This is a genomic window from Pseudomonas sp. GD03862, from assembly GCF_029840855.1.
Lineage (GTDB): Bacteria > Pseudomonadota > Gammaproteobacteria > Pseudomonadales > Pseudomonadaceae > Aquipseudomonas > Aquipseudomonas alloputida.
In genome coordinates, this window is record NZ_JAOCDI010000004.1 from 113,278 (window position 1) to 170,948 (window position 57,671).

Annotated in this window: 44 protein-coding genes (2 of these 44 only partly in view); 26 read left to right on the forward strand and 18 right to left on the reverse strand. The window is 63.7% G+C overall.

Annotated features, from left to right (window positions below; all coding sequences use genetic code 11):
* The 10 genes from N5D53_RS04370 to N5D53_RS04415 form a co-directional block, all read left to right on the forward strand.
* Positions 1 to 190 carry the 3' portion of an NUDIX hydrolase gene (locus tag N5D53_RS04370; RefSeq protein ID WP_104961311.1) on the forward strand. 251 nt of this gene lie to the left of the window's left edge, so 190 of the gene's 441 nt are visible here — the last part of the coding sequence; its start codon lies beyond the left edge, outside the window; its stop codon occupies positions 188 to 190.
* Between the two features lie 59 nt (positions 191 to 249).
* Positions 250 to 1,374, forward strand: a complete 1,125-nt coding sequence (mnmA, locus tag N5D53_RS04375) for a tRNA 2-thiouridine(34) synthase MnmA (protein WP_010954817.1) — start codon at positions 250 to 252, stop codon at positions 1,372 to 1,374.
* On the forward strand, positions 1,371 to 1,997 hold the full coding sequence (gene hflD / locus N5D53_RS04380) for a high frequency lysogenization protein HflD (RefSeq protein ID WP_010954818.1): 627 nt from the start codon (positions 1,371 to 1,373) through the stop codon (positions 1,995 to 1,997). Before mnmA ends, hflD begins: the two co-directional genes overlap by 4 nt.
* Before the next feature lie 215 nt (positions 1,998 to 2,212).
* Positions 2,213 to 3,583, forward strand: coding sequence for an adenylosuccinate lyase (gene purB / locus N5D53_RS04385; RefSeq protein WP_010954819.1), 1,371 nt, complete (start codon positions 2,213 to 2,215; stop codon positions 3,581 to 3,583).
* An 81-nt stretch (positions 3,584 to 3,664) separates the two neighbouring features.
* Positions 3,665 to 4,831 (forward strand): cupin domain-containing protein, encoded by a 1,167-nt coding sequence (locus N5D53_RS04390; RefSeq protein WP_014590368.1) that lies wholly within the window; start codon positions 3,665 to 3,667, stop codon positions 4,829 to 4,831.
* The gene (locus N5D53_RS04395; protein ID WP_003251237.1) at positions 4,824 to 5,252 is read left to right on the forward strand and encodes a GNAT family N-acetyltransferase; all 429 of its coding nucleotides are present in this window, start codon (positions 4,824 to 4,826) and stop codon (positions 5,250 to 5,252) included. Before N5D53_RS04390 ends, N5D53_RS04395 begins: the two co-directional genes overlap by 8 nt.
* A 210-nt stretch (positions 5,253 to 5,462) precedes the next feature.
* Positions 5,463 to 7,424 (forward strand): DNA topoisomerase III, encoded by a 1,962-nt coding sequence (locus tag N5D53_RS04400; RefSeq protein ID WP_190870187.1) that lies wholly within the window; start codon positions 5,463 to 5,465, stop codon positions 7,422 to 7,424.
* Between the two features lie 146 nt (positions 7,425 to 7,570).
* A complete protein-coding gene (locus tag N5D53_RS04405; RefSeq protein ID WP_104961308.1) occupies positions 7,571 to 8,860 on the forward strand; it encodes an FAD-binding oxidoreductase in 1,290 nt (429 codons plus the stop codon).
* A gap of 144 nt (positions 8,861 to 9,004) precedes the next feature.
* Positions 9,005 to 9,835 (forward strand): alpha/beta hydrolase, encoded by an 831-nt coding sequence (locus N5D53_RS04410; RefSeq protein ID WP_104961307.1) that lies wholly within the window; start codon positions 9,005 to 9,007, stop codon positions 9,833 to 9,835.
* Between the two features lie 168 nt (positions 9,836 to 10,003).
* Positions 10,004 to 10,783, forward strand: a complete 780-nt coding sequence (locus N5D53_RS04415; RefSeq protein ID WP_060489072.1) for a TSUP family transporter — start codon at positions 10,004 to 10,006, stop codon at positions 10,781 to 10,783.
* A 130-nt stretch (positions 10,784 to 10,913) separates the two neighbouring features.
* On the opposite strand, the gene nudC is transcribed toward N5D53_RS04415, so the two are convergent.
* Together nudC and N5D53_RS04425 are read right to left on the reverse strand one after the other, a co-directional pair.
* A complete protein-coding gene (gene nudC / locus N5D53_RS04420; protein WP_121161326.1) occupies positions 10,914 to 11,744 on the reverse strand; it encodes an NAD(+) diphosphatase in 831 nt (276 codons plus the stop codon).
* Positions 11,745 to 11,780: 36 nt separating this feature from the next.
* The gene (locus N5D53_RS04425) at positions 11,781 to 12,593 is read right to left on the reverse strand and encodes a crotonase/enoyl-CoA hydratase family protein (protein ID WP_190869547.1); all 813 of its coding nucleotides are present in this window, start codon (positions 12,591 to 12,593) and stop codon (positions 11,781 to 11,783) included.
* Positions 12,594 to 12,743: 150 nt separating this feature from the next.
* Between N5D53_RS04425 and nhaB the strand changes: the two genes are divergently transcribed.
* From nhaB to N5D53_RS04440, 3 genes are all read left to right on the forward strand, one after another.
* Positions 12,744 to 14,246 carry a sodium/proton antiporter NhaB gene (gene nhaB / locus N5D53_RS04430; RefSeq protein WP_190869548.1) on the forward strand — a complete coding sequence of 501 codons (1,503 nt, stop codon included), beginning with the start codon at positions 12,744 to 12,746 and terminating at the stop codon, positions 14,244 to 14,246.
* A 146-nt stretch (positions 14,247 to 14,392) separates the two neighbouring features.
* A complete protein-coding gene (locus tag N5D53_RS04435; protein WP_020193701.1) occupies positions 14,393 to 14,938 on the forward strand; it encodes a lipocalin family protein in 546 nt (181 codons plus the stop codon).
* 87 nt (positions 14,939 to 15,025) lie between these two features.
* A complete protein-coding gene (locus N5D53_RS04440; protein ID WP_190869549.1) occupies positions 15,026 to 15,985 on the forward strand; it encodes a ribonuclease Z in 960 nt (319 codons plus the stop codon).
* Here the strand turns inward: N5D53_RS04440 and N5D53_RS04445 are convergent.
* Complete coding sequence (locus tag N5D53_RS04445) at positions 15,982 to 17,265, reverse strand: Zn-dependent hydrolase (RefSeq protein WP_121161322.1); 1,284 nt, start codon at positions 17,263 to 17,265, stop codon at positions 15,982 to 15,984. The two genes, N5D53_RS04440 and N5D53_RS04445, sit on opposite strands and share 4 nt — an antisense overlap.
* Before the next feature lie 49 nt (positions 17,266 to 17,314).
* Positions 17,315 to 18,805: an NCS1 family nucleobase:cation symporter-1 gene (locus N5D53_RS04450; protein WP_121161320.1), complete on the reverse strand. Its 1,491-nt coding sequence runs from the start codon at positions 18,803 to 18,805 to the stop codon at positions 17,315 to 17,317.
* A gap of 342 nt (positions 18,806 to 19,147) precedes the next feature.
* On the opposite strand from N5D53_RS04450, the gene hydA reads away from it, so the two are divergent.
* The 3 genes from hydA (at position 19,148) to preA (ending at position 23,365) form a co-directional block, all read left to right on the forward strand.
* Positions 19,148 to 20,587 carry a dihydropyrimidinase gene (hydA, locus tag N5D53_RS04455; RefSeq protein WP_014590358.1) on the forward strand — a complete coding sequence of 480 codons (1,440 nt, stop codon included), beginning with the start codon at positions 19,148 to 19,150 and terminating at the stop codon, positions 20,585 to 20,587.
* 135 nt (positions 20,588 to 20,722) lie between these two features.
* Positions 20,723 to 22,090, forward strand: a complete 1,368-nt coding sequence (locus tag N5D53_RS04460) for an NAD(P)-dependent oxidoreductase (RefSeq protein WP_020190488.1) — start codon at positions 20,723 to 20,725, stop codon at positions 22,088 to 22,090.
* Positions 22,091 to 23,365, forward strand: a complete 1,275-nt coding sequence (gene preA / locus N5D53_RS04465) for an NAD-dependent dihydropyrimidine dehydrogenase subunit PreA (protein WP_104961299.1) — start codon at positions 22,091 to 22,093, stop codon at positions 23,363 to 23,365.
* A 133-nt stretch (positions 23,366 to 23,498) separates the two neighbouring features.
* On the opposite strand, the gene N5D53_RS04470 is transcribed toward preA, so the two are convergent.
* From N5D53_RS04470 to gnd, 5 genes are all read right to left on the reverse strand, one after another.
* Positions 23,499 to 24,119, reverse strand: coding sequence for a TetR/AcrR family transcriptional regulator (locus N5D53_RS04470; RefSeq protein ID WP_028697673.1), 621 nt, complete (start codon positions 24,117 to 24,119; stop codon positions 23,499 to 23,501).
* Positions 24,119 to 24,475 (reverse strand): VOC family protein, encoded by a 357-nt coding sequence (locus tag N5D53_RS04475; protein WP_003251273.1) that lies wholly within the window; start codon positions 24,473 to 24,475, stop codon positions 24,119 to 24,121. Before N5D53_RS04475 ends, N5D53_RS04470 begins: the two co-directional genes overlap by 1 nt.
* 66 nt (positions 24,476 to 24,541) lie before the next feature.
* Entirely contained in the window at positions 24,542 to 26,338 is a 1,797-nt protein-coding gene (locus N5D53_RS04480) for a glycoside hydrolase family 15 protein (protein ID WP_190869550.1), read from the reverse strand.
* 65 nt (positions 26,339 to 26,403) lie between these two features.
* On the reverse strand, positions 26,404 to 27,909 hold the full coding sequence (gene zwf / locus N5D53_RS04485) for a glucose-6-phosphate dehydrogenase (RefSeq protein ID WP_121161314.1): 1,506 nt from the start codon (positions 27,907 to 27,909) through the stop codon (positions 26,404 to 26,406).
* Positions 27,906 to 28,913 (reverse strand): phosphogluconate dehydrogenase (NAD(+)-dependent, decarboxylating), encoded by a 1,008-nt coding sequence (gnd, locus tag N5D53_RS04490; protein WP_323055038.1) that lies wholly within the window; start codon positions 28,911 to 28,913, stop codon positions 27,906 to 27,908. Before gnd ends, zwf begins: the two co-directional genes overlap by 4 nt.
* Positions 28,914 to 29,091: 178 nt before the next feature.
* Between gnd and N5D53_RS04495 the strand changes: the two genes are divergently transcribed.
* On the forward strand, positions 29,092 to 29,259 hold the full coding sequence (locus N5D53_RS04495) for a DUF6026 family protein (protein ID WP_014860810.1): 168 nt from the start codon (positions 29,092 to 29,094) through the stop codon (positions 29,257 to 29,259).
* Between the two features lie 42 nt (positions 29,260 to 29,301).
* On the opposite strand, the gene N5D53_RS04500 is transcribed toward N5D53_RS04495, so the two are convergent.
* From N5D53_RS04500 to tssI, 5 genes are read right to left on the reverse strand one after another with little or no spacing between them, the layout of a single operon-like run.
* A complete protein-coding gene (locus N5D53_RS04500) occupies positions 29,302 to 29,559 on the reverse strand; it encodes a PAAR domain-containing protein (RefSeq protein WP_190869552.1) in 258 nt (85 codons plus the stop codon).
* Positions 29,560 to 29,613: 54 nt separating this feature from the next.
* Positions 29,614 to 30,576: a PoNi-like cognate immunity protein gene (locus N5D53_RS04505; RefSeq protein WP_190869553.1), complete on the reverse strand. Its 963-nt coding sequence runs from the start codon at positions 30,574 to 30,576 to the stop codon at positions 29,614 to 29,616.
* 15 nt (positions 30,577 to 30,591) lie between these two features.
* Positions 30,592 to 31,545: a PoNi-like cognate immunity protein gene (locus tag N5D53_RS04510; protein WP_190869554.1), complete on the reverse strand. Its 954-nt coding sequence runs from the start codon at positions 31,543 to 31,545 to the stop codon at positions 30,592 to 30,594.
* A 10-nt stretch (positions 31,546 to 31,555) separates the two neighbouring features.
* Positions 31,556 to 32,959: a hypothetical protein gene (locus N5D53_RS04515; protein WP_266023668.1), complete on the reverse strand. Its 1,404-nt coding sequence runs from the start codon at positions 32,957 to 32,959 to the stop codon at positions 31,556 to 31,558.
* Positions 32,956 to 35,271, reverse strand: a complete 2,316-nt coding sequence (gene tssI / locus N5D53_RS04520; protein ID WP_190869556.1) for a type VI secretion system tip protein TssI/VgrG — start codon at positions 35,269 to 35,271, stop codon at positions 32,956 to 32,958. The genes N5D53_RS04515 and tssI overlap by 4 nt, the downstream gene beginning before the upstream one ends.
* A gap of 896 nt (positions 35,272 to 36,167) precedes the next feature.
* Between tssI and glgA the strand changes: the two genes are divergently transcribed.
* From glgA to N5D53_RS04560, 8 genes are all read left to right on the forward strand, one after another.
* Positions 36,168 to 37,727, forward strand: a complete 1,560-nt coding sequence (gene glgA / locus N5D53_RS04525; RefSeq protein WP_121161306.1) for a glycogen synthase GlgA — start codon at positions 36,168 to 36,170, stop codon at positions 37,725 to 37,727.
* Between the two features lie 14 nt (positions 37,728 to 37,741).
* On the forward strand, positions 37,742 to 39,484 hold the full coding sequence (gene treZ, locus N5D53_RS04530) for a malto-oligosyltrehalose trehalohydrolase (RefSeq protein ID WP_190869557.1): 1,743 nt from the start codon (positions 37,742 to 37,744) through the stop codon (positions 39,482 to 39,484).
* Entirely contained in the window at positions 39,481 to 41,550 is a 2,070-nt protein-coding gene (gene malQ, locus N5D53_RS04535) for a 4-alpha-glucanotransferase (RefSeq protein ID WP_121161302.1), read from the forward strand. The genes treZ and malQ overlap by 4 nt, the downstream gene beginning before the upstream one ends.
* On the forward strand, positions 41,547 to 44,321 hold the full coding sequence (locus N5D53_RS04540) for a malto-oligosyltrehalose synthase (protein WP_104961290.1): 2,775 nt from the start codon (positions 41,547 to 41,549) through the stop codon (positions 44,319 to 44,321). The genes malQ and N5D53_RS04540 overlap by 4 nt, the downstream gene beginning before the upstream one ends.
* A 14-nt stretch (positions 44,322 to 44,335) precedes the next feature.
* Complete coding sequence (locus tag N5D53_RS04545) at positions 44,336 to 44,602, forward strand: DUF2934 domain-containing protein (RefSeq protein WP_121161300.1); 267 nt, start codon at positions 44,336 to 44,338, stop codon at positions 44,600 to 44,602.
* Between the two features lie 134 nt (positions 44,603 to 44,736).
* Positions 44,737 to 46,890, forward strand: a complete 2,154-nt coding sequence (glgX, locus tag N5D53_RS04550) for a glycogen debranching protein GlgX (RefSeq protein ID WP_104961288.1) — start codon at positions 44,737 to 44,739, stop codon at positions 46,888 to 46,890.
* 121 nt (positions 46,891 to 47,011) lie between these two features.
* Positions 47,012 to 47,806 (forward strand): endonuclease/exonuclease/phosphatase family protein, encoded by a 795-nt coding sequence (locus N5D53_RS04555; RefSeq protein ID WP_104961287.1) that lies wholly within the window; start codon positions 47,012 to 47,014, stop codon positions 47,804 to 47,806.
* 316 nt (positions 47,807 to 48,122) lie between these two features.
* Positions 48,123 to 49,199, forward strand: coding sequence for an autotransporter outer membrane beta-barrel domain-containing protein (locus N5D53_RS04560; protein WP_104961286.1), 1,077 nt, complete (start codon positions 48,123 to 48,125; stop codon positions 49,197 to 49,199).
* A gap of 214 nt (positions 49,200 to 49,413) precedes the next feature.
* Here the strand turns inward: N5D53_RS04560 and glgB are convergent, their stop codons facing one another.
* The 3 genes from glgB to N5D53_RS04575 all read right to left on the reverse strand — a co-directional run bounded on the left by glgB (position 49,414) and on the right by N5D53_RS04575 (position 57,114).
* Entirely contained in the window at positions 49,414 to 51,624 is a 2,211-nt protein-coding gene (gene glgB / locus N5D53_RS04565) for a 1,4-alpha-glucan branching protein GlgB (RefSeq protein WP_190869558.1), read from the reverse strand.
* Positions 51,621 to 54,941, reverse strand: coding sequence for a maltose alpha-D-glucosyltransferase (treS, locus tag N5D53_RS04570; RefSeq protein WP_266023677.1), 3,321 nt, complete (start codon positions 54,939 to 54,941; stop codon positions 51,621 to 51,623). Before treS ends, glgB begins: the two co-directional genes overlap by 4 nt.
* A 154-nt stretch (positions 54,942 to 55,095) precedes the next feature.
* Positions 55,096 to 57,114, reverse strand: coding sequence for an alpha-1,4-glucan--maltose-1-phosphate maltosyltransferase (locus tag N5D53_RS04575; protein ID WP_190869559.1), 2,019 nt, complete (start codon positions 57,112 to 57,114; stop codon positions 55,096 to 55,098).
* A gap of 139 nt (positions 57,115 to 57,253) precedes the next feature.
* On the opposite strand from N5D53_RS04575, the gene N5D53_RS04580 reads away from it, so the two are divergent.
* On the forward strand, positions 57,254 to 57,415 hold the full coding sequence (locus tag N5D53_RS04580) for a hypothetical protein (RefSeq protein ID WP_003251307.1): 162 nt from the start codon (positions 57,254 to 57,256) through the stop codon (positions 57,413 to 57,415).
* 216 nt (positions 57,416 to 57,631) lie between these two features.
* Here the strand turns inward: N5D53_RS04580 and N5D53_RS04585 are convergent, their stop codons facing one another.
* Positions 57,632 to 57,671, reverse strand: partial view of an AMP-binding protein gene (locus tag N5D53_RS04585; RefSeq protein ID WP_104961282.1) — the end only. 1,643 nt of this gene lie beyond the right edge of the window; only the last 40 of its 1,683 coding nucleotides appear in the window; its start codon lies beyond the right edge, outside the window; it ends in the stop codon at positions 57,632 to 57,634.

The following is a 57,671-nucleotide window of genomic DNA, read 5'->3' on the forward strand; positions in this document are numbered from 1 at the left end:
CTGCTTCGCCGCCCGCCCCGTGCGCCATCACGCCGACCTGGCACTGGACAGCGATATCGTCCGCGCCGTGTGGCTGACCCGCGACGAACTGCTGGCCGACCCCACTCGCTGGCGCAGCGAGCTGGTGCCGCGCTGCCTGGATGACTACCTCAAAGGCCCGCTGCACAGCCTCGACCTGCTACGCGACTGACGCGGCGCCGCGGGTTTGATAGAATCGGCGTTTTTCCCCCTTGATACACACCGGTACCCATGACCAGCCCAGCACTTAAAGACCCCGCCAAGACCCGCGTCATCGTCGGCATGTCCGGCGGCGTGGACTCTTCCGTCTCAGCCCTTCTGCTCATCGAGCAGGGCTACCAGGTGGAAGGGCTGTTCATGAAGAACTGGGAAGAGGACGACGGCACCGAATACTGCACCGCCCGTGAAGACCTGGCCGACGCCCAGGCCGTGTGCGACCGTATCGGCATCAAGCTGCACACCGCCAACTTCGCCGCCGAATACTGGGACAACGTGTTCGAGCACTTCCTTGAGGAATACAAGGCCGGCCGCACACCCAACCCCGACATCCTCTGCAACCGCGAAATCAAGTTCAAGGCGTTTCTCGACTACGCCCTGTCGCTGGGTGCCGACCTGATCGCCACCGGCCACTATGTGCGCCGCCGCGATACTGGCGCGCTCACCGAACTGCTCAAGGGCCTGGACCCGAACAAGGACCAGAGCTACTTCCTGCACGCCGTCGGCGGCCAGGAAATCGCCCGCACACTGTTCCCGGTCGGCGAACTGGAAAAGCCCGAAGTACGCGCCATCGCCGAAAAGCACGGCCTGGCCACCGCCAAGAAGAAAGATTCCACCGGCATCTGCTTCATTGGCGAGCGCCGCTTCAGCGACTTCCTCAAGCAGTACCTGCCGGCCCAGCCAGGCGACATTGAAACCACCGAAGGTGAAGTGATCGGCCGCCACCATGGCCTGATGTACCACACCATCGGCCAGCGCCAGGGCCTGGGCATTGGCGGCCTGAAGGATGCCAGTGACGAGCCGTGGTACGTGCTGCACAAGGACCTGGCCCGCAACGTGCTGGTGGTCGGCCAGGGCAACGAGCACCCTTGGCTGTTCTCCCGCGCCCTGCTGGCCTCGGAAATTTTCTGGGTCAACCCGGTCGACCTCGGCAGCCCACGGCAGTTGACTGCCAAGGTGCGCTACCGCCAGAGCGACCAGCGATGCACCCTGGAACGCACCGCCAGCGGCTACCGCGCCGTGTTCGACGAGCCTCAGCGCGCCGTGACGCCGGGCCAGTCGGTGGTGTTCTATGACGGCGAAGTGTGCCTGGGCGGCGGCGTGATCGAGGCTGCCGAGCCGTGGAGCCCGCGCGCATGAGCAACCTGCAGGAGCAGCTGATCGCGTTGGGTGGTGTGTTCCAGGCCGCCGTGCTTGTCGACCGCATCGCCCGCACCGGCCAGGCCAGTGAAGCCAATATCGGCTGCATGCTGGGCAGCCTGCTGGTGCGCGACCCCAAGGATACCCTGGAGGTGTTCGGCGGTGACGACCTGAACCTGCGCGACGGCTACCGAGCGCTGATCGGCGCCCTCGAGCGCGACCCCAACAGCCTGCAACGCGAGCCGCTGCGCTACGCCCTGTCGATGCTGGGCCTGGAGCGCCAGCTGAACAAGCGTGGCGACCTGCTGGACACCATCGGCAACCGCCTGCCGCAAATCCAGTCGCAGGCCGAGCATTTCGGCCTGGTTCACGAAAACGTCATCGCTTCCAGTGGAGCCTTGTACCAGGACACCCTGAGCACCTTGCGCCAGCGCATCCAGGTGCACGGCGACATGCGCTTCCTGCAGCAGCCCAACAATGCCTCGAAGATCCGCGCCCTGCTGCTGGCCGGCATCCGCGCCGCGCGACTGTGGCGGCAGCTGGGCGGGCACCGTTGGCAGCTGGTGTTCAGCCGGCGCAAGTTGCTGAACGAACTGTACGACATGATGCGCAGCCCCAACTGACGGGCTGGGCAGCCCTTTGTGGGAGCGGGCGTGCCCGCGAAGCAGGCGACGCGGTGTATGGCACCGGCTACGCCGGTGTTCGCGGGCATGCCCGCTCCCACAGGGTCTGCCACCAGATCCAAATTGGGCCGACCTTTGGTCAGCCACCCGACCCAGGCGCATTTTTCATGTATGATATGCGCCCTTCCAAAAGCCTGACTGTCCGAGAACACCCCATGCAGCTTTCTTCGCTCACTGCGGTTTCCCCTGTAGACGGCCGTTATGCCGGCAAAACCCAGGCCTTGCGCCCCATTTTCAGCGAATTCGGCCTGATCCGTTTCCGCGCCCTGGTCGAAGTGCGCTGGCTGCAGCGCCTGGCCGCCCACCCGCAAATCGGCGAAGTGCCGGCGTTCTCCGCCGAAGCCAACGCCCTGCTGGACAGCCTGGCCACCGATTTCAAGCTGGAGCACGCCGAGCGCGTCAAGGAAATCGAGCGCACCACCAACCACGACGTCAAGGCCATTGAATACCTCCTCAAGGAGCAGGCCGCCAAGCTGCCTGAGCTGGCCAAGGTCAGCGAGTTCATCCACTTCGCCTGCACCAGCGAGGACATCAACAACCTGTCCCACGCCCTGATGCTGCGCGCTGGCCGTGACGAAGTGCTGCTGCCGCTGATGCGCCAGGTCGCCGACGCCATCCGCGCCCTGGCCCACGCCCACGCCGAAGTGCCAATGCTGTCGCGCACCCACGGCCAGCCGGCTTCGCCGACCACCCTGGGTAAAGAGCTGGCCAACGTCGTGTATCGCCTGGAGCGCCAGATCGCCCAGGTTGCCGCCGTGCCGCTGCTGGGCAAGATCAACGGCGCCGTGGGCAACTACAACGCCCACCTGTCGGCCTACTCGCAGATCGACTGGGAAGAGAACGCCCGCGCCTTCATCGAAGACGAGCTGGGCCTGCAGTTCAACCCGTACACCACCCAGATCGAGCCGCACGACTACATCGCCGAGCTGTTCGACGCCATCGCCCGCTTCAACACCATCCTGATCGACTTCGACCGTGATGTGTGGGGCTACATTTCGCTGGGTTACTTCAAGCAGAAGACCGTCGCCGGCGAAATCGGCTCGTCGACCATGCCGCACAAGGTCAACCCGATCGACTTCGAAAACTCCGAAGGCAACCTGGGTATCGCCAACGCGCTGTTCCAGCATCTGGCCAGCAAGCTGCCGATCTCGCGCTGGCAGCGTGACCTGACCGACTCCACCGTGCTGCGCAACCTGGGCGTGGGCTTTGCCCACAGCGTCATCGCCTTCGAGGCCAGCCTGAAAGGCATCGGCAAGCTGGAAGTCAACGAAGCTCGCATCGCCGCCGACCTGGACGCCTGCTGGGAAGTGCTGGCCGAGCCGATCCAGACCGTGATGCGCCGCTTCAACATCGAAAACCCCTACGAGAAGCTCAAAGAGCTGACCCGTGGCAAGGGCATCACCCCAGAAGCGCTGCTGACCTTCATCGACGGCCTGGACATGCCAGCCGAAGCCAAGGCCGAGCTCAAGCAGCTGACCCCCGCTACCTACATCGGTAACGCGGCAGCCCAGGCCAAACGCATCTAAGCTGAGCGTCGCGTACAACGCCCGGCCTGGCCGGGCGTTTTTATTCCCGTACGAAAATTACGTTTTTTCAATAGGTTGAACATGAATCCTGATACTCCACTGCAGCTGCTCGGCGGCATCTCGGCCCGCGAATTCATGCGCGACTACTGGCAGAAGAAGCCGCTGCTGGTACGCCAGGCCTTCCCGGACTTCATCAGCCCGATCGACCCCGACGAGCTCGCCGGCCTGGCCCTGGAAGACGAAGTCGAGTCGCGTATCGTGCTGGAGCACGGCGCACACCCGTGGGAGCTGCGCCGCGGCCCGTTCAACGAAGACACCTTCGCCGAACTGCCGGAAAAAGACTGGACCCTGCTAGTACAGGCCGTTGACCAGTTCGTTCCGGAAGTGGCCGAACTGCTGGAAAACTTCCGCTTCCTGCCCAGCTGGCGTATCGATGACGTGATGATCAGCTTCGCCGCCCCGGGTGGCAGCGTCGGCCCGCACTTCGACAACTACGATGTGTTCCTGCTGCAAGGCCACGGCCAGCGCAACTGGAAGATCGGCCAGATGTGCAGCAGTGACAGCCCGCTGCTGGAGCACGCCGACCTGCGTATCCTGGCCGAGTTCGAGCAGAGTGGCGAGTGGACCCTGGAGCCCGGCGACATGCTCTACCTGCCACCGCGCCTGGCCCACTACGGCGTGGCCGTGGATGACTGCCTGACCTACTCGGTCGGCTTCCGCGCACCGAGCGCTGCCGAAGTGCTGACCCACTTCACCGACTTCCTCGGCCAGTTCCTGCCCGACGAAGAGCGCTACAGCGACGCCGACGCCCAGCCGGTCAGCGACCCGCACCAGATCCAGCACGATGCCCTCGACCGCCTCAAGGCGCTGCTCGACAAGCACATGGGCGACAAGGACCTGCTGCTGACCTGGTTCGGCCAGTTCATGACCGAGCCGCGCTACCCCGAGCAGATCGTTGGCGAAGAGCTGAGCGAGGAAGAGCTGATCAATGCCCTTGAGCAAGGCGCCATCCTGATCCGCAACCCCAGCGCACGCCTGGCTTGGTCCGAGTTCGAAGACGACCTGCTGCTGTTCGCCAGCGGCCGTAGTTGCCCACTGCCTGGCAAACTGCGAGAGCTGCTGAAGCTGGTATGTGCGGCCGACGCCCTGCACATCGATAACCTGGCCGAGTGGCTGCAGGATGAGGATGGCCTGATGCTGGTACAGCAGCTGGTCAAGCAAGGGAGCCTGGGATTCGCCAATGAATAAGATCAGCGTTCGCCTCGCCGATTGGCACAAAGACAACGCCGACATCCGCCGTATCCGTGAAGCCGTGTTCGTCGCCGAGCAGCACATTCCACCAGAGCTGGAGTTCGATTCGGAAGACCAGGACGCCCTGCACTTCCTGGCCCTGGAAGGCGACTATCCGATCGGTACTGCGCGCCTGCTGGCCGACGGCACCATCGGGCGCATCTCGGTGCTCAAGGACTGGCGTGGCCTGAAGGTGGGCGATGCGTTGGTCAATGCGGTCATCGTCGAAGCGCAGAACCGCGATTTGAAACAGCAGATGCTCAGCGCCCAGGTGCACGCCACGCCGTTCTATGAGCGGCTGGGCTTTCGCGTAGTCAGCGAGGAATTCCTCGAAGCTGGCATCCCGCATGTCGACATGGTGCGCGACTCGCGCGCCTGATCCATCACCTGCACTGGCCGCTTCGCGGGTAAACCCGCTCCTACAAGCACCGCGCTTCCCTGTAGGAGCGGGTTTACCCGCGAAGAGGCCGGCTCAGGCGATATACATCCCCGCTGACAAAAAACCTGTACATCCATCCAGATAAAACTTGCCTCTGCGCCCCCGCTTGCGCATCCTATGGCCCACCACCCCGATGAAGCGTCCCCGGCCATGCGCCTGTTTCTCTGCGAAAAACCCTCCCAGGCAAAAGACATCGCCAAAGTGCTCGGCGCCAACCGCAAAGGCGACGGCTGCTGGCAAGGCACCGACATCTGCGTCACCTGGTGCATCGGCCACCTGCTGGAAACCGCCCCGCCCGACAGCTACGACGAACGTTACAAGCGCTGGAACCTGGCCGACCTGCCGATCATTCCAGACAAGTGGAAGATGCTGGTAAAGCCCAAGACTGCCAGCCAGTTCAAGGCGGTCAAGCGCCTGCTCGGTGAAGCGCGGGAGCTGGTGATTGCCACCGACGCCGACCGCGAAGGCGAAATGATTGCCCGCGAGCTGGTCGAGCATTGCCGCTACCGAGGCCCGGTGCAGCGCCTGTGGCTGTCGGCACTGGACGACGCCTCCATCCGCAAGGCCCTGGCACGCCTGCTGCCAGGCCACGAGACGTTCAACCTGTACCACTCGGCGTTGGGCCGCTCGCGCGCCGACTGGCTGATCGGCATGAACATGAGCCGGCTGTTCACCCTGCTGGGCCGCCAATCCGGCTACCAGGGTGTGCTGCCGGTAGGCCGCGTGCAAACGCCGACCTTGCGCCTGGTGGTCGACCGCGACCGCAGCATCGCCGACTTCGTGCCGGTGCCGTTCTGGGCCATCGACGTACAGCTGGAACACGCCGGCCAACGCTTCAATGCCCAATGGCGCGCCCCCGAAGACGCCTGCGATGACCAAAGCCGCTGCCTGAAGCAAAGCCAGGCACAGCAGGCCGCCACCGACATCGGCCATGCCGGCACTGCCCGAGCGGTAAAGGTAGCGACCGAGCGTGTGCGCGAAGCAGCACCGCTGCCCTTCGACCTTGGCACCCTGCAGGAGCTGTGCTCGAAAAAGTTCGGCCTCGGCGCCCAGGAAACCCTCGACATTGCCCAGGCACTGTACGAAACACACAAGCTGATCACCTACCCGCGCAGCGATTGCGGCTATTTGCCACAAAGCCAGCACGCCGAGGCATCCGCCATCCTCGCCGCCCTGCAACGGGCCGATGCCAGCCTGGCGCCGCTGCAGCCCTACCTGGAGCCGCAACGCCGCTCGCGGGGGTGGAACGACGCCAAAGTCAGCGCTCACCATGGCATCATCCCCACCGCCGCTGCCAGCGACCCCTCGCGCCTGCCGGCCAAGCACAAGGCCGTTTACACCCTGATCCGCGCCCGCTATCTGGCGCAGTTCCTGCCCAACCATGAATACGACCGCACCCAGGCCGACTTCGACTGCGCCGGTCATGCGCTGCGTGCTGTGGGCAAACAGATCGTCGAGCTAGGCTGGCGCCGCGCCTTGCCCGAGGCGCTGACCCCAGCCAAAGGCCGCGAGGCACCCCCGGCCCAGGTGTTGCCAGCGCTGCGCGAAGGCCAGGACTGCAACGTACACGGCCTGCAGCTGAAAGACCTGTGGACCCAGCCGCCCAAGCCGTTTACCGAAGGCGACCTGATCAAGGCGATGAAAAACGTGGCCAAGCTGGTGGATGACCCTCGGCTGAAGCAAAAGCTCAAGGAAACCACCGGCATCGGCACCGAAGCCACCCGCGCCAGCATTATCCAGGGTCTGCTCGACCGCGGTTACCTGGTAAAGAACGGCAAGGCGTTGTCGGCCACACCTGCGGCCTTCAGCCTGATCGACGCTGTTCCCCGCGCGATTGCCGACCCCGGTACCACGGCGATCTGGGAGCAGGCGCTGGACATGGTGCAAAGCGGCGAGATGACCTTGGACGAGTTCGTCGCCCGGCAGTCAGCGTGGATGGGCAAGCTGGTCGAGCGTTGCAGCGGCATGCGCATGACCATCAGCGGGCCAGCGACCGGGGCGGCCCCGCCCTGGAAAAAGAAACGTCGCGGTGGCGGGAAGAGCAAAGCGACTGGAAGCAAGGCAACCCCAAGCAAGCCACGACAGGCGCGAAAAAAGCGAGCCCCCCTGTAGGAGCGGGTTCACCCGCGAAGAGGCCAGCCCAGGCAACACATTAACCACAGGCAAACCACAAACCCCGACCAACACATTGGCAACGTGAAATTTAACTGCTAACTTTTCATGAAAATAAACATAATAATTTTCACGGAAAATCCGGCATGTTCAAACAATCCGCCCAGCACGTCGCCAGTTACTACGCCCAGACCTACCCCGCCAACATCCCATTACGCCCTACCCTGCAAGGCGCTCAGGACACCGACGTGCTGATCATCGGCGCCGGTTTCAGCGGCCTGCACACTGCCCTGCGCCTGACCCAGGCCGGCAAACGCGTAACGCTGCTGGAAGCCAGCCGGGTTGCCTGGGCGGCCTCCGGACGCAACGGTGGCCAGGCGCTGTTGGGCTGGTCGTGCGACATGCCGCCGCTGGAGCAGGCCCTTGGCATCGAACGCACCCAACGGCTATGGGCCAGCATGTGCTGGGCCGCCGACGAGATGCGCGAACTGCCCCAGCGCCACGGCTTCGACATCGACTACCGGCAGGGCAGCCTGTGGACTGCGGTATTGCCACGCCGGGTGAAAATGCTCGAAGAGGCCCTGCATGATGCCGAGCATAAATGGGGTTACGACGCCCTGCGCCTGATTGGCCGTGACGAGTTGCCGCAATGGATCGACAGCCCGCGCTACCAGGCCGCGCTGTACGACGCCAAAGGCGCCCACCTCAACCCGCTGAAACTGGCGCAGGGCCTGGCCAATACCATCGAGGCTGGCGGCGGGCGAATCTACGAACAGAGCCAGGTGCTCAGCTACCAGCAGGCTCGCGACGGCTATGTCGCCCGTACCGACCGTGGCGAAGTTCGTTGCCAGGTATTGGTGCTGGCCTGCAACGCTTACATCGACCGCCTTGACCGCAGCCTGTCGCGTCGCCTGTTGCCAGTCGGTTCCTACCAGGTAGCCACTGCGCCTCTGGATGCCGACTTCGCCCATTCGTTACTACCTCGCAACAGTTGCGTGATCGACAACCAGTTCGTGCCCGACTACTTCCGCCTCACCCCAGACCACCGCCTGCTGTTCGGCGGTGGCTGCACTTACCTGGGCGGCATTCCCAAGGACGTCGCCAGCGCCACCCGCCCGTACCTGGAGCGGGTATTCCCGCAACTGGCCGGGGTGGCCATCGACTATGCCTGGGGCGGCCACATCGATTGCAGCATCAAGCGCACCCCGGACGTCGGCCGCGAGGGCCAGCGCTACTGGCTGCAGGGTTTCTCCGGCCATGGCGTATTGCCGACCCTGGCGGCGGCGCGTGCGGTGAGTGATGCCATTCTCGGCGATGAAGACCTGTTGGCGCTGTACCAAGGCATCGACAACGGCCGCTTCCCCGGTGGCGACCTGCTGGCTGCGCCATTGGAAGCGGCGGCAAAGGCCTGGTACCGCATGCGCGATCGCGTCTGAAGGGCATGACTCTTGCCTGTGCGGGCCTCTTCGCGGGTGAACCCGCGAAGAGGCCCGCACAGGCAACACAACATCCCGATACCCGCCAAAATTCCTCCTATTCTCAATAGCTCCCTTCGCTTCCTGCACTCAGGAGACACGACCATGAGCTATGTAACCACGAAGGACGGCGTACAGATCTTCTACAAGGACTGGGGCCCGCGCGATGCACCTGTGATCCACTTCCACCACGGCTGGCCGCTCAGTGCCGATGACTGGGACGCGCAGATGCTGTTCTTCCTCGCTGAAGGCTACCGCGTGGTCGCCCACGACCGGCGAGGCCATGGCCGCTCCAGCCAGGTATGGGACGGCCACGACATGGACCACTATGCCGACGACGTAGCCGCCGTGGTCGCCCACCTGGGCACCCAGGGTGCCGTGCATGTCGGCCACTCGACCGGCGGCGGCGAGGTGGTGCGCTACATGGCCCGGTACCCTGAAGACAAGGTGGCCAAGGCCGTGCTGATCGCGGCCGTCCCCCCCTTGATGGTACAAACCCCCGGCAACCCCGGTGGCCTGCCCAAGTCGGTATTCGACGGTTTTCAGGCCCAGGTTGCCAGCAACCGGGCGCAGTTCTACCGGGATGTGCCAACAGGGCCGTTCTACGGCTACAACCGCCCAGGGGTCGAAGCCAGCGAAGGCATCATTGGCAACTGGTGGCGCCAAGGCATGATCGGCAGTGCAAAGGCCCATTACGATGGCATCGTGGCGTTTTCCCAGACCGATTTCACCGACGACCTGAAGGGCATCCAGCAGCCGGTGCTGGTGATGCACGGCGACGATGACCAGATCGTGCCCTATGAAAACTCCGGGGTATTGTCGGCCAAGCTGCTTCCCAATGGCACGCTGAAAACCTACAAAGGCTACCCGCATGGCATGCCCACAACCCATGCCGATGTGATCAATGCGGATTTGCTGGCGTTTATTCGTAGTTGATGTTTTCGCCAGTACCGGCCCTTTCGCGGGTAAACCCGCTCCTACGGGATTACGCGGGCTTGCCCGCGAAAGGGCCGGCACTGGCAACACACCTTCCCCAGGATTACCATGCTCCCCTTCTAGTGCAGCACTTTGCCGCCTCCTTGCCTCCCTGCCTGTCAAAAACCCATGCCCTTCGAACTCACCGTAGAACCCCTCACCCTGCTGATCCTGGCGCTGGTTGCCTTCGTCGCCGGATTCATCGATGCCATCGCCGGTGGCGGGGGCCTGCTCACCACTCCGGCCCTGCTCACTGCCGGCATGCCACCGCACCTGGTCCTGGGCACCAACAAGCTCAGTTCCACCTTCGGCTCGGCCACTGCAGGTTTCACTTACTACAAACGCAAACTATTCCACCCGGCGCAGTGGCGCCCGGCATTGTTCGCCACCCTGACCGGGGCGTCGCTCGGCGCCGTCATTGCCCACTACATGCCAGCCGAATGGCTGAACAAGATGTTGCCGGTGATCGTCTTCGCCTGTGGCATCTACCTGTTGTTCGGCGGCACGCCCAAGGCACCGCTGGATGCCGATGCACCGATCAAGAAAAAGTGGCAAGTGCCGCAAGGCTTCACCCTGGGCTTCTACGACGGCGTAGCCGGCCCAGGTACCGGGGCGTTCTGGACGGTCAGTACCCTGCTGCTATACCCCATCGACCTGGTACGCGCCAGCGGCGTGGCGCGCAGCATGAACTTCGTCAGCAACATCGCGGCGCTGACGGTGTTCATCATTTCCGGGCAGGTGGACTACATCGTCGGCCTGTGCATGGGCCTGTCGGTGATGGTCGGCGCCTTTTTCGGCGCGCGCACGGCGATCAGCGGTGGCAGCAAGTTCATCCGCCCGGTGTTCATCACCGTGGTGCTGGCGTTGACCGTGCGCTTAGCGTGGCAACACTGGTTCGGGCAGGCCTGATGGGCTGTGATCCCCCTGCTTCCCCGCCCTGGCTGCGCGAGAAATGTCCTCCGCCCTCGTTGCAGGACTTGGCAATGGAGTGACCATTGCCTGCGCCCTGCGCCTAATCGGAGAACATGTCTCACTGCAGCTAGGATGGGAAAGCAGGGATATCAAGGCCCAGGCGCCGCGCAACGTACAGATCGATCAAGTACCGGGCAATCGACCGCCCAGCCGGCAGCGGCGGCAGGTCGTGGACGCTGAACCACTTGGCGTCCTCTATCTCGTCCGGTTGCATGACAATCTCGCCACCGGCGTACTCGGCATGGAAACCGAGCATCATCGAATGCGGAAACGGCCAGCACTGGCTGCCGACGTACTGAATGTTCTTCACCTCCACCGCCACTTCTTCGCGCACTTCGCGCACCAGGCAGTCTTCGGCCGATTCACCCGGTTCGGCAAAACCTGCCAAGGTGCTGTACACCCCGGTGACGAAGCGCGGCGAACGCGCCAGCAGGATTTCATCGCCGCGGGTCACCAGCACGATCATGCTGGGTGAAATGCGCGGATAGCTGCGCAGGTCGCAGGGCTGGCAATACATCGCCCGCTCCCAGCGAATTTGCGTCATCGCCTGGCCGCAACTGCCGCAGAAGCGATGCTCGCGGGCCCAGGTGCCGATCTGTGCGGCATAGCCCAGCACCTTGTAGGTGTCGAAGTCGCCTTCGAGCATGAACGCACGCAGGCCGCGCCAGCTGCAGCCAGGCACATCAGTGGCGCTGTGCAGTTCCAACAGGAACACCGGCTGGCCGTCAAAGTGGCCGATGCCATGCTCGCACAGCACGTCGAGGTCCTGGCGCTTGAGCCAGTCGCGGGGGAACAGCGCGCCGTTGGCGTCCACCAGAAACCCTTCAGGGCTGCGGGCCACGGCCAGCCCCCCGGTCATCTGTGGGTCGAGTACTGCGGTAGTCCAGCGTGCTGACATGTCGGGGGTTCCTTTACTGCGCGTCCCCCGGCCCGATCAGTCGGCGAACGTCGGTTTCTGTTTGCTCATGTGCGCCGCCACAGCCACACGCAGGTCTTCGGACTGCAGCATTGCGGCGTTCCAGGTGGCAATGTAGTCCAGGCCATCGTCGATGCGATGGTCACGCATGTAGCTGAGCATTTCCTTGGTGCCGGCCACGGCGATCGGCGATTTTGCGGCAATCTCGCGGGCGATGGCAAAGACGCCGTCCATCAGTGCGGCCTGATCATCATAGACTCGGTTGACCAGGCCGATGCGCAGCGCCTCGTCGGCCTCGACATTGCGCCCGGTAAACGCCAGCTCACGCATGATGCCGTCGCCAATGATGCGTGGCAAACGTTGCAATGTGCCGACATCGGCAGCCATGCCCATGTCGATTTCCTTGATCGAGAACTGCGCGTCTCTGCTGCAGTAGCGCATGTCGCACGCCGAGATGAGGTCGATGGCGCCGCCGATGCAGTAGCCCTGCACGGCCGCCAGTACGGGTTTGCGGCACGCGTCTACAGCGCTGAACGAAGCCTGCAGCCGCTGGATGGTCTTGCGCAGGAAGCGTGCATTGCGGCCCACGTCCTTGCCCATCTGCCCAGCCAGCGAGGCCAGCATCATCAGGTCGATACCGGCGGAAAAATGCTTGCCAGCGCCACTGATCACCACCACGCGCACGGCATCGGTGTCATCGATCCACTGGAAGATGTCGACGATTTCCTCCCAGAAGGCCGCATTCATCGCGTTGACCTTCTCTGGGCGATTGATCTGAACATGGGCGACGCTGTCGGTCAGTTCGACCTTGAATGCACTGTACTCGGTCACGGGCGGCACTCCTGAGGATGAAAGGTTCATGACACCGATGGTAACCCAGCCCAATGGCCGTACATGTGCCAAAAACGGGACTGTGCGCCTTGCCTAAGACGCGTATATCCGGCACCGTGCGCCATCGCTGAATTATAAGGATACATATTTATGTCACGCCCCCTGACCGGCGCCCTCGCCCACGGTTTTCTGGGCAAGTCGCCGATTTGGTACAAGGTGGTCATCTGCCTGTTTTTGGTGCTCAACCCGCTGTTGTTGGTAACCATTGGCCCGGTTGCGACCGGCTGGGCACTGGTGCTCGAATTCATCTTCACCCTGGCCATGGCCCTGAAATGCTACCCGTTGATGCCCGGTGGCTTGTTGCTGATCGAAGCCCTGCTGTTGCAGATGACCACGCCACAGGCGCTGTACGAGGAACTGCAGCACAACTTCCCGGTAATCCTGCTGCTGATGTTCATGGTCGCCGGCATCCACTTCATGAAGGAACTGTTGCTGTTCCTGTTCTCACGCATTTTGCTCGGGGTGCGTTCCAAGGCCATTCTGGCGCTGCTGTTTTGCGTACTGTCGGCGTTTCTATCCGCGTTTCTCGATGCCCTGACCGTCACGGCGGTGATCATCAGCGCTGCGGTCGGCTTCTACGCGGTGTACCACCGCGTCGCGTCCGGGGCCAATCCGCGCGAGGACAGCGCACTGGAGAGCGACCAGCAAGTCGCTCACCTGCACCGGGAAGACCTCGACCAGTTCCGCGCCTTCCTGCGTAGCCTGCTGATGCATGGCGCTGTGGGTACCGCCCTGGGCGGCGTTTGCACGTTGGTGGGCGAGCCGCAGAACCTGCTGATCGGCCACGAGATGGGGTGGCACTTCGTCGACTTCTTCTTGAAGGTGGCGCCCGTATCGCTGCCAGTGCTGGGTGCTGGCCTGGTGACCTGCGTGCTGCTGGAAAAAGTGCGCCTGTTCGGCTACGGCACGCTGATGCCCGAACCGGTGCGCAGGGTGCTGACCGCCTATGCGGCCGAAGACGATGCGGCGCGCACCCAGGCCCAGCGCATCGCGCTGTGGGTACAAGGGCTCGCTGCGCTGATCCTGATCATCTGCCTGGGGCTGCATGTGGCCGAGGTCGGCCTGATCGGCCTGATGGTGATCGTACTGATCACGGCCTTCACCGGTATCACCGACGAGCACCGCCTGGGCCGTGCCTTCCAGGACGCCATGCCGTTCACTTCGCTGTTGGTGGTGTTCTTCGCCGTGGTCGCGGTGATTCATCAGCAGCAGCTTTTCAGCCCATTGATCAACTGGGTGCTGACGCTGCCGGCCGAACAGCAACCGGGCATGCTGTATCTGGCCAACGGCTTGCTGTCGGCGATCAGCGACAATGTGTTCGTTGCCACCATCTACATCACCGAAGTGAAGCAGGCATTTCTCGATGGCAGCATGAGCCGCGAGCATTTCGAAACCCTGGCGGTGGCGATCAACACCGGCACCAACCTGCCAAGCGTGGCGACGCCGAACGGGCAGGCGGCGTTCCTGTTCCTGCTGACCTCGGCCATTGCACCGCTGATCCGGCTGTCGTATGGGCGGATGGTGTGGATGGCGCTGCCCTATACCGTGGTGATGGGCGGGTTGGGATGGTGGGCGGTGACGTACTGGCTGTGAGGCAGGCCTGTGCGGACCTGTGCGGGGCCTTTCGCGGGCAAACCCGCTCCTGCATGGGTTTCGCCGCAGGCAAGATCGTCTACAACTTTTTCCCCGCACAGGCGTCGAAACACAGGTACGCCCCATCCGCTCCAAGGAGGTCACCCATGGCGCTGCGCACAACACTGCTGCTTTCCTGCATGACCCTGGCCCTGCTCGGCTGCGCCGGCAACGATCACCCGGCACCGCCGCGTACCCAGCAGGTGGACCTGCAACGCTATCAGGGTACCTGGTACGAACTGGCACGCCTGCCGATGTTCTTCCAGCGTAACTGCGTGAAGTCCGAGGCGCGCTACGGCTTGCGCGAGGACGGCCGTATCGATGTAACCAATCGCTGCCAGGAAAAGGACGGCCAGTGGAATGAAGCCAAGGGCATCGCCGAGGCTCAGCAACCGGGCAGCACCGACAAGCTGTGGGTGCGCTTCGACAACTGGTTCAGCCGCCTGGCACCGGGCCTGACCAAGGGTGAGTACTGGGTGCTTTACCACGACAAGGACTACCGCGTGGCACTGGTCGGCCACCCCAACCGCGAGTACCTGTGGCTGCTTTCGCGCACGCCAGCGGTCACCGACCAGCAGCGCGAGCAACTGCTGACAATCGCCCGAGAGCAAGGTTATGACACCAGCGAGCTCATCTGGCGGCAGGATAACTAGCGGGCCGTCGACGGCGGGTGGCAATCCGGCTAAGGTGTGCGCCCCGTATCACCTTGGCCGCTTCTGGCCTGAAACAGGAGCCTGAGCATGGACCTGCTGTTCCTCGGCACCTCCGCCGGGGTGCCCACCAAGGCACGCAATGTCAGCGCCACAGCCGTGATCGAAGCCAGTGGCAGCCACTGGTATCTGGTCGATTGCGGCGAAGGCACCCAGCACCGCCTGCTGCACACCCCGCTTTCGATCCGCGACCTGCGCGCGATCTTCATCACCCACGTGCATGGTGACCATTGCTTCGGCCTGCCCGGCCTGCTGGCCAGCGCGGGCATGAGCGGGCGCACCCAGCCGCTGGAAGTGATCCTGCCCGCCGTACTGCACGATTGGGTACGCCAGGGCCTGATTGCCAGCGACACCTTCCTGCCGTTCGAGCTACGCCTGTTGCCCGTGGAAGCGCTGATCGCATGGCGCAGCGAGACCCTGCAGGTGACCACCGTGCAACTGTCGCACCGGGTGCCCAGCGTGGGTTTCGTATTCACCGAAATCAACCCTGAGCCACGCCTGGACATCCAGCACCTGGACGCCGAGGGCATACCGCGTGGTCCGCTGTGGGGCGAGCTGGCCAAGGGGTTGACCGTGACGTACAACGGGCAACTGCTGAACGGCAACGACTACCTGCGCCCTTCGCGTCCGCCCCGGCGGGTGATCGTGTGCGGGGACAACGACAAGCCAGAACTGCTGGCAGCCGTCGCCAGGGGTGCGGATGTACTGGTGCACGAAGCCACCTTCACCCAGGCGGTGGTCGAACGCACCGGGGGCACGTTCGGCCACAGCACCGCCGCTGAGGTGGCACGCTTTGCCGAGGCCGCTGGCGTGCGCAACCTGGTACTGACGCATTTCAGCGCCCGCTACCAGAACGACACGCGGCGCAGCCCGCACATCGACAACGTGCGCGACGAGGCCCTCGCCCATTACAGCGGGCAGTTGACCCTGGCGCAGGACCTGCAGCGCTATCACCTTGGCCGTAACGGCCTTCTTGAGGCCAGTGCCTAGGCCGCCAGGCGCCCGCTGGCAATTGCCTCCGACGCCGCCAGCATCGCCCGCAACAATACCGCGCAGCCCGCCGCCAGGTCTTCGGGCGTGGCGTTCTCGATCTCGTTATGGCTGATGCCGTTTTCGCACGGCACGAAAATCATCCCCGCCGGCCCCAGCTCGGCCAGGAAGATCGCGTCATGCCCCGCGCCACTGACGATGTCCATGTGCGGCAGGCCCAGCGCCTTGGCCGACTCGCGCACGGCGTCGACACAGCCTTTGTCGAAGTAAAGCGCCGGGAAGTCGGCCGTGGGCACCAGCTCATGGCTCAGGCCATGCTTGGCACAGGTCGCCTCGATCACCCCACGCACATCGGCAATCATCGCATTCAACTGCTCGCCCTCCAGGTGGCGGAAGTCGAGGGTCATGCGCACTTCGCCCGGGATCACGTTACGCGAGCCCGGGTACGCCTGAAGGCAACCCACCGTGCCACAGGCGTGGGGCTGGTGGGCAAGTGCCGTGCGGTTGACCGCCTCTACCACAGCGGCTGCACCCACCAGGGCGTCCTTGCGCAGGTGCATCGGCGTAGGGCCGGCATGGGCTTCAACACCGCGCAGGGTCAGGTCGAACCACTTCTGGCCCAGGGCGCCGAGGACCACGCCGATGGTCTTGGCCTGGTCCTCAAGGATAGGACCCTGCTCGATATGCGCTTCGAAATACGCCCCCACCGGGTGCCCCGACACGGCACGCGGACCGGCGTAGCCAATGGTGTTCAATGCTTCGCCAACGCTGACACCCTGGGCATCGCGCTTGGCCAGGGTGTCTTCCAGGGTGAACTTGCCGGCGAACACCCCAGACCCCATCATGCACGGCGCAAAACGCGAACCTTCTTCGTTGGTCCACACCACCACTTCGAGCGGCGCTTCGGTTTCCACGCCAAGGTCGTTGAGGGTGCGGATCACCTCCAGCCCGGCCATCACCCCGAAGCAGCCATCGAACTTGCCGCCAGTGGGCTGGGTGTCGATATGGCTGCCGGTCATCACCGGCGGCAGCTTGGGGTTACGGCCCGGGCGGCGGGCGAATATGTTGCCGACGGCGTCGATGCTGACCGAGCAACCAGCCGCCTCGCACCACTGCACGAACAGATCACGGGCCTGGCGGTCGAGGTCGGTCAAGGCCAGGCGGCAGACACCGCCCTTGGCAGTGGCACCGAGCTGGGCCAGGTCCATCAGCGACTGCCACAGGCGGGTGCTGTCGACGTGACGGGCGTTGGTCTTCAGGATCTCTTTGACGGGGGTCACGGGCTTCTCCTTCAGGCTTCTTATTGTTTGTACGGGCCTCTTCGAGGCCTCAAGGCGAGGGTTTGGCCAGCCGCACCGGGTTGCGTGCCGCCAAACCGCCAAGCATGGCGTACAGTGCACCGCCCAGCAGCGAGCCGGTGAACCAGCCGTAGTCGTAGAACCAGCTGAAACTGCTGTTGCCAATCGCCATTACCGTCAGCCCAACTGGCAAGGCGAAGGCGGCAAAACCGGCCCAGTTCCACGCGGGATACACGTCGTCGCGGTATAGCCCGGCCAGGTCCAGCTTCTGCCGCCGGATCAGGAAGTAGTCCACCACCATGATGCCGGCAATAGGCCCCAACAAGCTGGAATAGCCCAGCAGCCAGTTGGAGTACACGCTCTCCAGGCTAAGGTCAGAGACAATCAGGCCCAGCTTCTTCAGCAGTTCATGCCCCATCAGCGCCAGGCCGATAAAGCCGGTCAGCCATACCGCGCGGCTTCGGCCGATCAGGCGTGGGGCAATGTTCTGGAAGTCATTGGTGGGCGAGACGATGTTCGCCGCGGTGTTGGTCGACAGCGTGGCGATCACGATCAGCGCCATGGCCAGGGCCACCCAGAACGGGCTTTGAATCTTGCCGATCAGGCTGACCGGGTCGGACACCGTCTCGCCCACCAGCGACGCCGAAGCGGCGGTCAGCACCACACCCAGCGCAGCGAACAGGAACATGGTCAGCGGCAGGCCGAAGATCTGCCCGAGAATCTGATCCTTCTGGCTGCGGGCGTAGCGGCTGAAGTCGGGAATGTTCAGCGACAGTGTCGCCCAGAAACCGACCATGGCCGTCAGCCCGGCGCAGAAGTAACTGACCACGCTCGCCCCTTCCGGGCGCTTGGGCGGCTGTGCCAACAGCTCGGTCATCGACATGTGCGGCAAGGCCCAGAACAGCAGACCGACGCCCACCGCCACCAGCAGCGGTGCCGACAGCGTTTCCAGCCACTTGATCGACTCGGCGCCGCGCAGCACCACCCACAGGTTCAGGCACCAGAAGATCATGAAGCCAATCACCTCGCCTGTCCCGCCCAGCGCCTTCCAGCCGTCGAACACCGAACCCAGGAACAGGTGAATGGCCAGCCCGCCGAACATGGTCTGGATACCGAACCAACCACAGGCCACCACCGCGCGGATCAGGCACGGTACGTTGGAGCCGAGAATGCCGAACGACGAACGCAGCAGCACCGGAAACGGGATGCCGTACTTGGTACCGGGAAAGGCATTGAGGGTAAGCGGTATCAGCACGATAACGTTGGCCAGCAGGATCGCCAGCAGCGCTTCGCCAACGCTGAGGCCGAAGTAGGCAGTGAGGACACCGCCGAGGGTGTAGGTGGGTACGCAGATGGACATGCCCACCCACAGGGCGGTGATGTGCCATTTGTTCCAGGTGCGCTGGTGCACCTTGGTCGGTGCTATGTCGGGGTTGTAGCGCGGGCTGTCGAGGACATCGCTGCCCTCGGACAGCTCGAACAGGCCATCTTGCTCGACCACTTCCGATCTGCTCTGTTGCATAGGCCCTTCTCCAGTTTTTCTTCTATTTTTTCGCTCATCAGGCTGATTCGATGACCGGAGTTCGCACGCGGAATGTGCTTAGAAATCTCGACCAGATTTTCATCTTGTCAAGTTAGTCAAATACCCTGAAAACCCCGACGCCCATTCGCGCGTTAATTTTTTCATATTGATATCAATAACTTAAAAACCACAAATTTAATGGGAAAATTTTCTTGCTGAATCCAGAATCAGCATCTAGCCTCGAATCTTGTCAGGCCTGACAGGATTGACCGCCCTGCCCGCCCTGCATCCATGACAATGCAAAGAACCGGCCAAGACCGGTCAGCCTGCGAGGAAAACGGCATGTCCCTGTTGATCCGTGGCGCCACCGTGGTTACCCACGAAGAGAGTTACCCCGCCGATGTCCTGTGTGCCGATGGCCTGATCCGTGCCATCGGGCAAAACCTCGAACCGCCCACCGACTGCGAGATCCTCGACGGCAGCGGCCAGTACCTGATGCCCGGGGGCATCGATCCGCACACCCACATGCAGTTGCCGTTCATGGGCACGGTGGCCAGCGAGGACTTCTTCAGCGGCACCGCTGCGGGCCTGGCTGGCGGCACCACCTCGATCATCGACTTCGTCATTCCCAACCCGCAGCAGTCGTTGCTGGAGGCCTTCCACACCTGGCGTGGCTGGGCGCAGAAAAGCGCCAGCGACTATGGCTTCCACGTCGCCATCACCTGGTGGAGCGAGCAGGTGGCCGAAGAGATGGGCGAGCTGGTGGCCAAGCACGGGGTGAACAGCTTCAAGCATTTCATGGCCTACAAGAATGCGATCATGGCCGCCGACGATACCCTGGTGGCCAGCTTCGAGCGTTGCCTGCAACTGGGCGCGGTGCCCACCGTGCATGCCGAAAACGGCGAGCTGGTGTACCACCTGCAGAAAAAGCTGCTCGCCCAGGGCATGACCGGGCCGGAAGCCCACCCGCTGTCGCGCCCCTCGCAGGTTGAAGGCGAAGCGGCCAGCCGCGCCATCCGCATTGCCGAAACCCTCGGCACGCCGTTGTACCTGGTGCACATTTCCAGCCGCGAGGCACTGGATGAAATCGCCTATGCCCGAGGCAAGGGCCAGCCGGTGTATGGCGAGGTGCTGCCCGGCCACCTGCTGCTGGACGACAGTGTCTACCGCGACCCGGACTGGGCCACCGCCGCCGGTTATGTGATGAGCCCGCCGTTCCGCCCACGCGAACACCAGGAGGCGCTGTGGCGCGGCTTGCAGTCGGGCAACCTGCACACCACCGCCACCGACCACTGCTGTTTCTGCGCCGAGCAGAAAGCCATGGGCCGCGACGACTTCAGCCGCATCCCCAACGGCACCGCCGGCATCGAAGACCGCATGGCAGTACTGTGGGATGCCGGGGTCAACAGCGGGCGTTTGTCGATGCACGAATTCGTCGCGCTGACCTCTACCAACACGGCGAAAATCTTCAACCTGTTCCCGCGCAAGGGCGCTATCCGCGTGGGTGCCGATGCCGACCTGGTGCTGTGGGACCCGCAGGGCACCCGCACCATCTCCGCCAAAACCCACCACCAGCAGGTGGACTTCAACATTTTCGAAGGCCGCACCGTGCGCGGCATCCCAAGCCACACCATCAGCCAGGGCAAGGTGCTCTGGGCCGATGGCGACCTGCGCGCCGAGCCGGGCGCGGGGCGCTATGTGGAACGGCCGGCGTACCCGGCGGTGTATGAGGTGCTGGGGCGCCGGGCCGAGCATCAGCGGCCGATGCCTGTTCAGCGCTGAAGTCATTGGGGCTGCTGTGCAGCCCATCGCGACGCAAGGCCGCTCCCACAAGGACCGCCATCGCCTGTGGGAGCGGCCCCAGAATCGACCGCAATACCTGTCGCCTGCACCAAAAAAAATAGAGAGGCTACAACCGTGACCAACGCCCTGAACCATTTGCCGCGCCCCCGGGCCGGCGCCGACCAGTTGGCCGAGCGCTTCAGCGACCTGGCCCCACCCCTCACCGCGCGTCAGGCCGCCCTGGAAAGTGCACGCTGCCTGTACTGCTACGACGCCCCCTGCGTCAACGCTTGCCCCAGCGAAATAGACATTCCCTCGTTCATACACCGCATCAGTGACGAAAACCTGCAAGGCGCCGCCGAGCGCATTCTTTCGGCCAACATTCTGGGCGGTAGTTGCGCCCGCGTGTGCCCCACCGAAATCCTCTGCCAGCAAGCCTGCGTGCGCAACAACGCCCAGGAATGCGCGCCGGTGCTGATCGGCCAGCTGCAGCGTTACGCCCTGGACAACGCCCAGTTCAGCGCACACCCGTTCAAGCGCTCGGCAGCCACCGGCAAGCGAATCGCCGTGGTGGGCGCCGGCCCGGCAGGGCTGTCCTGCGCCCACCGCCTGGCCATGCACGGGCATGACGTGGTGGTGTTCGAGGCCTGCGACAAAGCCGGCGGCCTCAACGAGTACGGCATCGCCCGCTACAAGCTGGTAGACGACTATGCCCAGCGTGAAGTGGATTTCTTGTTGGGCATTGGCGGTATCGAAGTCCGCCATGGCCAGCGCCTGGGTGGCAACCTCAGCCTGGGCGAACTGCGCGATCAGTACGACGCGGTGTTCCTGGGCCTCGGCCTGAATGCCGTGCGCCAGCTAGGGCTGCCCGACGAGGAAGCCCCCGGTGTGGTCGCCGCCACCGAATACATCCGCGAGCTACGCCAGGCCGATGACCTGAGCCAGCTACCGTTGGCCGACCGCTGCCTGGTGATCGGTGCTGGCAACACGGCCATCGACATGGCCGTGCAGATGAGCCGTCTGGGTGCCCGCGACGTCAACCTGGTTTATCGCCGTGGCCACGCCGACATGGGCGCGACCGGCCACGAGCAGGACATTGCCAAGGCCAACCAGGTACGCCTGCACACCTGGGCCCGCCCTGATGCCGTGCTGCTGGATGACGCCGGCAAGGTCCGCGGCATGCGCTTTGCCCGCACCGAGCTGGCGGAAGGCCGCCTGCGCGATACCGGCGAAACCTTCGAGCTGGCTGCGGACGCCATTTTCAAGGCCATTGGCCAACGCTTTGACGATGCCAGCCTCGCCGACCCGGTGGCTGCGCAACTGGCCCGCGAGGGTGAGCGCATCCGCGTTGACGAAAACCTGCAGACCAGCCTGCCGGGCGTGTACGCAGGCGGCGACTGCACCGCGCTGGGGCAGGACCTTACCGTGCAGGCCGTGCAACACGGCAAGCTGGCCGCCGAAGCCATCCATGCCCAACTCATGCTCAACGTGGAGGCAGCGTAAATGGCCGACTTGTCTATCGTATTTGCCGGCATCAAGGCACCCAACCCCTTCTGGCTGGCCTCCGCACCGCCAACCGACAAGGCCTACAACGTGGTCCGCGCCTTCGAGGCCGGCTGGGGCGGCGTGGTCTGGAAAACCCTGGGCGAAGACCCTGCGGCGGTCAACGTGTCGTCGCGCTACTCGGCGCACTATGGCCCCAACCGTCAGGTACAGGGGATCAACAATATCGAGTTGATCACCGACCGCTCCCTGGAAATCAACCTGCGTGAAATCACCCAGGTGAAGAAGGACTGGCCCGACCGCGCACTGATCGTGTCGCTGATGGTGCCGTGTATAGAGGAATCGTGGAAGTTCATCCTGCCGCTGGTGGAAGCCACGGGGGCCGATGGCATCGAGCTGAACTTCGGTTGCCCGCACGGTATGCCGGAGCGCGGCATGGGGGCGGCCGTCGGCCAGGTGCCGGAATATGTGGAAATGGTCACCCGCTGGTGCAAGACGTACTGCGCGCTGCCGGTGATCGTGAAGCTTACGCCGAACATCACCGATATCCGCCAGTCGGCCCGCGCCGCGCATCGAGGCGGGGCCGATGCCGTGTCGTTGATCAACACCATCAACTCCATCACCAGCGTCGACCTGGACCGCATGGTGGCCCACCCGATTGTCGGAGAGCAGAGCACCCATGGCGGTTACTGCGGTTCGGCAGTGAAGCCGATTGCCTTGAACATGGTGGCGGAAATCGCCCGCGACCCGGAAACGCGGGGCTTGCCGATTTGTGGCATTGGCGGCATCGGCAACTGGCGTGACGCCGCCGAGTTCATGGCCCTGGGCAGTGGCGCCGTGCAGGTGTGCACAGCGGCGATGCTGCATGGCTTCCGTATCGTCGAGGACATGCAGGACGGCCTGGCACGCTGGATGGACCAGCATGGGCATGCCACTATCGAAGCGTTCCGCGGGCAGGCGGTGGGGCATACCACCGACTGGAAATACCTGGACATCAACTATAAATCGGTAGCGCACATTGACCAGGAGGCGTGCATTGGCTGCGGGCGCTGCCACATTGCGTGCGAGGACACCTCGCACCAGGCGATTGCCAGCACGCTGAAGGCTGACGGCACGCATGCCTACAGTGTGATCGAAGAGGAGTGCGTAGGCTGCAACCTGTGCCAGATCACCTGCCCGGTGGAAAACTGCATCGAAATGGAGGCACAGGACACCGGCAAGCCATACCTGAACTGGACGCAGGATCCGCGTAACCCGTACCGCGAGGCCAGTTGAAGCAATGGGGGCTGCCATGCAGCCCTTCGCGGGCTTGCCCGCTCCCACAGGACTGCGCCATTTCTGAGGACAGCGCAGAACCTGTGGGAGCGGGCAAGCCCGCGAATGCCGCGCAGCGGCCTCCATCGCCGGTTCACGGCTCCAGCCCGATCCCCCGCAAGATCACGCTGGTCACCGTCTGCACCGCACTCTCGAACGCCATGTCCGACAGCATCTCGCCGCCGTTTAGCAACTGCACCTGGTAGCCGAAGTCGGCGTAGTGCTGGGTCGAGGCCCAGATCATGTACAGCAGCGCCGACGGCTCCACCGGCAGGATGCGCCCCTCTTCCACCCAACAGCGGATCTTGGCTTCTTTCATCTTCGCCCAGGGCACCAGGCTTTCGTCGAGGTTAACCCCCAGCACCGGCGCCCCGTGCAGCATCTCTTCGGCCCAGATTTTCGAGCCCAGCGGCCGCGAGCGCGAATGGCCCATCTTCGCCCGGATGTAGCTGGTCAGCACCACACGCGGATCGTCGAAGTTTTCGAAGCACAGGGCGTCCTGCTTCCACACATCCAGCAGGTCCTGCAGCACCGCGCGAAACAGCTCGTCCTTGGTGCTGAAATAATAATGCAGGTTGGAGCGTGGCAGCTCAGCCTGCTCGGCGATATCGCCCATGGAGGTGGCGCCATAGCCCTTCTCGGCAAACACCTTTTCCGCCGCTTGCAGGATTTTTTCGATATTGCGTCGGCGGATTTCGATCTTGTGATTGGCCATCAGGCTTGCGCCGTCCACACCGCCAGCTCATAACCGTCCGGGTCGATGAAATGAAAGCGCCGCCCGCCGGGGAAGGCAAAGGTCGCCCGGCTGATTTTCGCCCCGGCAGCTTCGATCCGTTGCTGCGTGGCCTCCAGGTCGTCAGCGTACAGGATGACCAGCGGCCCGCCCGGGCGCACCGGCTCACCCGTGGTGAAGCCACCCGTCAACCGGCCATCGCTGAACTCGGTGTAGGTCGGCCCGTAGTCGGTGAACGCCCAGCCAAACACACTGCCATAGAAGGCCTTGCTCCGTGAGATGTCGCTGACATTGAACTCGATGTTGTCGATCTGCCGGTCAGTACCGCGAATGCCCATGTATGCTCCGTGCCGAAAGGGTTTGGCCTAGTCTACTCCGGTCAAGGCAGTCGCCCTACTCATTCGCTACCCACAACGCGCCCGGTCGCGCGCCGGGCACTGTGCGCGGTGCAGATTCAGCGCGGTGTTGATGATGCCTATCTGGCTGAAGGCCTGGGGGAAGTTGCCGAGCATGCGCTGGCCGGCCGGGTCGTACTGTTCGGCCAGCAGGCCGAGGTCGTTGCACAGGCTGGTCAGGTGTTGGTACAGCGCTTCGGCTTTGGCCTGGCGCCCCAGTAATACATAAACGTCAGCCAGCCAGAACGAACACACCAGGAAGGTGCCCTCTCCCGGCGTCAGGCCGTCGCTGCAGCTGTCACTGTCATAGCGCAGCAGCAGGCCGTTCTTCATCAGACGCTGTTCGATCTGTTCGAGGGTGCGCATGAAGCGTGGGTCATCCGCCGGCAGGAAGCCGGTCAGGGCGATCTGCAACAGGCTGGCGTCCATTTCGGTCGAACCATAGGCCTGGACGAAGAACCGGCCGCTGGGGTCCAGGCCGTGCTCGCACACGTCGCGGCGAATCTCGTCAGCCACCCGGCGATAATGCTGCCCGCGCTCGCTGCCTTCTTCCGTGGTGTCGGCCAGCCCTGCGGCGCGGTCGAAGGCGACCCAGGCCATCACCTTGGAGTGCACGAACTGCTGCCGGCCGCCACGCACTTCCCAGATGCCTTCGTCCGGCTCGCGCCAGATGCGTTCGACATAAGGCAATATCAAGCGCGAAATGGCGGCGCTGCGCGGGTGGCGGGGCAACCCGCCCTTGATCGCCTGGGTCATCGCATCGGCCAGTTCGCCATAGATGTCCAGTTGCCTCTGCGCCGAAGCGGCGTTGCCCACCCGCACCGGCTGCGAATGCTCATAACCGGCCAACCACGGCAAGGTGTACTCCTGCAGGTCGCGCTCGCCAGCCAGGCCATACATGATCTGCATCTGCTCGGGGTTGCCGGCCACCGAGCGCAGCAGCCACTCGCGCCAGGCCTGGGCCTCGTCGAAGTAGCCAAGGTTCATGAAGGCCAGCAGGGTCATGGTCGCGTCGCGCAGCCAGCAGAAGCGGTAGTCCCAGTTGCGCTCCCCGCCCACACGCTCGGGCAGCGACGTGGTGACGGCAGCGACAATACCGCCGGTGGGAGCGTAGGTCATGGCCTTGAGGGTGAGCAGCGAGCGGCGCACCAGGGCGGTATACGGCCCTACCTGCGGGCAGCGGTCGGCGAAGGCCTGCCATTGCTCGCAAGTGTTTGCCAGGGCTTGGTCGATGTTGCAGTCAGGCTGCACCGGCAAGTGCGAGGGCTGGTGACGCAGGCTGAAGACCTGGCGCTGGCCCGTGCTGACGCGAAAGCGGCAGCCGGTATGGTGGTCGCGGGCTTGCGGGGGCACGGTGCTGCACAGGATCAACCGGTCAGGGCCGGCGACGGCGCTGAGGGTCAGTGGGTCCAGTCGTTCCACCCAGGGCACGCTGCGGCCGTAGTCGAAGCGCATGACCAGGTCCATTTCGAAATGGGTTTCGCCAGACAAGCCTTCGACGATGCGCACCACTGAATTGACTTCGCCCAGGGGCATGAAGTCGAGCACCCGGGCACGACCGCTGGCGGTGACCCAAGTGGTTTCCAGCACCAGGGTGTCGCCCAGGTATTGGCGGCTGCTGTGCGTTACCGGGTCGCAAGGGGCCAGGCGCCAGCGGCCATTTTCTTCGTTGCCCAACAGGGCCGCGAACACGGCGGGGGCGTCGAAGCGTGGCAGGCACAGCCAGTCCAGCGCGCCATCGCGACTGACTAGCGCCGCACTGCGGCAGTTGCCCAGCAGGGCGTAGTCTTCGATTTGGGCAGGCATCGAGTCTCCTTTGTGTGGTTGCCTGTGCTTGCCCGCGAAAGGGCCAGCACAGGCTTGCAAACCTCTCACCCCAACCGATGCCACTCCCGCTTGTCGCGGGTCAGCAATTCATTGCCGGCCTCAGGCCCATCTTCGCCAGCCGAGTACTCATGCACTTCGCCGCCCTGGGCCCAGGCATCGAGAAACGGCTGCACCGCTCGCCAACCGTTTTCGATGTTGTCAGCCCGCTGGAACAGGGTCTGGTCACCGGTCAGGCAGTCATAGATCAGTGTCTCGTAGCCAGTGGCCGGGGTCATCTTGAAGAAGTCCTTGTAGGCAAAACCCAACTCGACATTCTCCATCACCAGCTCTGGCCCGGGCCGTTTGGCTTGCAGGTCGAACCACATGCCTTCATTGGGCTGGATCTGGATTTTGAGGTAGTTGGGTTTGGGCCGTTCCAGCTCCGACTCGCGAAACTGCGCATACGGTGCGGGCTTGAAGCAGATGGCAATCTCGGTGTCACGCACGCTCATGCGCTTGCCGGTGCGCAGGTAGAACGGCACGCCGGCCCAGCGCCAGTTGTCGATCATCACCTTCAGCGCCACGTAGGTCTCGGTCTGGCTATCCGGCGCGACGTTGGCCTCCTGCCGGTAGCCTGGCAACGGCTTGCGCCCCTGCTTGCCGGCGCTGTACTGGCCTCGTACGGAATTCTTCAGGGCCATTTTTGCCGACCATGGGCGAATAGCGCCGACCACCTTGGCCTTTTCACCGCGCACCGCATCGGCGCCGAACGCGGCCGGCGGCTCCATGGCCACCATCGCCAGCAACTGGAACAGGTGGTTGGGCACCATGTCGCGCAGGGCGCCGGTGCTGTCATAGAAGGCACCACGGGTCTCGACACCGACGGTTTCCGCTGCGGTGATCTGCACGTGGTCGATGTAGTGGTTGTTCCAGAACGATTCGAACAGGCCGTTGGAAAAGCGGCTGACCAGAATATTCTGCACCGTCTCTTTGCCCAGGTAATGGTCGATGCGGTAGATCTGCCGCTCGCCCATCACCTTCAGCAGGCAGGCGTTGAGCGCCTCGGCGCTGGCCAGGTCGGTGCCGAACGGTTTTTCAACCACCACCCGGCGAAAGCCGCCGGCAGACTCGTCCAGCAGGCCGGCCTGCCCCAGGCGCTGCGCCACCTCGGGGAAGAAGCGCGGCGACGTGGCAAGGTAGAAGATGGCGTTGCCATGGCGGGTCTTGTCGATGCGCCTGGCCAGGGCCTGGTAGGTGGCCGGATCGAGAAAGTCGCCCGTCTGGTAATCCAGGCGCTTGGCCAGGCGGGCCCATAGCTTCTCGTCCAGGCACTTGGCGCTGCCCTCGCCGCCTTTGTCACGCTCGACCATGAACGCGTGCAGGCGCGCGGCGAAATCCTCGGCGCTGGCCGGGTTATGGTCAACGCCGACGATGCGCAGGTTACGGTCCAGCAAACCGTCACGGCTGAGGTTGTACAGCGCGGGCATCAGCAGGCGCTTGACCAGGTCGCCATTGGCGCCGAACAGGAACAGGGTACAAGGGGGGGCGGCCGCAAGGGTCTGTTTAGTCATTCGCCTTTCTTCTCGACGTGGCCACCGAAGCCCAGGCGCATGGCCGAGAGAATCTTGTCACCGTAGGTGCCCTGTTGCTGGCGTGAACGGAAGCGCGCGAACAGTGCGCTGGACAACACCGGCACCGGCACCGCCTGCTCGACGGCGGCGTCGATGGTCCAGCGGCCTTCGCCACTGTCGGACACCGAGCCACTGAATTGCGACAGCTGAGGGTCGGCTACCAACGCATCGGCGGTGAGGTCGAGCAGCCACGAGGTCACCACGCTGCCGCGTCGCCACACTTCGGCAATTTCGGCTACGTTCAGGTCGAAGCGCTGGTCTTCGGGCAACTCGTTGCCGCCTTTGCTGCGCAGCAGGTCGAAGCCTTCGGCATAGGCCTGCATCAGGCCGTACTCGATGCCGTTATGCACCATTTTCACGTAGTGCCCGGCGCCCGGTGGGCCGGCATGGATGTAGCCGTGCTCGGCACGCTGGTGCTCGCCGCTGCGGCCATGGGTACGCGGGATGTCGCCCACGCCCGGCGCCAGCGCCTTGAACAGCGGTTCCAGGCGCTCGAACACGTCCTTTTCGCCGCCGATCATCATGCAGTAGCCGCGGTCCAGGCCCCACACGCCGCCGGAAGTCCCGACGTCCAGATAATGCAGGCCGCGCTTGGCCAGTTCTACCGCGCGGCGCATGTCGTCCTTGTAGAAGGTGTTGCCGCCGTCGATGATCGCATCGCCCGGTTCCAGCAATTCGGCCAGCTGGGCGATAGTCTGCTCGGTGGCGTCGCCAGCCGGCAGCATCACCCAGACCGCGCGCGGCGCTTTCAGCTTTTGCACCAGTGCACCGAGGTCATGCGCGCCCTGGGCGCCTTCGCCCTCCAGGCCGGTGATGGCTTCACGGTTGCGGTCGTGCACCACGGTGCGGTGACCGGCGCGCATCAGGCGCCTTGCGATATTGCCGCCCATACGGCCCAGCCCGATGATTCCCAGTTGCATGAGCCAATGCTCCCTTTTCGAAATGGATGACGACAGTCCAGCTTTTCAGATTAGTCCAGCATGCCGCCCGAGGGTTCAGCGACGAACGGCAAGACCACAATAAACAAAAAAGTTCCCAAGCCCGGTGAAAGAATTCAGAATGCGCCCCGCGTGAAGCGTCTACGCTTTGACTTGTCACCAGCCAAAACCGCGAGGTGTGCTCATGGGTACATTGATGCCAGCAACCCCACCCCAGACCCTCTATGTCTCCGTGCGCCGTGATGAGCTGCGTAAACTTAAAGACGAACGTGACCAGCTGCGTCAGCAGGTCGCCCAGTTGAACCTGCTGTTGGCGCAAGCGCGCACCGATGGCAAGGCCGTCAGCCTCTGATCTTGCCCATTCCCTGTGGGGGCTGAACCGCTCCCACTTCGCTTAATCGAGCAACCAACTTTTATCGCCATTTTCCAGGACGCCGCCATGACTGGTAGCATCGCCTACCCTAGCAAGCGGCTGTCCTTCATCCATCATCAGCGCCGAGCTGCTGGTGATCGCCGCCCCACAGCCGAGCCTGTCGCCAACCCTGGCGGCCGCTCTGCCGTTGACGAAGAACAGGCTGGAGCCGCTGCTGACGCTGGTGGGGCCGCACAATGGGCAATGGTGAGGGTGACCAAGCAGAACGATGGCAGGCATTGTCGCCACTCCTGAATCATGTAAAGCGCCAGGCACTCATGCCGGCAGCGCCAATCAGAATGTCCTCGACAGCCGCCAGTGCACCACCTGGCCATCGATCTTGGGGAAGGGTGTCTGGTGCATGAACACCTGTTCACCCACACTGCGCTCGACGCAGGTGTAATGACCGGGCCATGGGCAAGGGGTGCCAGAAGGCCAGCCAGGAGCGTCCTCGCGCCTGACGGTTTCCGGGTCGCGGAACTGTTTGCCCAGTCGTCGGTAATGCGCCCTTGCGATGAGCGCCTTTGGAAAAAAATGTGGGGCGCTCTCCAGAGCATCCCCTGGCACAGACCATAAAAACGCTACCATCGCCGCTTCGAATGCCCAGTAGCCCAGGTGGTCACCCCGTGCCCGGGCATGGCGCTCGTGCCAATAGCAGACGTGCGCCTTGGCATACCAGCGTTCGAGATAGCGCAAGAGCGCTTCATGCTGCGCTTGGCCACGCAGGTCGAGGCTCTCCAGCAAGGCGGCGTAGGTCTCGGGGTGAAGCAGCGAGGTCCCCGGGTATGCCTTGCCCAGCCGCAGGAACAGGCGATGCAGCAGCAGGTCGGGGCTGCGCTCGTCGTCCTGGTTCAGCCAGCCCAGCACCTGGCCGACACGATCGGGGTAACCGCACAGCACGGCCAACGACAGCAGCCACAAAGCAACCCGGTATTCGTCCGCCACCCAGGGGCGCAGTTGCTCGCAGGTTGTCGGGGACGCCGTAAAATGCCGGGTGAACTGGGCGAACGCGTAATCAACATAGGCCTCCACCAGTTCCATCGGCTCGCCACCCGAGTAGCGCTGGATGGCCAGCTCCAGTGCCATGTGCGCCCAGTCGCGACTAAGGCCACGGTAATGATGCTTGCGCTCGGCGGACTCGGCCAGCAATGCCTGGGTATCAGGGTCGGCAAACTCCTGCTCTTTTTCACGGGTCGAGGCGTGGCAATGCTGCTCGACCATCCACGGGTCGCGCTTGATGCTGTCGAACGGGTCCATAGGCCCTCCCGCACGCTATAAGCCTTTCACCAAGCGCCAAACCACGGAGCGCCCATTTTCGCTCGGCATCTCTACGCCTTGCATGAATGTCTGAGGCCCTACAGCCCATTCATCACACACCCACACTCCCGTGCGCGGGCAAATTTCACCCGACTTGGCAAGTGCATCCGAATACGGCGCACTTTGCAGGTGTTCAGGGAAGCTTTTGATCACTTGACGCTTGCGAGCATCGTCTACCAAATCCTTCGGGTAAAAAGGAAGGTCTCTGTAGGGTGCATCATCGACGCCCCACAGCACAGTGACCAATCCTGCCTCAAATGCCCAGTAGCCAAAGAAACCCGCATCGCTTCGTGCTTTGTGCCGATCATGCCAATAACAGTTGCGCATGCCTCGATACCACTGCTTCAGGTAACTACGCATTGACTGTTGCTGCTCATCCTTCTCAGTATTTAAAGCATTGAGCAATTCTTGATAAGGGCGCTCATGAATCAACGTGCTCCCAGGGATAGTCACCCCAACACGAGAAAACAGTTGTCGCAACAAGATGTCTTCACCGTCATCAGGATCTTTACTTAAATAGCCTACAATTTGCGTGATGCGCCCGGGCATATTCAACAGCACTGCCAAAGACAAAAGCCAAAGAGCAAACTGGTATGCGTCGGGCTCCCATAGTTTCAGAGAGAAGCTCGGATAGGCCTGTTTATGACGCTGAAACTGAGAAAACACGTGCTCAGCATAGGGCCGGAGGGTCTCTAATGGCTCGCCTCCTGAATACAACTCAATCAATAGCTCAAGTGATTGATAGCACCACCCCCAACTTAATCCCTCCACATTAACATAATCTGGCCAAGACTTAGCCAAAAACTCTTCAGCGCTCCGCTCAAAATATTTCTCCTTCAGATAAGACACATCATCCACATAAAACTTCTCTTGCAGGAGCGGCTCTCTTTTAACCCGATCAAAATGCACCTGACACCTCCTATCGAACAGTATCAACAATGGCTCTAGCATTACCGTCGAGCTTAGTCACACTCGATACGACCCCGTTTTCGTTTACAACTATTAGCCACCGCTCGTACCCCGCCTCTCGAATCGCATCTCCCTCCTTACGCCCCAACGCGCTTTGTAATCTGGGGCCAATCCACGCATCACTCATCTGCCTGGCACTCGGATACCCCTCACTCCCCTTCGTAACCGGCAAACTACCCGGCGAAAACACGCCCCCCGTTCGATACTTGGTCTCGGTAATAATGAACGGCGGTGGCGGATGGGCATTACGATAGACGCCATCCAGCCCACGCCCGGTGGGTTTCATTTCCAGGCTGCGAGGCCCACGCGCGGCGGACAACAGGTTTTCATGGCCCTTGCCGAGCATGTACTGATCACTAACCACCTCCCCATAAATACCCTTCTGCGCCCGGGTCGCCGTCGCGTGATCGAACACGTGCACATTGGCACCCTGCGCAGCGACTGTCGGCGACGTGGGCACGGGCGGGCCGAGCACATCTTCGGGGCGCTCAAGGTAACGCGGGCGCATGCCGATGCCAGAGGTCACCCGCCCACCACTCATGGCCATGGGCACCGGCTTTTGCGCATGCACCCCGGCTTGCGCAACCTGCGCGGGCAGGTCGCTGGCCTGCTCCAGCACCTTGGCCAGCCTGGCATCGAGCTGCATCAGCGCATGCGGGATTTCCCGCAAGGCATGCACCTGCACGGCGTAGAACTGCGCTTCCATGGCCTGCAACCGCACCAACAGGTGCGAGGCCGCCTGGTTGAACGGCCAGTTGCCCAGGTAGCTGCGAAGCTTTGCCGTTGCCGCGAAAACCTTGGTCAAAAACAGGTTCAGGTAGGCCAGCAAGTCCTTTTCATAGCTCGCGAACCTGACCTGGTGCAGCCAGAACTCCACGCTGCCGCGGGTGAACTTGCCGAGAAACGCAACCACTGTCTGCAGGATGACCTGACTTTCACGTATCAACAGCAAGCACAAACCACGCAAGAACGCTGCTGCTTCCTGCCCAACCAGTGCTCCTGCCACCGAGCCCACGGGCGTGCCCACAGCCCCCGCCACAGCACCGATGATCGGCGCGATCAAGGTCATCAGGCAGGCCACCAGCAACACCCACTCTTGCCATTCTGGCGGCTGCGGCGTTGCCTGGCTGCCGTCCGCCGCGTAGCGCTTGCCCAGGCGCAGGCACACCGCAGCCAGGTCGCGGGCACTGAGCACGATCACGACCCCAGGCACCAACGACAGCAGCATGTCGGCGTTGACCACGCTCAGTGGCCGCTCCTCGGCAAACTCGCCAAGCACCAGGTCACGCAGCCAGCCAAAGCCGTCGGCCACTTTTTCCACTGCTTCATCCAGCCAGTCAGCTGTCGAACTCATGGCTGGCCACCTGCCGAGGTGCAGCCGGCAAGCAATGCCTGCAAGGCAGTATCCAGCTCGGTTGCGGTCGTCAGCTGCAGCGGGCCTGGGCCAACTTCGTAGCGCACCTGGGCGCTGCAACCGGGGGTAACGCCAGCCAGGCGGGCATAGCCGTTCTGGTCGACCACACCCTGGCGCTGGGTGCCATCGGACAACGTTGCCACGTAGGCCGTGCCCGCAATCGGCGTACCGTCGGCATGCACCAGGCGAAACTCGATTTCGTCCTGCTCAGGTGCAGGCGGTACTCCGTAACGTGCAGGCGCCTTGACCTGGGCGATGGCGTGTAACAGCAGTGGTTCGGGGCAACCGATTTCGATGCGGCCATCGCTCAGCTTGATAAAGGCCCCGCCGCAGCTCAGGGTCAGCGACGTTCGGCTGTCGATATGCACGTGGCCGTGATGACTGGTGATCGACACATCCTCATCGGCGTCGACCCGCAGTTGCCCGCCGACCTGCACGCGCTTGTCCAGCGCGACCTGCTCGGTGGCCTCAAGGCCGACCATTACACTTAGCCCCCCGCCAACGGCCAGCGACTTGCCCAGGCCAATGCTTTCGACTTTGCCAAGGGCGACCGTTTCGCGCTTGCTGGCGCCAACCGTGACGCTGCGGTTGCCACCTATGTCCACCACTTCGTCATGCTCGACGCGTTCGCTACGGTCATTGCCAATGAGCGTGGTTTCGTTGTGTTTCACAACATTGTTCTGGTCGCGCTCGGCATGAATGAACACTTCCTGCCGCCCGAGCTCGTCTTCGAAGCGCAACTCGTTGAAGCCATCGCCTTTATGGGTCTGGCTCTTGATGGTCATGCGGGTCTTGTGATCCGGAAGGTCGTACGGCGGCAGCTGGTCACCGCAATAGGTGCGCCCGGTGATCATCGGCTGGTCGGGGTCGCCATTGACGTACTGGACAATCACATCCTGGCCGATACGCGGGATGGCCATCGAACCCCAGCTGCCACCGGCCCAGCCTTGCGACACCCGTACCCAGCAGGAACTGAACTCGTTGTTCTTGCTCTCCCGGTCCCACGGGAAGCTGACCTTGACCCGCCCCCATTCGTCGCAATAGATCTCCTCACCAGGCGGGCCGACCACGGTGGCCATGTGTGGACCATCGATGCGTGGCTTGGCCATGGGGGCGGGCCGCCACTCGGCCATGCCCTGCACCAGCAGCGCATCGTTCACGTAGCGAGTGCCTTGTTCAGCGCCAGCAGCTTCTTCCTGCAGGCTGGTGAGCTGGGTACCTTCGTGACTCAGGCTGATCACGCGCCAGTGAACATTGAGGTCTTCCCGCGGGTGGCCGATGAGGGTGAAGCTCAGACCTGTCTGCAGGCGCACGTCGTCGCCCTGCACTTTGGCCAGGCATGCGTCGTGGCGCAGCGCCGTCAGCCGTGTTTCAGTGAAGGGCTTGCCCACCGCATCGCGCTTGTAGCGCCCCGGGTAATCAAAGCGCTCGTAGTCCAGTGACTGGTGCGTGACGCCATTGGTCTGGGCCTTGTGCTCCTGCCGGTAGGCCGGGTTGGTGAAGGTGTAGTCGCGCTGCACTTGCCGCGCAGTACGTACCTGCTCGCAATAGCGCAAGCGCCGCAGGCAGGCGCGGGCCTGGTCGCCACCACTGCTGGCGTGGTACAGCACCTTGTCGGGGCCGACATCATCCTCATCCAGCCAAAGCGCCTCGTCGTCCTCTGCCTTGAGCGCGCCCCGGCTGAGCAGCCCAAACGACAGCAAGCGGTCGGTAACGATCAGCGTGTGCTGCCGGGCGCAGTGTTCGAAGCGGTAGACGAACCCCTCTTCAGCGGCAAGGCGATGGATGAAGTCGAGGTCGGTTTCACCCGCCTGGACACAAAACTCCCGCACCTGGTGCTGCGCGCTGCTTTTCAGCTCAAAGCGGGTGATGCCCTGACGCTTGAACATGAGTTCAAGAATCTGCGGCACGGTTTTGTGCTGAAAGATCCGCCAGTTCGAACGCAACCGCGCGCGGGCCAGCTGCGGCTCGACCACGGCGTGGTAGCGCGTGCGACAAAAGCCGGTTTCGCCCTGGCTGAAGGCACTGACCAAGCCATGCACATGACGCAGTGGCCGGTCTGCGCAATAAAGGGTGAATAGCGCAGGCTTGTCGAGGACGTGGCCGAAGTCGATATCACTTTCGTAGCTGACAAGTTCCAGGTTCAGCACAAATGGCTGGTTGAGGGCTTCATTTAGCTTGAATGAAACCACTTCGAATTCCGTGCGTCCGGCGAGCGCCTGAAAACTGAAGCGAAAGTCAGACTGTTTCATGAGTTGCTCTACCCGCCATCATGTTTACCGGCGAAAAACAACCACACCCTGGCTTTCTTCAAGATGAGAATGTCGAACGAAATTGGCCTGCCACCAAGGTCCAAGCCCGCTAAATGCTTGGCATTGCGGGCTTCACCCCATGATGGCGATCAGGATGAGGCAGTGGATTGAGGAGCAACCTAAACCGTATCACCACGATAAGACAGGAACGGTGGGTTTAATATAAATAGAGATTCCGCAGGCAATTTCCTACAGCATGAACTTACAACTTTTTATCATGCGGTCCGTTTCCCTAACTGCCGACCCTGTAACTCAGATAATTACTCGAGCCAAACTTCTTGAACCGCTTGGATACTCGCCCCTGTGCAGGGCGTCGCACCGATATAGGACTGGGCACATCTGGACATGCACCCGCAGCCCCATTTGGCGGTACAAGCACGCACCAAAATAGTGCGCAACCGTCATGAATGGGGCATGCCGTTCGCCCCTCACTCTCTTCGCCAGCCATGCGTTCACATCCGCTTCCCATACGCCAACGTTTGCGTCTATTCCGCGGCATCTCAATGGTGACCAGTGGGTCACCTTTTTATCTATTTCTCTCCTACACTCAGGTTTCGGCCCGCCATTTGCTCAGTGGAAGAGTGACGAAAAAAGTCGAACTTTACGGAAAGCGGGCAGGTCAGGAACTAAGTAGGCCAAACGCAAAGGGACTTCCCAGCCACGGCCACCAACCCAACAGCCCAATCGCTTTCGGCCGGAACGCCGATCGCGCCGTGCGTGCGCGCACGACACTGGGGCATGGAACGCACTACGCAGCATTCAGCAAGCAGAGAGAACCAGCACGAAACATCGCCACGGGTGCCAGCACCCGACCAAGCATAGGGACGGAGAGAAGTATGATCAGTGCCGCTGTCGAGCCTCACGTAGACGCTTTCAAACCGGATAACCGCGAGCCGCTCACCCCGGATTTCGCCACGACAGGCAAGGCACCCGGCGCCCAGCGCCAGCAAAACCCGAACATGCGCAAGATTCTGTTCGTGACCTCGGAAATCGCTGATCTGGTGAAAACCGGCGGCCTGGGTGACGTGTCCGCTGCCCTGCCCCGTGCCCTGGCGCACCTGCACGATGTGCGGGTACTTATCCCCGGCTACCGCCAGGTGATGGAAAGCGACAACCCTATACATATCGTGGGTGAACTGGGTGGTCACGCGGCCCTGCCGCCCTGCAAGATCGGGCGCATGGACATGGCCGACGGCCTGGTCATCTATGTGTTGATCTGCCCCGAACTGTACCAGCGCGACGGCACACCCTATGGTGCCAACAATGGCCGCGACTGGCCCGACAACCACATCCGCTTCGCCCGCCTGGGCCTGGCTGCCGCCGAAATCGCTGCGGGCGAAGGCAAGATCCACTGGACGCCGGAAGTGGTGCACGCGCATGACTGGCCCGCCGGCCTGGCCCCGGCCTACATGCACTGGCGCGGCCTGAATACGCCCACACTGTTCACCATCCACAACCTGGCGTACCAAGGTGTGTACAGCCGCGGCTGCAGCCCGGAGCTGGCAATACCCGAACATGCCATGCAGCAAGAAGGCATGGAGTTCTACGGCAAGCTGTCGTTCCTCAAGGCCGGCCTGGCCTACTCCAGCCACATCACCACAGTCAGCGCCACCTATGCCCGGGAAATCACCACCCCGGAATTTGGCTGCGGCCTGGACGGTTTCCTCGCCAGCAAGGCCCAGCAAGGCCTGCTCGGTGGCATCCCCAACGGCATCGACGAAAGCTGGGACTCGGCTACCGACAAGCACCTGCAGCACAACTTCAGCATCAATGACTGGGAGGGCAAAGCACGTAACACCCGGGAGGTGCGCGAGCTGTTCGGCCTGGACGATTCCGAAGGCCCGCTGTTCGCCGTGGTGTCGCGGCTGGTCTATCAAAAGGGCCTGGACCTGACCCTGGGCGTGGCCGACTACATCGTCGAGCAAGGCGGGCAGATCGCGATCATCGGCCGCGGCGAGCCGGAAGAGGAACAGGCCATGCGCGAGCTGGCGCTGCGCCACCCGGGCCGCATCGGTGTGCGTATCGGCTTCAATGAAACCGATGCCCGGCGCATGTTCGCCGGCAGCGATTTCCTGCTGATGCCGTCCCGCTACGAGCCGTGCGGCCTCAGCCAGATGTACGCGCAACGCTTCGGCTCGCTGCCGGTAGCACGCAATACCGGTGGCCTGGCCGACACTATCGAGTGCGGCGTAACGGGCTTCCTGTTCAACGAGTCCACCGTCGAGAGCTACCGCGAGGCACTCAGCCGCGCCTTCTATGTTTACGGCAAGAAGGACCTGCTGAACGCCATGCGCTGCCTGTCGATGACCCAGCCGTTCAACTGGTGCCAGGCGGTTGAACCCTATGCTCGCCTGTACGAGGACCTAGTCAAGCAGACACAACTGAGCCACTACTGAGCGGGGGTCAGAAGATGCACAGACATGGCGCACACTTGCTGGACGCCACGTCGGCGCGCTTCGCCCTCTGGGCGCCGGATGCGCGCAGCGTGAGCGTGGAACTGGAGCGGCAGCCGGCCATCGAACTGCTGCCGGATGATGAGGGTTGGTACAGCGGCGTGGCGCCATGCCAGGCCGGTGACCGTTACCACTACCGTATCGACGGTGAGCTGCAGGTGGCCGACCCGGCCTCGCGCTACCAGCCCGACGGCGTACACGGGCCAAGCCAGGTCGTGGATGTGGCCGGTTATGCCTGGCAACACCCGTGGCTGGGCCGGCCTTGGCATGAGGCCGTGATCCAGGAGGTGCATGTCGGCCTGCTCGGGGGTTACGCCGGGGTTGCCCGGCAACTGCCGCGCCTGGCCGAACTGGGCATCAGCGCGATCGAATTGATGCCGCTGGGGCAGTTCCCCGGCGAACGCAACTGGGGCTACGACGGCGTACTCCCTTACGCCCCACAGAACACCTACGGCAGCCCCGAGCAGCTGTGCGCACTGGTGGACCAGGCCCACGGCCACGGGCTGATGGTGCTGGTCGATGTGGTGTACAACCACTTCGGACCCGACGGCAATTACCTGCACCAGTACGCCAGCCCCTTCTTCCGTGAAGACCGGCAGACACCCTGGGGCGCGGCCATCGACTTTCGCCGCCCGCAGGTGCGCGAGTACTTTATCCAGAACGCCCTGATGTGGCTGTGCGACTACCGCTTCGACGGCCTGCGCCTGGATGCGGTGCATGCCATCGACCAGCCCGACTTCCTGATCGAGCTGGCCCAACGGGTGCGCGCCGCCGTAGAACCGGGCCGGCACGTGTGGCTGGTGCTGGAGAACGAGCACAACCAGGCGGGCCTGCTGGAACAGGGTTACGACGCCCAGTGGAACGATGACGGCCACAATGCCCTGCACGTGCTGCTGACCGGTGAAACCGAAGGTTACTATGCCGACTTCCAGCATCGCCCCATCGACCAACTGGCACGGTGCCTTGGCGAAGGTTTCGTGTTCCAGGGCCAGGCCAACCGGCATGGCAAACCACGCGGCGAACCCAGCGGGCATTTGCCGCCCAGCGCCTTCGTGTTGTTCCTGCAGAACCACGACCAGATCGGCAACCGCGCGCTGGGTGAGCGCCTGACCCGCCTATGCCCCGCACCAGCCCTGCGTGCAGCCACCGGCCTGTTGCTGCTGGCCCCCATGGTTCCGCTGCTTTTCATGGGCGACGAAGCCGGCAGTTGCCAGCCGTTCCTGTTTTTTACCGACTTCCATGACGCGCTGGCCGACGCGGTACGCGAAGGCCGTCGTGGCGAATTCGCCCACTTCGCCGCGTTCGCCGACCCCAAGCAGCGTGAGCACATTCCCGACCCCAACGCCGAACAGACATTCGCCTCTTCACGCCCGCAGAACAAGGCGGTGATCGCCGGCTGGCACGGCCTTTACCAGCAACTGCTCGACCTGCGCCGCCGCCACATCATCCCGCACTTGCCCGGCAGCCGTGCGCTGGGCGCCGAGGTGCACGCTGACAAAGCGCTGACCGCGCGCTGGCAGCTGGGCAACGGCAACACTCTGCGCATCGACCTGAACCTGGCCGACACCACGCAGGCGGTCGAACTGCCCGCGCCATCCACACGGCTGTTCGACAGCAGCGACACCCGCCACCCGGATACCCACCTGGCTGCCTACAGCTGTGTGGTCAGCCTGCTTCCCCCTGCCCAGGAGCACCCATGAGCGAAACCGCCCTGCACCGTCTGGCATCCAGCGTCGGGCTGAGCCGCGACTGGATCGACGCCAATGCCAGGCCCCAGCGTGTCAGCGACGACGTGCTGCGCAACATCCTCGAAGGCCTTGGCCACCCGGCCGGCGATGATGCGGCCGTTGCCGCCAGCCTGCGTGCGGTGGAAACCGCCGAAGACAGCGAACACCTGCCGCCCTTGCTGACCGCCGACGTAGGCCAGCCGCTGGCGCTGTCGCGCTACTTCAGTGCCGCCAGCGTGGCCCACTGCACCCTGGAAGATCACACCTCTGTCACCCTCAGCCTCGATGACCAGGCGCGCCTGCCCGGCGAGCTGCCCATCGGCTATCACCAGGTGGAAATCGACAGCCGCCGCTTCACCGTGGCAGTGGCGCCAACACGCTGCCACAGCCTGGAAGACAAGGTGCAACAGCCGCCACCACGCTGCTGGGGCCTGGCAGTGCAGCTTTACAGCCTGCGCCGCCCCGGCGATGGTGGCTTCGGCGACTGCCTGGCGCTGGAGCAGTTGGCCCGCTCGGCCGCCGAGCGCGGCGCCGATGCCTTGGCTATCAGCCCGATTCACGCCCTGTCGGCCATCGACCAGGAACACTACAGCCCCTACTCACCCTCCAGTCGCCTGCTGCTCAACACCCTGTACACCAGCCCTGCGGCCCTGCTGGGTGAACGGGAGGTGCGCATGGCCATCGAAGCCTGCGGGCTGGAGCAACAACTCGAAGAGCTGGAGCAACGCCCTCTGGTCGACTGGCCACGCGCCGCCAGCGCCCGGCTGCGCTTGCTTGAAGCGCTTTACCAAGGCTTCAGCCACGGCGACCACCCGCTACGCACAGATTTTGACAGCTTCCGCGAAGCCGGCGGCCAGACCCTGGAGCACCACTGCCGCTTCGAGGTGCTGCAGGCCCAGGCAGTGGAGCACGGCCTCGGGGCCGACTGGCGCAACTGGCCCAAAGCCTGGCACGACCCCTACCACCCGGAAGTGGAGGCTTTAGCCAATGCCTACCCGGCCAAGGTCGAGTTCCACGCCTTCTGCCAGTGGTTGACCGAACGTGGCCTGCAACGCGCCCAGGAAGCGGCCCGCAGCAACGGCATGGCCGTGGGCCTGATCGCCGACCTGGCGGTGGGTGCCGACGGTGCCGGCAGCCAGGCCTGGAGCCGCCAGGACGAACTGCTGGCCGGCCTGAGCGTGGGTGCGCCGCCCGACATCCTCAACCACGTCGGGCAGGATTGGGGCATTTGCGCCTTCTCGCCCGAGGGCCTCAAGCGCAATGGCTATCGCGCCTTCATCGAGATGCTGCGGGCCAACCTCGCCCACGCTGGCGGCCTGCGCATCGACCATGTGATGGGCCTGCGCCGGCTATGGCTGATCCCCCAGGGGGCCAAACCCAGCGAAGGCGCCTACCTCGACTACCCGCTAGACGACCTGTTGCGCCTGCTGGCGCTGGAGTCGGTGCGTCACCAGGCGATCATCCTCGGCGAAGACCTGGGCACCGTGCCCGACAGCCTGCGCGAAAAGCTGGCCGAGAAAGCGGTGCTGGGCATGCGCGTGCTGCCGTTCGAGCAGACCCAGCCGGGCCAGTTCAAGCCCATTCTCGACTGGCCAGACAATGCCCTGGCCACAACCGGCACCCACGACCTGGCGCCACTGGCCGGCTGGCTGGCAAACCGCGACATCGACTGGAGACACCGCTTGCAACTGATTGATGCTGCTGCGGAATTGCACTGGCGACACGAGCGTCAGAAAGAACGCGAAGGCCTGCGCCGCATCCTGGAGGCCAACTACGGCGAACTGAAGGACAACGACGCGCTGATCGATGCGGCCATCCGCTTCGTTGGCCATACCCGTGCGCCGCTGGTACTGGTACCGCTGGAAGACCTGCTGGGCTGCGACGAGCAACCCAACCTGCCGGGCACCACCAATGGCCATCCCAACTGGCGGCGGCGCTTTGCCCGTCCGGTACGCGAACTGCTCGACGACGAGGATGCCGCACGGCGCCTGGAGCTGCTGGCCCAGGCCCGCGAGCAGGCGTGGGAGCGTGACCGATGAAGCCACTGACCGCGACCCTGCGCCTGCAATTCCACAGCGACTTCACCCTCGACCACGCTGTACCGCTGGTGCCGTATTTCGCCCAGCTGGGCATCAGCCACCTGTATGCCTCGCCCATCCTCAAGGCCCGCGCTGGCTCGCGCCATGGCTACGACGTGGTCGATCCTACCTGCGTCAACCCGGAGCTGGGCGGCGAGGCCGCGCTGGAGCGCCTGGTTGCCGCCCTGCGCCAGCATGGCATGGGGCTGATCCTCGACACGGTGTCCAACCACATGGCCGTGGGCGGTGCCGACAACCCCTGGTGGCAAAGCCTGCTGGCCTGGGGACGGCGCAGTCCGTATGCAGAGTTTTTCGACATCCAGTGGCACTCCAGTGACCCACTGCTGGCCGGGCAACTGCTGTTGCCGTTCCTCGGCAGCGACTACGGCGTTGCGCTCAGGAATGGCGAGATACCACTGCAGTTCGACAAACAGCAGGGGCTGCTGCAGGTAGCCCATTACGCGCATCGTTTCCCGATCTGCCCGGTCGATTACGGCTGGATTCTCGCGCTCAGCCCAGAGCCTGCGCTCAATTTGCTGGCCGAGCGCTTCACGGCATTGGGCGACTCGTCCACCCCGCTGGCCGATAGCCTGCCGCTCCAAGCCGAACTGGCCCGCCTGGTGCGCGAAGGTGCCGACCTCGAATCGGCCCTGGTGGCCTTCGACAGCCGCAGCGAGGCCGGTTTCAAGCGCCTGCACCTGCTGCTGGAGCGCCAGACCTACCGCCTGGCCAGCTGGCGTACTGCTGCCGACGACATCAACTGGCGGCGCTTCTTCGACATCAACGAATTGGGCGGCCTGCGCGTGGAGCGCGCCGTGGTGTTCGAAGCCACCCATGCCAAGCTGTTCGAACTGATCGAACGCGGCTTGGTGGACGGCCTGCGCATCGACCATATCGACGGCCTTGCCGACCCGCGTGGCTACTGCCGCAAACTGCGCCGGCGGGTTGATGGCCTGCTGGCGCGGCGGCCGCTGAATGCAGGGCTGGAGCACTTCCCCCTGTACGTGGAAAAGATCCTGGGTGCCGACGAGCATCTGCACCGCGACTGGCTTACCGACGGCACCACCGGCTACGAGTTCATGAACCAGGTGTCGCTGCTGCAGCATGATCCGGCCGGCGAAGCGCCGCTGAGCGAACTGTGGAGCAACGTCAGCGAGCGCCCGGACTTCCCTGAAGAAGTGCGCCAGGCCCGTCACCTGGTGCTCAACGCCAGCCTGGCCGGTGACTGCGAGTCGGTGGCCCAGGCACTGTTGCAGGTCGCGCGCAACGACCTGATGACCCGTGACCTGACCCTGGGCGCGATTCGCCGGGCCTTGCAGGCGTTGGTGGCGCATTACCCGGTTTACCGAACCTACTTCAATGCCTGCGGGCGCCCGGCGCAGGACGAAACGTTCTTCCAGCAGGCCCTGACCAATGCCCGGCAAGACCTTGCCGAAGCTGACTGGCCGCTACTGGACCAACTTGAACGGTGGCTGGGCGGGCAAGCCTGGCGGCATCTGCCACCGGGGCGCGCCCGCAAGCAACTGCGCCACGCCTGCGTGCGCTTCCAGCAACTGACTGCGCCCAGCGCCGCCAAAGCCGTGGAAGACACCGCCTTCTACCGCAGCGCGCGGCTGCTGTCGCGTAACGACGTGGGTTTCGAGGCCGAGCGCTTCAGCGCACCCCCCATGCATTTCCACAACGAGGCCCAGCGGCGCCTGCGCGATTTCCCCGACAACCTGCTGACCACCGCCACCCACGACCACAAGCGCGGCGAAGACACGCGTGCACGCCTGGCCGTACTCAGCGAGCGCGGCACGTGGCTGGCCAGCCGGGTAGAGCACTGGCGTGAGCTGGCCGCCCCCCTGCGCGCGCAGTTGGACGACGGGCTGGCACCCAGCCCCGGCGACGAGTTGATGCTGCTACAAACCCTGCTCGGCAGTTGGCCCTTGGACCTCGACCTGAACGACGACAATGCCCTGCGTCAATACGCCGAGCGTGTTCGCCAGTGGCAGCAGAAGGCCCTGCGCGAGGCCAAGCTGCGCAGTAGCTGGAGCGCACCGAACGAGGCCTACGAAGGCGCCTGCGCTCATTACCTCGACGGCCTGCTGCTGGACAGCGAGAACCAGCAACTGCGCAAGTCGCTGGCCGACGCGGCGCAGCTGCTGGCCTGCCCCGGCGCTCTCAATGGCCTGGTCCAGGCCCTGTTGCGCATGACCACACCCGGTGTGCCCGACCTGTACCAGGGTAACGAATACTGGGACTTCAGCCTGGTCGACCCGGACAACCGCCGCGCCGTGGACTACGCTTCGAGGCGTCGCACGCTGGACGACGCCACGCCGGCAGCCGAGCTGCTGGCGCACTGGCGCGACGGCCGCGTCAAACAGGCCTTGATCGCCCGGGTGCTGGACTGCCGCCAGGCCCATGCCGAGCTGTTCCGCCGCGGTGCCTACCTGCCACTGACCGTACAGGGCCGGCACGCTGACAAGGTCATTGCCTTTGCTCGCCTGGGGGAAGGCGAGCACGCCATCGTCGTCGCACCGCGCCTGGCCAGCAGCCTGCTCGGAGGTGCCGCTACACCGTTGATCCCGGCGCAGAACTGGGACGACACCCGGCTGGTATTGCCGTTTGCCTTGTCACCTGCCAACTCGACGGGACTTTTCGCCTGTGCGGCGGTCAGCTCTTCAAAGGAGTTGCCGTTGAGCGCCGTGCTGGCGGAATTTCCGGTCAACGTGTTGATACAACAATCTTGAGCATCAGGAGCGTCATGATGAGTGTCGATGAAAAGCGTATTCGCGAATTTGCCTACCAGATCTGGGAATCCGAAGGTAAGCCCGTAGGGGAAGAAGAACGCCACTGGGAAATGGCCCGCAAGCTGGCCGAGGCCGAAGCGCTGGCGCCCAAGGCAGCCCCGCGCAAGAAAGCAGCGGCCAAGCCTAAGGCGCCTGCCGAACCCAAGGCGGCTGCCCTGCCGGGGGTTAAACCAGCTGCGGTGAAAAAGCCTCGGGCGGTGAAAAAGCCTACTGCCAGTTAAACCTGTCCTGGCCTCTTCTCGGGTAAACCCGCTCCTACAGGCACCTGTGATGACCTGTAGGAGCGGGTTTACCCGCGAAGAGGCCATGCCGGACAGCCCAAATCCCCCTCCATCACGGCCACTCGAGGATCGTCATGAGCCCCCGCACCCCAAAGAAAACCCGCTCGGTCGCACCATCGCGCATCCGCGAAGGCATGCCCTTCCCCCTCGGCGCCACCTGGGATGGCCTTGGGGTCAACTTCGCTCTCTTCTCGGCCAACGCCACCAAGGTCGAGCTGTGCCTGTTCGACTCCACCGGCGAGCAGGAAATCGAGCGCATAGAGCTGCCCGAATACACCGATGAGATCTACCATGGCTACCTCCCCGACGCTCACCCCGGCCTGGTCTATGGCTACCGGGTGTATGGCCCCTACGAGCCGGAAAACGGCCACCGCTTCAACCCCAACAAACTGCTGATCGACCCGTATGCCAAGCAACTGGTCGGCAGCCTGAAATGGTCCGAGGCACTGTTCGGCTACACCATCGGCCACCCCGATGGTGACCTGTCGTTCGACGAGCGCGACAGCGCGCCTTTCGTGCCCAAATGCAAGGTCATCGACCCGGCGTTCACCTGGGGCCGCGACCAGCGCGTGCAGATTCCATGGGAGCGCACGATCATCTATGAAGCGCATGCCCGCGGCATCAGCATGCGCCACCCGGCAGTGCCTGAAGAACTGCGCGGCACCTTCGCCGGCCTGGCCAACGACGAGTTGCTCAAACACATCAAGGACCTTGGCGTGTCGAGCATCGAGCTGCTGCCGATTCACGCCTTCGTCAACGACCAGCACCTGCTGGACAAGGGCCTGAACAACTACTGGGGCTACAACAGCATCGCCTTTTTCGCCCCGCACCCGCGCTACCTGGCCAGCGGCAAGATCGCCGAGTTCAAGGAGATGGTCGCGCACCTGCACGACGCCGGGCTTGAGGTGATCCTGGACGTGGTCTACAACCACACCGCCGAAGGCAACGAGCGCGGCCCGACCCTGTCGATGCGCGGCATCGACAACGCCTCGTACTACCGCCTGATGCCGGACGACAAGCGCTACTACATCAACGACTCCGGCACCGGCAACACCCTGGACCTGAGCCACCCCTGCGTGCTGCAGTTGGTCACCGACTCGCTTCGCTACTGGGCCGGCGAAATGCACGTGGACGGCTTTCGCTTCGACCTGGCGACCATCCTTGGCCGTTACCACGATGGCTACAGCGAGCGTCATGGCTTCCTGGTCGCCTGCCGCCAGGACCCGATGCTGAGCCAGGTCAAGCTGATTGCCGAACCGTGGGATTGCGGCCCCGGCGGCTACCAGGTGGGCAACTTCGCCCCGGGCTGGGCGGAATGGAACGACCGCTTCCGCGATACCGCACGCGCCTTCTGGAAAGGCGACGAAGGCCAGCTGGCCGATTTTGCCGCGCGCTTGACCGCCTCGGGCGACATGTTCAACAACCGCGGGCGCAGGCCCTATTCCTCGGTCAACTTCATCACCGCCCACGACGGTTTCACCCTGCGCGACCTGGTGTCCTACAACCACAAGCACAATGAAGACAACGACGAAAACAACCAGGACGGCACCGACAACAACCTGTCGTGGAACTGCGGCGTCGAAGGGCCGACCGACGACCCGGCGATCAATGCCCTGCGCATGCGCCAGATGCGCAACTACTTCGCCACCTTGCTGCTGGCCCAGGGCACGCCAATGATCGTTGCCGGCGACGAGTTCAGCCGCACCCAGCACGGCAACAACAACGCTTACTGCCAGGACAGCGAGATCGGCTGGGTGAACTGGGACCTGGACGAGGAAGGCCAAGAGCTGCTGGCCTTCGTCAAGCGCCTGACGCGCCTGCGCCTGGCCTACCCGGTGCTGCGCCGCTCGCGCTTTCTGGTGGGTGACTACAATGAGGCAATTGGGGTCAAGGACGTGACCTGGCTGGCACCCGATGGCAGCGAGATGAGCGTTGAGCAATGGGAAGACCCACACGGGCGTTGCCTGGGCATGCTGATAGATGGCCGCGCGCAGGTCAGCGGTATCGCCCGGCCAGGTGCCGAGGCCACCGTGTTGCTGATCGTCAATGCCCACCATGACATCGTGCCGTTCAAGCTACCGGCCGTGCCCGAAGGCGATTACTGGAGCTGCCTGGTCGATACCGACCGGCCGGAGTTGCGCAAGGGGCAGCACCTGCAGTTCGACAGTACCTTCGAGGTGAAGGGTCGGTCGATGCTGCTGATGGTGTTGCAGTACGACGAAGAGTGAACGGTGATAGCCCAGGCAGGTCCTACGTTGTGATCGCCACGCCAAACCCGGTGGGAACGGTGTACCAGCCCCCACAGGGTTTGGCGGCGACAGTGAGGCAGGGTTAACTTCAGGAGGAATCGTGAGCCTCGAAGCCGGCAGTAATGGTTTCGCCAGCGTCAGCCAGGCCCCGGCCGTGAAACGCCTGCGGGTACTGACGGTGAATACCCACAAGGGCTTCACCGCCTTCAACCGGCGCTTTATCTTGCCGGAGCTGCGCGAGGCCGTGCGCAGCACACAGGCCGACATTGTCTTCCTTCAGGAAGTGCTCGGCAGCCACGACCGCCACGCCGCGCGCCACCCCGGCTGGCCACAGACCTCGCAGTACGAATTCCTCGCCGACAGCATGTGGAGCGACTTTGCCTATGGCCGCAACGCGGTCTACCCTGACGGCCACCACGGCAATGCGTTGCTGTCCAAATACCCGATCATCGAGCACCGCAACCTGGACGTGTCGATCACCGGCCCCGAACGCCGCGGCCTGTTGCACTGTGTGCTGGAGGTGCCGGGGCAAGGCCAGGTGCATGCGGTCTGCGTGCACCTGTCGTTGCTGGAAAGCCACCGGCAAAAGCAGCTGCAGTTGCTGCGTAAACTGCTGGACGCCCTGCCGGCCAACGCCCCGGTGATCATCGCCGGCGACTTCAACGACTGGAAAAGCCATGGCAACCGCACCCTTGGCCTGCAACGCGACCTGCACGAAGCCTTCGAGCGCCACCACGGCCACCTCGCCCGCACCTACCCGGCCCGCCTCCCGCTGCTGCGCCTGGACCGCATTTACCTGCGTAACGCCGAAAGCCATGGGCCGCGGATTCTGGGGCACAAACCTTGGTCGCACCTGTCAGATCACCTGCCGCTGGCCGTTGAAGTGCGACTTTAGCAATCATTCTTCATAGCCACGGCACGGCAAATAGCGATCCCCGCTATACCCTGCTGTTTTTATCGATAAAACAACAGGTTGAGCGTTACGACGCACCCTGAACACTTCCTTCACGCTTTCTTGACGCAAGCCGCGACCTCTCCTTAGCTGAACAGTACCAAGCTGTAAAAAACTTGCGCCGGGCCTCTAGCTCGCGCCTTCGTGCGCGTTTGCGATAACTGGCGTGCTGGTTTGGGTCGCCCACTGTTTTTGCCGTACAGCTCGTGACAACAGGCCAGGTTCTCGGGCTGCACCACAAAAACAAAGGAGATCCGCCATGAAAAGCACCTCGAACCCCTTGCGCTTCGACAGCATTTTCTACGCGGTTTCCACGTCGCTGCTTCTGGCAACCCCGGTGGAAACGATCGCGTACGAACTGCAGGGTGACCCCACCTCCCCCGGCTATCTGCAGCAACCCGTGGCGGCGCAACTGTCGCTCGACCCGCTCAGTGCCAGTGGGTTGAGTCTCGGCACCCTCAATGCGTTTTCGCAGCAGATGAGCGAACGCCACCAGCAGCCGGCACCCGACCTGATTGCCAGTCAGTGGGCGCAGTTCTTCCCCACCAGTGCGCGCGGCCGCGCACTGCCCCCAGCACAGCTGGAGGCGCCCAGCCAGCAACTGATGATCGGCCCGGACCTGTTCGTGCGTGAAACTGCAGCGGGCGATGTGCACCGCGCAGGGATTTTCGTGGGGCACAACAACCTGCAAAGCAGCTTCAGAGGCGCGCGCCCTCTGCTGGGCGACAAGCAGCGCAAAGCGGTGAACTTGAGCGGGGAAAGCCTGGGGGTGTACTGGAGCATGACCCATGAACAGGGTTGGCACCTGGATGCCGTGGCCATGGGCTCGCGGATCGACGTGATGGGCCGTGGCGAAAACGGCCAGCGCCTGGACGACAGTGGCCACGCAATGACCTTCTCGGTAGAGGGCGGTTACCCGATCCGCCTGGGGGGCAACTGGGTCATCGAGCCCCAGGCACAGTTGATCAACCAGCAGTTCTTCCCTGGCAACCAGGTGCAGGAAGAGACCTTGCAAGCCTTCGACAGCCAGCCGAGCTGGAGCGGCCGGGTCGGTGCCAAGTTGTCCGGGCGCTACGAAGTGCGCGGCATGCCCATCGAACCCTATGTGCGGACCAACGTGTGGTATGACTTCAGCAATGCCGATGAACTGAAACTGGACGAGGTCGACAAGATCTCCAGTTCGCGCTACTCCACCACGGTGGAGTTAGGCTTGGGGCTGGTGGCGCGGGTGACGCCTTCGGTGGCGTTGTTCGTCAGCGCCGATTACAGCAGTGATGTGGACGACAATGACCTGAACGGGTTGATTGGCAGCCTTGGGGTGCGGATGCGGTGGTAGGCAGGGCCGGCCTATTCGCGGGTAAACCCGCTCCTACACACTGATCGGGGCCACACGCATCGGTGGCTCGGCACAGGCCGTTGTAGGAGCGGGTTCACCCGCGAAAGGGCCGGGCCTGCCGGCCAATTCCCAAAGGCCATTCACGGTTGCCGCCGCTACCGGATTCGCGGGTAAACCCGCTCCTACAGGCGAAAAGGCCAGTGCGGTCAACCGATCAGGCGGGCTTCATGATCAACACCCCCAGCGGCGGCAGGTTCAGGGCCAGCGATAGTGGCTGCCCGTGGCTGGCCACTTCGTCACTGGCCACCGCCCCGAGATTGCCGACATTCGACCCGGCATACAGCTCGGCATCACTGTTCAGCAGCTCCTGCCAACGCTCGCCGAACGGCACTCCAATGCGGTAGCCCTCTCGGGGTACCGGGGTGAAGTTGGCCACCACCAGCACCGGCTCGCCGCTGCTGCTCCAGCGCAGCCAGGCGTACACGCTGTTCTGCGCGTCGTCACCGATCAACCACTGGAAGCCCTGCGGCTGGCAATCCTGCTCGTGCAACGCCGGCTCTTCGCGGTACAGGCGATTGAGGTCGCCCACCAGGCGCTGCACGCCCTGGTGCTCGGGATACTGCAGCAGGTACCAGTCCAGTTCGCTGTCGTGGTTCCACTCACGCCACTGGCCGAACTCGCAGCCCATGAACAGCAGCTTCTTGCCCGGGTGTGCCCACATGAAGGTGAGGTAGGCACGCAGGTTGGCGAATTTCTGCCAGCGGTCGCCGGGCATCTTGTCGATCAGCGAGTGCTTGCCGTGTACCACTTCATCATGGGAGATGGGCAGGATGAAGTGCTCGGAATAGGCATAGATCAGCCCGAAGCTCATCTCGTTGTGGTGGTAGGTGCGGTGCACCGGGTCGTTCTGGATGTAGTGCAGGGTGTCGTGCATCCAGCCCATGTTCCACTTGTAGGCAAAACCCAGGCCGCCCTGTTGGGTAGGTTGGCTGACCCCGGGCCAGGCGGTGGACTCCTCGGCGATGATCAGCGCACCCGGGGCCTCGTGGGCAGCCACGCCGTTGAGGTGGCGGATGAAGTCGATGGCTTCCAGGTTCTCGCGCCCGCCGTGGCGGTTGGGTACCCATTCGCCGGCCTTGCGCGAGTAGTCGCGGTACAGCATCGAGGCCACCGCATCGACGCGCAGGCCGTCGATGTGGAAATGCTTCAACCAGTGCAGCGCCGAGGCCATCATGAAGCCGCGTACCTCGTTGCGGCCGAGGTTGTAGATCAGCGTGTTCCAGTCCTGGTGGTAGCCTTCCAGTGGGTTGTCGTATTCGTACAGGGCCGTGCCGTCGAAGCGCGCCAGGCCATGTTCGTCAGTGGGGAAATGCGCCGGCACCCAGTCCAGCAGCACACCGATGCCCCCTTGGTGGCAGGCGTCGATGAACGCGGCGAAATCTTCGGCACTGCCGTAGCGCGAGGTGGGCGCGAACATCGACAGTGGTTGATAGCCCCAGGAGCCGCCGAACGGATGCTCCATGATCGGCAGCAGTTCGATGTGGGTAAAGCCCAGTTCCTGCACATAGGGCACCAGCCGCTCGGCCAGTTCCCGCCAATTGTAGAAACGCCCGATTTCCCCCGTTTCGTCCAGCTCGCAGCGCCATGACCCTGGGTGCAGCTCGTAGATCGACAACGGCGCGTTGTAGGCATGGCGCTGGGCACGTTGTGCCATCCAGTCATGGTCCTGCCAGGCGTGACTGAGTTCACCGGCTACCTTGGATGCCGTGCTCGGCGGCAGCTCGGTGGCACGGGCTAGCGGGTCGGCCTTCAGCGGCAGTATGCCGTCCTTGCCGAGTACTTCGAACTTGTAGGTTTCGCCCACGCCCAGACGCGGAATGAACAGCTCCCAAACCCCGGCACCGTGGCGCAGGCGCATGGGGTGACGGCGACCATCCCAGTTGTTGAAATCACCCACCACCGACACCCGCCGGGCATTCGGCGCCCAGACCGAGAAACACACGCCGTCGATGCCATCGACCTGAGTCGGCTGGGCACCGAAGCGCCCGGACAAATCGCGGTGATTGCCTTCCGCGAACAAGTGAAGGTCCATGTCTCCCAATTGCGGGCCGAAGCTGTAGGGGTCTTCGGTAACCTGCTCGCCGCCGGCCCAGACGATGTGAAGCTGATAGGGCTGTGCCTTATCGAGGTGCGCGCTGAACAAACCGGGCAGGCTGCCCTGCTCCATTTCGGCGAGGACTCGCCCGTCCTCCCGGGCCTGAATGTGCACTTTCAGGGCATTGGGCAGAAAGACGCGGACCACCTGCCCGCCTGCGCCGTCGCCGTGGAGGCCGAGTACCGCAAAAGGATCGGCGTGTTCGGCGCGGGCCAGGGCGTCGAGGTCCCGTTGCCGAAGGCCACCGTTTTCACGCGTTGTAACGTTCATTCTGACTCTCCCCAGGTACTGATCAGTCCATGCAGACCATGCAAAGGCACGGCCAGCCAGCTCGGACGGTTTTCGGCTTCGTATGTAATCTCGTAGGCGGCTTTTTCCAGGCAGAACAGCTCCAGTGCCGCGCGCTCGCCCTCGGCGTGCTGCCAGGCGTGGGGCATGGCGGCAGTGGCCAGGCCATAGGCTTCGACAAAGGCATGCCGGGACTGGTGCAAGTACTGCCGGGCAACCCGCTGCCGGGCTTGCCGCGCCGGCTCGGAAAGGTCCACCGCAGACGCGCTGCGCAAGATCATCGCAGCAGCATAGTCGAAGGATCGCAGCACGCCGCTGACATCCTTGTAGGGGCTGTGTTTTGCCCGGCGCTCTTCAAGGGGCCGGGCGGGTTCGCCTTCAAAATCGATGAGGTACGCATCCCCCTGCACCACCAGCACCTGGCCCAGGTGCAGGTCGCCGTGCACACGCATCAGCAGGCCACCCTGAGCCTGCTCGGCGAGGTTGCCGATGTGCTGGGCCAGGCCGTCACGCTGTTGCTGCAGATCGTCGACCAAGGCCTGGCTGTCGCCGTCCAGCGTGTCGCGATGCTGGGCCAGCAGGTCGAGGGCGTGGATCAGTTCGGTGCTGATCTGTGCACGCCAGCGCTCGCTGTCCTGCGCATCGCTGGGGCGCGGCTGGAAGGCCGGGTCTTCGGTGGGCGCGGCCAGCAGCAGGTGCATCTCGCCCAGGCGCTGGCCAAGCAAGGCCGCAAAGCCGCTGAGTTCGGCCAATGCGTCAGTGTGCGCTTCGCCGTCGTTGCGAACGGGCTCCATCTGGTCGCGGATGGCCCGTTCCAGGGTGTTCTGGGTCCAGCCCCAGGCATCGCCCTGGTTACTCAGGTAACCCTGGGCAATCATCAGCAGGTGCGGCGCGTGTTGCTCGTCCACCCGGCTGACCCAGGCCAGCAGCGGCGAGATATTGGCAAAGCCGGCGGCGGTCAGGTAGGCACTCATTTCCAGCTCTGGATGGATACCCGGGTTGACCCGGCGGATCAGCTTGAGCACCACGCGGTCGCCGATGACCACCGAACTGTTGGACTGCTCGGCGCTGAGGTAGCGCACTTCGCTCTCCTCGTCGAGCGCCAGGCCGGCCAGCTGCTCTGTGCATTCGAAGCGCAATTCACCCTCAGCGTCGCCACACGGCAGACGCAGGCCATCCTGGCAGGCTTGCATCACGGCGTGAATGAACGGTTCGAGGACGAAGGCGTCTGTGATCAAGCCAACCTGGTGGGCACGGCGCACCCGCGACAACGCCAGCTGCTGCGGCAGCGCGGTATGGATCTGTTCCTCACGCAGCAGGCCGAACGGCAGCTGGTAGCGGGTGGCCGTGCCGTCGCTGAGTACCTCGATTTCGCTGAGCAACACCGGCGTGGTGGCGGTGCCGAAACGCACGCCGTAGCACAGGCGCACGGCATCGATCGGCCCTTCCTTGCCGGCGAACCAGCGGCGCTTGGGCAGGTACTGCGGCAGGATGGTGCTTTGCAGCGTATCGCTTGCGGGGGCTTGCAGCAGTTCTTCCATGCGCTTGCGCAGTACCAATGTGGTCAATTCGGGTAACCCCTCGGTGGGCTGGATGTGCCAGCTGGGCATGCGATCGCGGCTGGCCAGCAGGAACCAGTAGAACGCATAAGGTGGCAAGGTCAGCAGAAACGGCAGTTGGCCGATTGGCGGGAACGCGCTGCCGCCCAGCATCTCCACCGGTACTTTGTCGGCGTATTGTGACAATTCGAGTTCGGCAGCCTGGGCGGCGCGGGACACGTTGGCCACGCAGAGGATGACCTCGGTATTGCCGTCGGCGTCAGTGTACTCGCGGATATAGGCAAGGATGCGCCGGTTGCTGGGCGTGAGGGTGCGCAGGCTGCCGCGACCAAAGGCCTTCTGCTGCTTGCGCACCGCCAGCATGCGCCGGGTCCAGTTCAGCAGCGAATGCGGGTCGTGGCTTTGCGCCTCGACGTTGACGGTCTGGTAACCGTAGAGCGGGTCCATGATCGGCGGCAGCACCAGGCGCTGCGGGTCAGCGCGGGAAAAACCGCCGTTGCGGTCTGGCGACCACTGCATGGGTGTGCGAACGCCATCGCGGTCACCCAGATAGATATTGTCGCCCATACCCAGTTCGTCGCCGTAATACAGGGTTGGCGTGCCGGGCATCGACAACAGCAGGCTGGTCAGCAGCTCTATGCGCCGACGGTCACGCTGCAGCAGGGGCGCCAGGCGCCGGCGAATGCCCAGGTTGATGCGCGCGCGGCGGTCTTCGGCGTAATAGTTCCACAGGTAGTCGCGCTCGCGGTCGGTGACCATTTCCAGGGTCAGTTCATCATGGTTGCGCAAAAAGATCGCCCACTGGCAGTTGGCCGGGATTTCCGGGGTCTGGCGCAGGATGTCGGTGATCGGGAAGCGGTCTTCCATGGCCAAGGCCATGTACATGCGCGGCATCAACGGAAAGTGGAAGGCCATATGGCATTCGTCGCCGTCGCCTTCGCCGAAGTACGGGCGCGTGTCTTCCGGCCACTGGTTGGCTTCGGCCAGCAGCATGCGATCGGGGTAGTTGGCGTCGATCTCGGCGCGGATCGCCTTGAGCACGTCGTGGGTTTCGGCGAGGTTTTCGTTGTTGGTGCCGTCGCGCTCGATCAGGTAAGGGATCGCGTCCAGGCGCAGGCCATCTACACCCAGGTCGAGCCAGAAGCGCATGACGCCGATCACCGCCTTGAGCACCTGCGGGTTGTCGAAATTGAGGTCCGGCTGGTGGGAATAGAACCGGTGCCAGAAGTACTGGCCGGCGACCGGGTCCCAGGTCCAGTTGGACTTCTCGGTGTCGAGGAAGATGATGCGCGTGCCGTCGTACTTCTGGTCGTCGTCCGACCACACGTAGAACTCGCGCGCCTTGCTGCCGCGCTTGGCGTGGCGGGCGCGCTGGAACCACGGGTGCTGGTCGCTGGTGTGGTTGATGACCAGCTCGGTGATCACCCGCAGGCCGCGCTTGTGGGCCTCGGCGATGAAACGGCGGGCGTCGGCCATGCTGCCGTAGTCGGGGTGCACGGCCTTGTATTCGGCGATGTCGTAACCGTCGTCACGGCGTGGCGAGGGATAGAACGGCAGCAGCCACAGGGTGTTGACGCCCAGCTCGGCGATATAGTCGAGCTTGCTGATCAGCCCGGCGAAGTCGCCGATGCCGTCATTGTTCGAGTCGAAGAACGACTTGATGTGCAGCTGGTAGATGACGGCGTCCTTGTACCACAGCGGGTCGTCGATGAAGGCTGCCGGGCGGGAACGCTTGGCCATGTGCGACTCCTTTCAATTGCATGTTTGCCCCTTCTTGCACCATCGCTGTGGGAGCGGGCGGGCCCGCGAATCAGCCACCGCGGTGCTTGGCACCGGCTCTGCCGGTGTTCGCGGGCATGCCCGCTCCCACAGGGGAAAAGGCTACAGACCGGTTTTACCCGGCTTTCTCGATGCGCCAGATGCCGAACGGCAGGTGCCAGGGCTCTATGCGCATCCATTGGGTCTTGCCGTACCACGACCAGCGGTGGCCGTTCATCAGGTCTTCACCCTGGGTTTCGGCGTTGTCGTCCAGCCCCAACTCCCACAGCGGCAACTCGAAGTGCGCCTCCTGGGCGTTGTGTGGGTCGAGGCTGACGGCCACCAGGATGTAGTTGTCCCGCTCGGGCGTACGCTTGGCGAAGTACAGGATGTTGTCGTTCCAGCAATTGAAGAAGGCCACGCCCAGGTGGGTTTGCAAGGCGCGGTTCTGCCGGCGGATGCGGTTGAGCTGGGCGATCTCGGCGATGATGTTGCCGGGCTGGGTGAAGTCGCGTGGGCGGATTTCGTACTTCTCCGAATCCAGGTACTCCTCCTTGCCCGGCAACGGCGTGCCCTCACACAGCTCGAAGCCCGAATACATGCCCCACAAGCCTGAGCCCATGGTGGCCAGCGCGGCACGGATAAGGAAACCTGCGCGGCCTGAGGTGTGCAGGAAAAACGGGTTGATGTCCGGCGTGTTGACGAAGAAGTTGGGCCGGTAGCACTGGCTCCACGGCGGCTGATTGAGCTGCTCGAAATATTCGCGCAGCTCCTGCTTGTGGTTGCGCCAGGTGAAATAGGTATAGCTCTGTGCGTAGCCGACCTTGCCCAGGCGCGCCATCATTGCCGGCTTGGTAAAGGCTTCGGCGAGGAAGATGACGTCGGGGTGCTGGCTGCGCACATTGCCGATCAGCCATTGCCAGAACGGCAGCGGCTTGGTGTGCGGGTTGTCGACGCGGAAAGTCTTCACGCCCTCCTCGACCCAGCCGACCACCACGTCGCGCAGGGCCAGCCACAGCGAGGGCACGGCCTCTGGGGCGTAGAAATCGACGTTGACGATGTCCTGATACTTTTTCGGCGGGTTTTCGGCGTAGCGGATGGTGCCGTCCGGGCGCCAGCTGAACCAGCCCGGGTGCTCCTTGAGCCAGGGGTGGTCCTGGGAACACTGGATGGCGAAATCGAGGGCGATTTCCAGGCCGTGTTCCGCCGCCGCAGCCACCAGTCGACGGAAGTCATCGCGGCTGCCCAGTTGCGGGTGAATCGCCTCGTGGCCGCCCTCCGGGCTGCCAATGGCATACGGGCTACCCGGGTCGCCCGGCTCGGCCTTGAGGGCGTTGTTGCGGCCCTTGCGATGCTGCATGCCGATGGGGTGGATGGGCGGGAAGTACAGGACGTCGAAGCCCATGTCGCGGATCATCGGCAGCCGTTCGTGCACGTCGTTGAAGGTGCCGTGGCGCTGCGGGTCGTCGGTAATCGAGCGCGGGAACAGCTCGTACCAGCTGGCGAACAGGGCGGCCGGGCGGTCGACATCAAGGGGGAAATCAGGGCTGCGGGTCAGGTAGCTGCGGTGTTCGGCTTCGCCCATCAGGCGGGCGGTGGTCGGGTCGAGAAACACGGCCACCTGATCATCGGTACTGAGCGTGGCCAGGCGGCTCTGCACGGCCTCGAGCGCCTCGCGCAGGGCGCCGCTGCACAGCTCGATGCCTTTGCCCAGCATCAAGCGGCCTTCTTCCAGTTCCAGTTTTACCTCGACGCCGGCGTGGTACTTCTTCTCCAGATCGTGGCAATAGGTGGCAAACGGGTCGATCCAGGCCTCGATACTGAACCGGTGCGGGCCCAGCTCGGTGGGGGTGAATTCGGCCTGCCACAGGTCGTTGCCCGCCGACTGCATCGGCACGCAATGCCAGCGCCGGCTGTGGGCCTGGCGCCAGTTGAGCATCACCGCCAGGCGGTCGTGGCCGTCGCTGTAGGCCTTGGTGCTGACGGCCACAGGCTGGCCGCTGACGGCCTTGGCGGCGAAGCTGCCGGCGTCGAGCACGGGTTGGGTGTCTTCGATCACGATGCGTGGCGCCAACAGCGCCTGGGCCAGGCTAATGGCCTGGTCCGGGTGATCGTTCGCCATGGGCACGCTTTCAAAGGGCTCGTTTCGTGACATCGACCTTGCTCCCTCAGGCTGGTGGCGGTAAGGGTTCAGAGCCGGGCACAGGCGGGGGGTTCAAAATAATTGAGCGAACGGCAGCTGCCAGCGGTCAGAGCCTACAGCACCTCTTCACCCACCCACGCGAGGTCAGGCCATGAACATTCCCATTCCACCGGAGACACCCGATCCCAACATCGACGACCCGAGCTTGCCGCCACCCGTACCGGAAGAAGACCCGGACGAGCTGCCGATCAAGCCGACCGTGCCGCCGACGGTAGGTGACCCGCCGAGCCAGGAGCCACCGGTGAAGGCTTAACGGTAGACCACGGCACCAGCGTGAACAGCTGATCTCCGCTGCTTCATTGAAAGGTTGAGGATGACCGGGTGCTTGGCAAGGTGAAGATCTTGCATTGATCGGGCCGGCCTCTTCGCGGGTAAACCCGCTCCTACCAGGGACCGTGCCGGCCTTGAATGCGGCGCTGCCCCTGGTAGGAGCGGGTTTACCCGCGAAAAGGCCGGCCGCGCCAGCACATCAACCCGCAGATGCAGCTGCAATCTCCGCCACGCTGATC

Bases quoted from the DNA above. Each gene is read 5' to 3' on its own strand.
- zwf (WP_121161314.1), bottom strand. From the start codon at position 27,909: ATGACTAAACAGACCCTTGCGGCCGCCCCCCCTTGTACCCTGTTCCTG.
- glgA (WP_121161306.1), top strand. From the start codon at position 36,168: ATGATCAGTGCCGCTGTCGAGCCTCACGTAGACGCTTTCAAACCGGAT.
- N5D53_RS04505 (WP_190869553.1), bottom strand. From the start codon at position 30,576: ATGGACCCGTTCGACAGCATCAAGCGCGACCCGTGGATGGTCGAGCAG.
- N5D53_RS04495 (WP_014860810.1), top strand. From the start codon at position 29,092: ATGGGTACATTGATGCCAGCAACCCCACCCCAGACCCTCTATGTCTCC.
- N5D53_RS04500 (WP_190869552.1), bottom strand. From the start codon at position 29,559: ATGCCTGCCATCGTTCTGCTTGGTCACCCTCACCATTGCCCATTGTGC.
- treZ (WP_190869557.1), top strand. From the start codon at position 37,742: ATGCACAGACATGGCGCACACTTGCTGGACGCCACGTCGGCGCGCTTC.
- N5D53_RS04400 (WP_190870187.1), top strand. From the start codon at position 5,463: ATGCGCCTGTTTCTCTGCGAAAAACCCTCCCAGGCAAAAGACATCGCC.
- N5D53_RS04575 (WP_190869559.1), bottom strand. From the start codon at position 57,114: ATGTCACGAAACGAGCCCTTTGAAAGCGTGCCCATGGCGAACGATCAC.
- nudC (WP_121161326.1), bottom strand. From the start codon at position 11,744: ATGTCAGCACGCTGGACTACCGCAGTACTCGACCCACAGATGACCGGG.
- N5D53_RS04540 (WP_104961290.1), top strand. From the start codon at position 41,547: ATGAAGCCACTGACCGCGACCCTGCGCCTGCAATTCCACAGCGACTTC.
- N5D53_RS04390 (WP_014590368.1), top strand. From the start codon at position 3,665: ATGAATCCTGATACTCCACTGCAGCTGCTCGGCGGCATCTCGGCCCGC.
- glgX (WP_104961288.1), top strand. From the start codon at position 44,737: ATGAGCCCCCGCACCCCAAAGAAAACCCGCTCGGTCGCACCATCGCGC.
- N5D53_RS04475 (WP_003251273.1), bottom strand. From the start codon at position 24,475: ATGGGCATTCGCGGTACTGACCGGCAGATCGACAACATCGAGTTCAAT.
- mnmA (WP_010954817.1), top strand. From the start codon at position 250: ATGACCAGCCCAGCACTTAAAGACCCCGCCAAGACCCGCGTCATCGTC.
- malQ (WP_121161302.1), top strand. From the start codon at position 39,481: ATGAGCGAAACCGCCCTGCACCGTCTGGCATCCAGCGTCGGGCTGAGC.
- N5D53_RS04560 (WP_104961286.1), top strand. From the start codon at position 48,123: ATGAAAAGCACCTCGAACCCCTTGCGCTTCGACAGCATTTTCTACGCG.
- purB (WP_010954819.1), top strand. From the start codon at position 2,213: ATGCAGCTTTCTTCGCTCACTGCGGTTTCCCCTGTAGACGGCCGTTAT.
- treS (WP_266023677.1), bottom strand. From the start codon at position 54,941: ATGGCCAAGCGTTCCCGCCCGGCAGCCTTCATCGACGACCCGCTGTGG.
- nhaB (WP_190869548.1), top strand. From the start codon at position 12,744: ATGTCACGCCCCCTGACCGGCGCCCTCGCCCACGGTTTTCTGGGCAAG.
- N5D53_RS04395 (WP_003251237.1), top strand. From the start codon at position 4,824: ATGAATAAGATCAGCGTTCGCCTCGCCGATTGGCACAAAGACAACGCC.
- N5D53_RS04480 (WP_190869550.1), bottom strand. From the start codon at position 26,338: ATGCCTGCCCAAATCGAAGACTACGCCCTGCTGGGCAACTGCCGCAGT.
- preA (WP_104961299.1), top strand. From the start codon at position 22,091: ATGGCCGACTTGTCTATCGTATTTGCCGGCATCAAGGCACCCAACCCC.
- N5D53_RS04470 (WP_028697673.1), bottom strand. From the start codon at position 24,119: ATGGCCAATCACAAGATCGAAATCCGCCGACGCAATATCGAAAAAATC.
- N5D53_RS04450 (WP_121161320.1), bottom strand. From the start codon at position 18,805: ATGCAACAGAGCAGATCGGAAGTGGTCGAGCAAGATGGCCTGTTCGAG.
- glgB (WP_190869558.1), bottom strand. From the start codon at position 51,624: ATGAACGTTACAACGCGTGAAAACGGTGGCCTTCGGCAACGGGACCTC.
- N5D53_RS04415 (WP_060489072.1), top strand. From the start codon at position 10,004: ATGCCCTTCGAACTCACCGTAGAACCCCTCACCCTGCTGATCCTGGCG.
- N5D53_RS04405 (WP_104961308.1), top strand. From the start codon at position 7,571: ATGTTCAAACAATCCGCCCAGCACGTCGCCAGTTACTACGCCCAGACC.
- N5D53_RS04515 (WP_266023668.1), bottom strand. From the start codon at position 32,959: ATGAGTTCGACAGCTGACTGGCTGGATGAAGCAGTGGAAAAAGTGGCC.
- tssI (WP_190869556.1), bottom strand. From the start codon at position 35,271: ATGAAACAGTCTGACTTTCGCTTCAGTTTTCAGGCGCTCGCCGGACGC.
- N5D53_RS04410 (WP_104961307.1), top strand. From the start codon at position 9,005: ATGAGCTATGTAACCACGAAGGACGGCGTACAGATCTTCTACAAGGAC.
- N5D53_RS04440 (WP_190869549.1), top strand. From the start codon at position 15,026: ATGGACCTGCTGTTCCTCGGCACCTCCGCCGGGGTGCCCACCAAGGCA.
- hflD (WP_010954818.1), top strand. From the start codon at position 1,371: ATGAGCAACCTGCAGGAGCAGCTGATCGCGTTGGGTGGTGTGTTCCAG.
- hydA (WP_014590358.1), top strand. From the start codon at position 19,148: ATGTCCCTGTTGATCCGTGGCGCCACCGTGGTTACCCACGAAGAGAGT.
- N5D53_RS04435 (WP_020193701.1), top strand. From the start codon at position 14,393: ATGGCGCTGCGCACAACACTGCTGCTTTCCTGCATGACCCTGGCCCTG.
- N5D53_RS04545 (WP_121161300.1), top strand. From the start codon at position 44,336: ATGATGAGTGTCGATGAAAAGCGTATTCGCGAATTTGCCTACCAGATC.
- N5D53_RS04580 (WP_003251307.1), top strand. From the start codon at position 57,254: ATGAACATTCCCATTCCACCGGAGACACCCGATCCCAACATCGACGAC.